General features: G+C 35.0%; 49 protein-coding genes, 4 tRNA genes and 1 pseudogene (1 of these 54 running past the window's edge). 29 read left to right on the top strand and 25 right to left on the bottom strand.

Annotation, left to right across the window (positions count from 1 at the left end; all coding sequences use genetic code 11):
• Positions 1-1,031: the 5' portion of an alpha-glucan family phosphorylase gene (glgP, locus tag ACR1PN_RS17625; RefSeq protein WP_433981091.1), read on the bottom strand. The gene continues 634 nt to the left of window position 1, outside the view; 1,031 of the gene's 1,665 nt are visible here — the first part of the coding sequence; the start codon lies at positions 1,029-1,031; its stop codon lies off the left edge, out of view.
• Between the two features lie 316 nt (positions 1,032-1,347).
• On the opposite strand from glgP, the gene ACR1PN_RS17620 reads away from it, so the two are divergent.
• The 5 genes from ACR1PN_RS17620 to ACR1PN_RS17600 all read left to right on the top strand — a co-directional run bounded on the left by ACR1PN_RS17620 (position 1,348) and on the right by ACR1PN_RS17600 (position 8,078).
• Positions 1,348-2,145: a hypothetical protein gene (locus tag ACR1PN_RS17620; RefSeq protein WP_378175456.1), complete on the top strand. Its 798-nt coding sequence runs from the start codon at positions 1,348-1,350 to the stop codon at positions 2,143-2,145.
• A gap of 134 nt (positions 2,146-2,279) precedes the next feature.
• Positions 2,280-4,379 (top strand): T9SS type B sorting domain-containing protein, encoded by a 2,100-nt coding sequence (locus tag ACR1PN_RS17615; protein WP_433981090.1) that lies wholly within the window; start codon positions 2,280-2,282, stop codon positions 4,377-4,379.
• A gap of 134 nt (positions 4,380-4,513) precedes the next feature.
• Positions 4,514-5,104 carry a DUF1572 family protein gene (locus ACR1PN_RS17610; protein ID WP_433981089.1) on the top strand — a complete coding sequence of 197 codons (591 nt, stop codon included), beginning with the start codon at positions 4,514-4,516 and terminating at the stop codon, positions 5,102-5,104.
• Between the two features lie 66 nt (positions 5,105-5,170).
• Entirely contained in the window at positions 5,171-6,517 is a 1,347-nt protein-coding gene (mtaB, locus tag ACR1PN_RS17605) for a tRNA (N(6)-L-threonylcarbamoyladenosine(37)-C(2))-methylthiotransferase MtaB (RefSeq protein WP_433981088.1), read from the top strand.
• A gap of 58 nt (positions 6,518-6,575) precedes the next feature.
• Positions 6,576-8,078 carry an FMN-binding glutamate synthase family protein gene (locus tag ACR1PN_RS17600; RefSeq protein ID WP_433981087.1) on the top strand — a complete coding sequence of 501 codons (1,503 nt, stop codon included), beginning with the start codon at positions 6,576-6,578 and terminating at the stop codon, positions 8,076-8,078.
• A gap of 54 nt (positions 8,079-8,132) precedes the next feature.
• On the opposite strand, the gene ACR1PN_RS17595 is transcribed toward ACR1PN_RS17600, so the two are convergent.
• Positions 8,133-8,864, bottom strand: coding sequence for a hypothetical protein (locus tag ACR1PN_RS17595; RefSeq protein WP_433981086.1), 732 nt, complete (start codon positions 8,862-8,864; stop codon positions 8,133-8,135).
• 55 nt (positions 8,865-8,919) lie between these two features.
• Here ACR1PN_RS17595 and ACR1PN_RS17590 point away from each other — a divergent pair, with 55 nt between their 5' ends.
• Positions 8,920-9,363 carry an RNA-binding S4 domain-containing protein gene (locus ACR1PN_RS17590; protein ID WP_433981085.1) on the top strand — a complete coding sequence of 148 codons (444 nt, stop codon included), beginning with the start codon at positions 8,920-8,922 and terminating at the stop codon, positions 9,361-9,363.
• Between the two features lie 19 nt (positions 9,364-9,382).
• On the opposite strand, the gene ACR1PN_RS17585 is transcribed toward ACR1PN_RS17590, so the two are convergent.
• Positions 9,383-9,898, bottom strand: a complete 516-nt coding sequence (locus ACR1PN_RS17585) for a shikimate kinase (RefSeq protein ID WP_433981084.1) — start codon at positions 9,896-9,898, stop codon at positions 9,383-9,385.
• A 116-nt stretch (positions 9,899-10,014) separates the two neighbouring features.
• Here ACR1PN_RS17585 and ACR1PN_RS17580 point away from each other — a divergent pair.
• The 3 genes from ACR1PN_RS17580 to ACR1PN_RS17570 all read left to right on the top strand — a co-directional run bounded on the left by ACR1PN_RS17580 (position 10,015) and on the right by ACR1PN_RS17570 (position 10,359).
• Positions 10,015-10,087, top strand: a tRNA-Lys gene (locus ACR1PN_RS17580).
• Between the two features lie 36 nt (positions 10,088-10,123).
• Positions 10,124-10,206: transfer RNA gene (locus ACR1PN_RS17575), tRNA-Leu, on the top strand.
• 80 nt (positions 10,207-10,286) lie between these two features.
• A tRNA-Lys gene (locus ACR1PN_RS17570) sits at positions 10,287-10,359 on the top strand.
• An 89-nt stretch (positions 10,360-10,448) separates the two neighbouring features.
• Here ACR1PN_RS17570 and panC read toward each other — a convergent pair.
• On the bottom strand, positions 10,449-11,297 hold the full coding sequence (panC, locus tag ACR1PN_RS17565) for a pantoate--beta-alanine ligase (protein WP_433981083.1): 849 nt from the start codon (positions 11,295-11,297) through the stop codon (positions 10,449-10,451).
• Positions 11,298-11,465: 168 nt separating this feature from the next.
• Between panC and ACR1PN_RS17560 the strand changes: the two genes are divergently transcribed.
• The 8 genes from ACR1PN_RS17560 (at position 11,466) to ACR1PN_RS17525 (ending at position 21,679) form a co-directional block, all read left to right on the top strand.
• Complete coding sequence (locus tag ACR1PN_RS17560; protein ID WP_378175425.1) at positions 11,466-12,236, top strand: glycogen/starch synthase; 771 nt, start codon at positions 11,466-11,468, stop codon at positions 12,234-12,236.
• Positions 12,237-12,247: 11 nt separating this feature from the next.
• Entirely contained in the window at positions 12,248-13,834 is a 1,587-nt protein-coding gene (locus ACR1PN_RS17555) for a DUF4270 family protein (protein ID WP_433981082.1), read from the top strand.
• A gap of 28 nt (positions 13,835-13,862) precedes the next feature.
• A complete protein-coding gene (gene glmS / locus ACR1PN_RS17550) occupies positions 13,863-15,716 on the top strand; it encodes a glutamine--fructose-6-phosphate transaminase (isomerizing) (RefSeq protein ID WP_433981081.1) in 1,854 nt (617 codons plus the stop codon).
• A 108-nt stretch (positions 15,717-15,824) separates the two neighbouring features.
• Positions 15,825-17,237, top strand: coding sequence for a gliding motility lipoprotein GldK (gldK, locus tag ACR1PN_RS17545; RefSeq protein WP_378175415.1), 1,413 nt, complete (start codon positions 15,825-15,827; stop codon positions 17,235-17,237).
• A 57-nt stretch (positions 17,238-17,294) separates the two neighbouring features.
• Positions 17,295-17,984, top strand: a complete 690-nt coding sequence (gene gldL, locus ACR1PN_RS17540) for a gliding motility protein GldL (RefSeq protein ID WP_378175412.1) — start codon at positions 17,295-17,297, stop codon at positions 17,982-17,984.
• A gap of 40 nt (positions 17,985-18,024) precedes the next feature.
• Positions 18,025-19,617: a GldM family protein gene (locus ACR1PN_RS17535; protein WP_433981080.1), complete on the top strand. Its 1,593-nt coding sequence runs from the start codon at positions 18,025-18,027 to the stop codon at positions 19,615-19,617.
• 22 nt (positions 19,618-19,639) lie between these two features.
• Positions 19,640-20,578, top strand: a complete 939-nt coding sequence (gldN, locus tag ACR1PN_RS17530) for a gliding motility protein GldN (protein ID WP_433981079.1) — start codon at positions 19,640-19,642, stop codon at positions 20,576-20,578.
• 54 nt (positions 20,579-20,632) lie between these two features.
• Entirely contained in the window at positions 20,633-21,679 is a 1,047-nt protein-coding gene (locus tag ACR1PN_RS17525; protein ID WP_433981078.1) for an NAD(P)/FAD-dependent oxidoreductase, read from the top strand.
• A gap of 17 nt (positions 21,680-21,696) precedes the next feature.
• Here ACR1PN_RS17525 and ACR1PN_RS17520 read toward each other — a convergent pair whose 3' ends face one another.
• Positions 21,697-22,089, bottom strand: coding sequence for a hypothetical protein (locus ACR1PN_RS17520; RefSeq protein WP_433981077.1), 393 nt, complete (start codon positions 22,087-22,089; stop codon positions 21,697-21,699).
• Positions 22,090-22,383: 294 nt separating this feature from the next.
• Here ACR1PN_RS17520 and ACR1PN_RS17515 point away from each other — a divergent pair, with 294 nt between their 5' ends.
• The 5 genes from ACR1PN_RS17515 (at position 22,384) to ACR1PN_RS17495 (ending at position 29,939) form a co-directional block, all read left to right on the top strand.
• Positions 22,384-22,773, top strand: coding sequence for a hypothetical protein (locus ACR1PN_RS17515; protein ID WP_433981076.1), 390 nt, complete (start codon positions 22,384-22,386; stop codon positions 22,771-22,773).
• A 191-nt stretch (positions 22,774-22,964) separates the two neighbouring features.
• Positions 22,965-24,047 carry an efflux RND transporter periplasmic adaptor subunit gene (locus ACR1PN_RS17510; protein WP_433981075.1) on the top strand — a complete coding sequence of 361 codons (1,083 nt, stop codon included), beginning with the start codon at positions 22,965-22,967 and terminating at the stop codon, positions 24,045-24,047.
• A gap of 68 nt (positions 24,048-24,115) precedes the next feature.
• Positions 24,116-27,310, top strand: a complete 3,195-nt coding sequence (locus ACR1PN_RS17505; protein WP_433981074.1) for an efflux RND transporter permease subunit — start codon at positions 24,116-24,118, stop codon at positions 27,308-27,310.
• A complete protein-coding gene (locus ACR1PN_RS17500) occupies positions 27,297-28,739 on the top strand; it encodes a TolC family protein (RefSeq protein ID WP_433981073.1) in 1,443 nt (480 codons plus the stop codon). The genes ACR1PN_RS17505 and ACR1PN_RS17500 overlap by 14 nt, the downstream gene beginning before the upstream one ends.
• Positions 28,740-29,240: 501 nt before the next feature.
• Positions 29,241-29,939, top strand: a complete 699-nt coding sequence (locus ACR1PN_RS17495) for a hypothetical protein (RefSeq protein WP_433981072.1) — start codon at positions 29,241-29,243, stop codon at positions 29,937-29,939.
• Between the two features lie 345 nt (positions 29,940-30,284).
• On the opposite strand, the gene ACR1PN_RS17490 is transcribed toward ACR1PN_RS17495, so the two are convergent.
• Together ACR1PN_RS17490 and ACR1PN_RS17485 are read right to left on the bottom strand one after the other, a co-directional pair.
• Positions 30,285-30,371 (bottom strand) — tRNA-Ser (locus ACR1PN_RS17490).
• A gap of 60 nt (positions 30,372-30,431) precedes the next feature.
• Entirely contained in the window at positions 30,432-31,448 is a 1,017-nt protein-coding gene (locus ACR1PN_RS17485) for an asparaginase (RefSeq protein ID WP_433981071.1), read from the bottom strand.
• Between the two features lie 55 nt (positions 31,449-31,503).
• On the opposite strand from ACR1PN_RS17485, the gene ACR1PN_RS17480 reads away from it, so the two are divergent.
• Entirely contained in the window at positions 31,504-32,175 is a 672-nt protein-coding gene (locus ACR1PN_RS17480; protein WP_378175355.1) for a TrmH family RNA methyltransferase, read from the top strand.
• A gap of 3 nt (positions 32,176-32,178) precedes the next feature.
• Positions 32,179-32,808, top strand: coding sequence for an XAC2610-related protein (locus tag ACR1PN_RS17475; RefSeq protein WP_433981070.1), 630 nt, complete (start codon positions 32,179-32,181; stop codon positions 32,806-32,808).
• Positions 32,809-32,810: 2 nt separating this feature from the next.
• Here ACR1PN_RS17475 and ACR1PN_RS17470 read toward each other — a convergent pair whose 3' ends face one another.
• The 3 genes from ACR1PN_RS17470 to tsaD all read right to left on the bottom strand — a co-directional run bounded on the left by ACR1PN_RS17470 (position 32,811) and on the right by tsaD (position 35,159).
• Positions 32,811-33,509: an RsmE family RNA methyltransferase gene (locus ACR1PN_RS17470; RefSeq protein ID WP_433981069.1), complete on the bottom strand. Its 699-nt coding sequence runs from the start codon at positions 33,507-33,509 to the stop codon at positions 32,811-32,813.
• A 58-nt stretch (positions 33,510-33,567) separates the two neighbouring features.
• The gene (locus ACR1PN_RS17465) at positions 33,568-33,978 is read right to left on the bottom strand and encodes a hypothetical protein (protein WP_047480635.1); all 411 of its coding nucleotides are present in this window, start codon (positions 33,976-33,978) and stop codon (positions 33,568-33,570) included.
• A 164-nt stretch (positions 33,979-34,142) separates the two neighbouring features.
• A complete protein-coding gene (gene tsaD / locus ACR1PN_RS17460; RefSeq protein ID WP_433981068.1) occupies positions 34,143-35,159 on the bottom strand; it encodes a tRNA (adenosine(37)-N6)-threonylcarbamoyltransferase complex transferase subunit TsaD in 1,017 nt (338 codons plus the stop codon).
• 4 nt (positions 35,160-35,163) lie between these two features.
• Here tsaD and ACR1PN_RS17455 point away from each other — a divergent pair, with 4 nt between their 5' ends.
• From ACR1PN_RS17455 to ACR1PN_RS17445, 3 genes are all read left to right on the top strand, one after another.
• Positions 35,164-39,951: a translocation/assembly module TamB domain-containing protein gene (locus tag ACR1PN_RS17455; protein ID WP_433981067.1), complete on the top strand. Its 4,788-nt coding sequence runs from the start codon at positions 35,164-35,166 to the stop codon at positions 39,949-39,951.
• Between the two features lie 135 nt (positions 39,952-40,086).
• On the top strand, positions 40,087-40,557 hold the full coding sequence (locus tag ACR1PN_RS17450; protein WP_034674082.1) for an Lrp/AsnC family transcriptional regulator: 471 nt from the start codon (positions 40,087-40,089) through the stop codon (positions 40,555-40,557).
• A 68-nt stretch (positions 40,558-40,625) separates the two neighbouring features.
• A complete protein-coding gene (locus ACR1PN_RS17445; RefSeq protein ID WP_433981066.1) occupies positions 40,626-41,015 on the top strand; it encodes a hypothetical protein in 390 nt (129 codons plus the stop codon).
• A gap of 238 nt (positions 41,016-41,253) precedes the next feature.
• Here the strand turns inward: ACR1PN_RS17445 and ACR1PN_RS17440 are convergent, their stop codons facing one another.
• The 13 genes from ACR1PN_RS17440 to ACR1PN_RS17380 all read right to left on the bottom strand — a co-directional run bounded on the left by ACR1PN_RS17440 (position 41,254) and on the right by ACR1PN_RS17380 (position 53,831).
• Complete coding sequence (locus tag ACR1PN_RS17440) at positions 41,254-42,198, bottom strand: transketolase family protein (RefSeq protein ID WP_433981065.1); 945 nt, start codon at positions 42,196-42,198, stop codon at positions 41,254-41,256.
• 78 nt (positions 42,199-42,276) lie between these two features.
• Entirely contained in the window at positions 42,277-43,128 is an 852-nt protein-coding gene (locus ACR1PN_RS17435; protein ID WP_378175326.1) for a transketolase, read from the bottom strand.
• A 222-nt stretch (positions 43,129-43,350) separates the two neighbouring features.
• Complete coding sequence (locus ACR1PN_RS17430) at positions 43,351-44,913, bottom strand: sodium:solute symporter (RefSeq protein WP_433981064.1); 1,563 nt, start codon at positions 44,911-44,913, stop codon at positions 43,351-43,353.
• A 330-nt stretch (positions 44,914-45,243) separates the two neighbouring features.
• Positions 45,244-45,525, bottom strand: a complete 282-nt coding sequence (locus tag ACR1PN_RS17425; protein ID WP_433981063.1) for a GNAT family N-acetyltransferase — start codon at positions 45,523-45,525, stop codon at positions 45,244-45,246.
• Positions 45,526-45,527: 2 nt separating this feature from the next.
• Positions 45,528-45,926 (bottom strand): OsmC family protein, encoded by a 399-nt coding sequence (locus ACR1PN_RS17420; protein ID WP_378175314.1) that lies wholly within the window; start codon positions 45,924-45,926, stop codon positions 45,528-45,530.
• On the bottom strand, positions 45,927-46,145 hold the full coding sequence (locus ACR1PN_RS17415; protein WP_433981062.1) for a (4Fe-4S)-binding protein: 219 nt from the start codon (positions 46,143-46,145) through the stop codon (positions 45,927-45,929).
• 4 nt (positions 46,146-46,149) lie between these two features.
• On the bottom strand, positions 46,150-46,683 hold the full coding sequence (locus tag ACR1PN_RS17410) for an NADPH-dependent FMN reductase (RefSeq protein ID WP_433981061.1): 534 nt from the start codon (positions 46,681-46,683) through the stop codon (positions 46,150-46,152).
• Between the two features lies 1 nt (position 46,684).
• Complete coding sequence (bla, locus tag ACR1PN_RS17405; protein ID WP_433981060.1) at positions 46,685-47,554, bottom strand: subclass B3 metallo-beta-lactamase; 870 nt, start codon at positions 47,552-47,554, stop codon at positions 46,685-46,687.
• Between the two features lie 14 nt (positions 47,555-47,568).
• On the bottom strand, positions 47,569-48,477 hold the full coding sequence (locus ACR1PN_RS17400; protein WP_433981092.1) for a pirin family protein: 909 nt from the start codon (positions 48,475-48,477) through the stop codon (positions 47,569-47,571).
• 100 nt (positions 48,478-48,577) lie between these two features.
• Positions 48,578-48,895, bottom strand: a complete 318-nt coding sequence (locus ACR1PN_RS17395) for a GNAT family N-acetyltransferase (protein ID WP_433981059.1) — start codon at positions 48,893-48,895, stop codon at positions 48,578-48,580.
• 34 nt (positions 48,896-48,929) lie between these two features.
• Positions 48,930-49,805: a pirin family protein gene (locus ACR1PN_RS17390; protein ID WP_433981058.1), complete on the bottom strand. Its 876-nt coding sequence runs from the start codon at positions 49,803-49,805 to the stop codon at positions 48,930-48,932.
• Between the two features lie 163 nt (positions 49,806-49,968).
• Positions 49,969-51,372 carry an MFS transporter gene (locus ACR1PN_RS17385; RefSeq protein WP_433981057.1) on the bottom strand — a complete coding sequence of 468 codons (1,404 nt, stop codon included), beginning with the start codon at positions 51,370-51,372 and terminating at the stop codon, positions 49,969-49,971.
• A gap of 50 nt (positions 51,373-51,422) precedes the next feature.
• Entirely contained in the window at positions 51,423-53,831 is a 2,409-nt protein-coding gene (locus ACR1PN_RS17380) for an erythromycin esterase family protein (RefSeq protein WP_433981056.1), read from the bottom strand.
• Positions 53,832-53,981: 150 nt separating this feature from the next.
• Here ACR1PN_RS17380 and ACR1PN_RS17375 point away from each other — a divergent pair, with 150 nt between their 5' ends.
• On the top strand, positions 53,982-54,857 hold the full coding sequence (locus tag ACR1PN_RS17375) for an aldo/keto reductase (protein ID WP_433981055.1): 876 nt from the start codon (positions 53,982-53,984) through the stop codon (positions 54,855-54,857).
• A 93-nt stretch (positions 54,858-54,950) separates the two neighbouring features.
• Positions 54,951-56,006, top strand: a complete 1,056-nt coding sequence (locus tag ACR1PN_RS17370) for an NAD(P)H-dependent flavin oxidoreductase (protein ID WP_433981054.1) — start codon at positions 54,951-54,953, stop codon at positions 56,004-56,006.
• A 91-nt stretch (positions 56,007-56,097) separates the two neighbouring features.
• Here the strand turns inward: ACR1PN_RS17370 and ACR1PN_RS17365 are convergent, their stop codons facing one another.
• A complete protein-coding gene (locus ACR1PN_RS17365; RefSeq protein ID WP_433981053.1) occupies positions 56,098-57,435 on the bottom strand; it encodes a UDP-N-acetylmuramate--L-alanine ligase in 1,338 nt (445 codons plus the stop codon).
• An 8-nt stretch (positions 57,436-57,443) separates the two neighbouring features.
• Positions 57,444-57,671 (bottom strand): annotated as a pseudogene (locus tag ACR1PN_RS17360) (hypothetical protein); the annotation flags it as partial.

The following is a 57,671-nucleotide window of genomic DNA, read 5'->3' as shown; positions in this document are numbered from 1 at the left end:
GGATCGAATAAATTTCCGGTTTGATCGGCTACGATTCGGAAAAGCCTTTTCTTTAAAATTTTCTTTCTGTAATCGAAAACAGTGTCGTTGTTCTCGTCTTTTGCAATGTAAAGCTCTTTATCGCCCCAATATTTAAATTCCTGAGCATTGGTGATCGATTTTATTTCGCAGATTCCCGGATATTTGCTCCACATCGTTCGAGAAACGTCACCATGAAGCTTAGAAACTCCGTTGGCAATTCTTGCCATTTTCAGAGCACAAAGTGAATGGTTGAATAAATCGCCGTCTGAACCTTCAATTTTTTTTGCCTCTTCCATGCTCAAACCTGAAAAATAAGACATATCGTAACATAATCTGAGGTTGTGCTTCTCATTTCCTGCTTCTTCGGGAGTATGGGTTGTGAAGACCAGTTTTTCTTTTACTTTCTGAATATCTCCATTGTATTTTTTCAGCAAATGAAATGCTGCAGGAAGTCCGTGAGCTTCATTGAGGTGATAGACATCTCTTTCGATATTCATTTCATCTAAAAGTTTAGCCCCGCCTTTTCCTAGCAAAATATATTGTGCAAGTTTTGTTGATTCGTTGGCGTCGTACAATCTGTGACAAATGGTTTTTGATACATGATCGTTTTCCGGAACATCCGTTGAAAGTAAGAACATCGGTGCGGTATTGAAAATCTCAGGATCGAGATACCATACTTTTACCCAGACAGGAGCACTGTGAATTTCGATCTGGAATTTTATTCCGGTATCTTCCAAAAAGCTGTACATTTTTCGGGTCCACGTCGGCTGTAAAGTTTGATCGTGATTTCTTGCCTGATCGTAATATCCGAATTTCCATAAAATTCCGATTCCAATAAGATCCTGGTTAAGGTTGTATGCACTTCTCATATGAGATCCCGCTAAAAAACCAAGTCCACCTGAATAAATTTTGAGAACCTGCTCAATGGCAAATTCCATTGAAAAGTAAGCTACTCTTGTAGAATATTTTGGATTGATGCTGAAAGGCATCTGAAAATTTCTAAAATCCATTAAATGTGTATTATTGTTATAAAAATTATACTCCTTAATTTAATACTGAGAACAATGTTGAAAAAACTGTACCAACTATTTAGTATTGTTATAGTCTTCATTCAAGATTTACTTTTTATTTTACAGTATTAGAATCAAAGTTTATTCAAAGATAGAAATTCGGATGAAAAATTGAATATTAAATGAAATTTAAATTTTTTGTTTTTGTATAAATGTATTCTTTAATTTCATATATTTAATTCATAAATTTTTGATTATCAAAAGTTTTGGGCTAACCGTGAAACCATGTGTTTTATTAATTATATAAAAAGACCACATGAAAAAAGCGTTTTCTGATGAAGATTTAATTAAAAATCTCAGCTTGTACTATCTCAACCGGCATTTGAAAAAAAAGCCGATAGAAAAATATCACCGTAAGATAGACGAATCTATGCTTCACGACCGGGAAAAATATAAGAAAAAGGCAGAAATTTTACTGCTCAACTCTTTTATGCACCATTTTCCCGATGTTACCTTCGAAAATCTTATCTGCGAAAGCCCAGACTTTATCGCAAAATTCAATGACAAAAAAATAGGAATCGAATTGACGGAAGTAATCAATCATCTTGAAATGAAAAAGGTGGAAAGCAATCTAAACAAAATTTTCCGTCAGGCTGAAATATTATTGGAACAAGAAGACACTGCGAAATATCGCGGTGTTTATTTTTTAGATTTTCACCTGAATATTAAATTAGATTCTCCAGAAAACCAACAGGAAATTATTCTGAATATTTATAAAAGCATTAAAAAGGGTAAACCTTTTGGCTGCGTAAAATCGATAAGGAAATCTTCACACCGCAGAAATGTTTTTATAACCTATGAGTACAACATGAATCTCTTTGACGAGTTGTGTTCTGAGAAAATTCTAGAATTAATCGAAAAAAAGAACGAAAAATTCCCCTACTACGATACTTCCGTTGATGAGTGTTGGCTAGTTATTGTTTCTGATATGAATTCTATTGCTTCAAGATATACTTTCATTCAGGATAAGGAACATCTTACCGAAGTGCAAAGCCCGTTTCATAAGATTTTTCACCTCGAAAACCTGTGTGGGAATATTACGAGTATTAAGTGATTTTTGTAATTTGGTGCATAAAATTCAATTGAATAATAAATTGTTTATTAAATATTTTGTTTTTGTCAATATTTGGTGATTTTAATTAAATTTTGTTATATTTGATTCAACTTAACCTAATAACCAAATTAGACATGAAAAAAACTCTACTTTTTATTCTATTTTGTATTTCTCAGACTTTTTATTCACAGGCAGATTGCTCTACCGCATTAGCTGTTTGCGGAAATTCAAATATTACATACAGTCCTTCGGGAATTGGCTTGGTAGACGAGACTTTGGGCGATTGTCTCAATACCGGAGAGCACAATTCTATTTGGTATAAGCTTACGATTGCCACCAGCGGAACGCTCACATTTGATCTCATTCCAAATGATCCTGGCGCAGATTATGATTGGGCAATTTATGGGCCTAATGTAACTTGCGGCACCTTAGGTTTCCCGATCCGATGTAACGCTGCAACAGTATTATTCGGTGTAGGCGCTTCCACAGGATTAAATATGACAAGTACTATCACGAGTGCGGCAGGTGGATCTTTCACTCCTTATTGTAGATATTTGGATGTTGTGGCAGGACAGACTTATTATCTGTACATAGACAACTGGGTTGGAGCGGGGAGTACCACTACAGCTCCTTTTTCATTAACTTGGGGCGGAACTGCAACTTTAGCATCTCCTTTTACAGATCCTGCTTTACAACCGCACCCGTTTGTTCCGCCGGGAGTTCCTGGAGCCAATCCTAATGACCCGCGTGAAATTCTTATCTGCTCGAGTCCTGCCTTATTTGATTTTAATTCTCTTACTGCAGGTATTCTGAACGGAAATCCGAACTTTGTCATTTCATATCATACCTCACAAAATGATGCACTTTCCGGAGCAAACCCGATTACCACTCCGATTATCGTAAATACAACCACCACGTATTATTACAGTATTCACTATAATGATCCTGCAAATCCAAATAATGCACTTAATTCTTGCAGACAAATTGGTGCATTTAAGTTTAAACTTGGAAATATTACCGCAAACGATGCTACTATTTATGCTTGTAACAACAATAAGAGTGGGCAGGCAATATTCGATCTGACGACCGCAAATATTTTTGGAGGCTCAAATGTGACCATAACATATTATCCTTCATTGGCTGCTTTGAATGCCGGAACAGGGCAGATTTCAAATCCAAATATACATTTGTCAGCAGAAGGAACAGTGTATGCTAATGTTAAAACCAATGATGGATGTTCAGATAATGCGGTTATAACCCTGAAGTTTTATCCGGAAGTAATCGTCAATGATGCAAAAATAAGAGCTTGTACCTACGATGTAAAGTTGCAGACAGCATCTTTTGATCTTACTACAGCTGCTGTGACGGGGCAGTCTGGTGTTACCAAGAAATTTTATCCTTCCCTTACTGATGCAACAAACGGAACAAATGAAATAATTCCTTTCAACAACTATATTTCTCCAAACGCTGTAGTCTATGTGAAAGTTATAGATGGAAACAGCTGTTACGGAATTGCCAAAATTACCTTAGAAGTCATTCCTCCGGTGTATTCATCTGTGTTGAAAGACAAAACAATTTGCATGGAAGACAGAACAATATTAGATGCAGGAGCAGGTTTTGATGGTTACGAATGGAGTACAGGAGCTACGACACAAACTATCTCTGATGTTGGTGTCGGAAAATATTGGGTAAAGCTAAAAACAGGTGATTGCTATACACTTCAAAATGTAACGGTTTATTCATCAGAACAACCGGTTATTACCAGTATTGATATTTCCAACACCACAGTTACAATAAATGTAAACGGAGGAACAGCTCCTTACCAGTATTCTACGGATGGTATTGCTTGGCAAGATTCTAATGTATTTACAAATATTAAAAGGGGCGATCATAAAATTTATGTAAAAGACAATTATGATTGTGAACCGATTGAAATCGCAATCGTTGTTCCTAATCTTGTCAATGTAATCACACCAAACGGTGACGGTATTAATGATGTGATTGATTATTCTGCTTTGGCAAATAAACAGAACCTGATATTTAATGTTTTCGACAGGTATGGAAATAAAATCTTCCAGGCAGATAAAATAAATAATTATAAATGGGACGGAACGACAGGTAATAAAAAAGTTCCTACCGGAAATTACTGGTATTCTGTATCCTGGAACGAAAATGATAAAAAAGGTACGCCAGTAAAATATACCGGCTGGGTATTGGTAAAAAACAGAGAATAAATTAATATTGATAAAAGCAGAAGGCCGTAGCGAAAGTAGCGGTCTTTTGTTTTTTTATTTTAAACTAATAAATCTGTTTATTAAAATTATTTTCGATATTAAATTCACTAAATTAGATATTCAAATTTCAAATCATGGAAAATCTATTTATAAAACGGTTTGAGTATTACAAAACGCTTGGTGACAAATCATTTGAGCAGCTTTCGGATGAGCAGATGTTCTGGCAGTTTAATGAAGAAAGTAATTCTGTTGCTACGATTGTAAAGCATATCGCAGGAAATATGTTGTCAAGATGGACGAATTTTTTAACTGAAGATGGTGAGAAATCTTGGCGGAACCGTGATGAAGAATTTGTTAATACCTTTAAAACCAAAGATGAGGTTTTAGCATACTGGGAAAAAGGCTGGGAATGTCTTTTTGACGCCCTCAAACAGATCAATAATGAAAATTTATATGCAATCATTTACATCAGAAATGAACCGCATTCGGTAATTGATGCAGTTTTCCGACAATTGGCACATTATCCCTATCATGTCGGGCAAATTGTTTTTATTGCTAAAATGCTTAAAAATGAAAGTTGGAAAACACTTTCTATTGCCCGAAATAAATCGGATGATTTTAATTCAGACATGAAAAATAAATTTCCAGAAAAAAATTTTGGTTCAAATTCTTCTCCGGTTTGCTATCAGAACAGTCCTGAAATTCGGGATGAATACAAACAATAGATTCAATCAATTTAGTATTCATATTAAATTGATTATCTTTGCACCCACAAAATTCAGTATCAATAAATGTCTCAATTTCACAGAACTGCCGCATTTCATACCCTTGGCTGCAAATTAAATTTTGCGGAAACATCTACCATTGCCCGTCAATTAACAGATGCAGGTTATGAAAAAGTGGGTTTTGATGAAAAAGCAAATGTTTATGTCATCAATACCTGTTCGGTAACTGAAAACGCTGACCGTGAATGCAAACTTCACGTGAAAAGAGCCATGAAAGCCAATCCTGAAGGTTTAGTGGTAATTGTCGGATGTTATGCGCAACTGAAACCTGAAGAAATTTCTCAGATTGAAGGTGTGGATCTGGTTTTAGGAGCTAAAGAAAAATTCAATATTCTAAGCTATCTTGATGATTTAGAAAAATCTGAAAACGAAGGTATTGTTCATTCTTGTGAAATTGAAGAAACTGATTTTTTTATCGGAAGTTACTCTATCGGAGACAGAACCAGAGCTTTTCTGAAAGTTCAGGATGGTTGTGATTATAAATGTACCTATTGTACGATTCCTTTAGCAAGAGGGATTTCACGTTCCGACACCATCGACAACGTTTTGAAAAATGCTAAAGAAATTGCGGCGAAAGATATTAAGGAAATCGTTCTCACAGGAGTAAATATCGGAGATTACGGAAAAGGAGAATTCGGGAATAAAAGACACGAACATACTTTTCTTGATTTAATTTCTGAACTGGATCAGGTTGAAGGAATCGAAAGAATCCGTATTTCTTCGATCGAGCCGAATCTTCTGAAAGATGAAAGCATCGAATTGGTTTCTAAAAGCAAGAGCTTTGTTCCGCATTTCCATATTCCGTTGCAATCGGGGAGTGATGATTTATTGAAAAAAATGAAACGTCGTTATTTGACTAAATTATATAACGATAGAGTGAATAAAATCCGTGAGGTAATGCCTCATGCAGCGATTGGAGTTGATGTAATTGTAGGTTTTCCTGGTGAAACTGAAGAAAGATTCATGGAAACCTATAATTTTCTGAATGAACTTCCAATTACCTATCTCCACGTTTTTACCTACTCTGAAAGAGAAAATACTGAAGCTGTAGGGATGGATGGTATTGTTCCGATTCCTGAGAGAAAAAAGCGTAACAAAATGCTGAGAATTTTATCTGAAAAGAAAAAGATGGCATTTTACCAAACCCAACTTGGAAAAACACTTCCTGTACTTTGGGAGCACGAAAATAAAGACGGAAAAATGTTTGGCTTCACTGAAAATTATGTAAGAGTATCCAAAGATTTTGACGAAGCTTCTGTAAATCAAATTGAATTCTTGAATTTAGAAAAAATCCTGTCAGATGGCACGGTTTCTGTGCAATCGTCTTACGAAAGTTTTTTAGCAAAAGCTTAGTCTGTTTGCTTTATTTCCACTAAATTTATTCTTTAACATTTTTAAAATCTACATTCTTATGAGAGATAAGTTTTTATCTTGGGGAATTGTATTGGTAATTGCTACATGGATAATAGCATTGCTGATCAGAGCACATTATTGGATACCGATCCTTTTAACTGCAATTTATATTTTGGGCATTTATAATGCTTATCAGACAAAACATGCTATTTTGAGAAACTTTCCCGTTTTGGGGTATTTCAGATATTTTTTTGAAAGCATATCTCCGGAAATGCAGCAATATTTTATCGAAAGAGAAACCGACGGAAAACCATTTCCCAGGAATCAGCGCTCTGCTGTCTACAGACGTTCCAAGAATATAAGCGATACTGTTCCTTTCGGAACACAATTGGAAGTCAATCACAGAAAATACGAAGGAATAAAGCATTCTATTTATGCAAAATCTCCCAAAGAAGAGCTTCCGAGAGTTTGGGTAGGAGGAGAACAGTGTACACAGCCTTATCATGCTTCGTTATTTAATATTTCGGCGATGAGTTTTGGAGCATTGAGCGACAGAGCACAAATTTCTTTGAACAGAGGCGCTAAAAAAGGAAACTTCTATCATAATACGGGAGAAGGAGGGATTTCTCCACATCATTTAGAAGGTGGAGATCTTTGCTGGCAAATCGGAACAGGATATTTCGGATGCAGAGACGAGCAGGGAAATTTTAACCCTGAATTATTTACAAAATATTCTTCACTTCCGAATGTGAAAATGATTGAGATCAAGTTGTCTCAAGGTGCAAAGCCTGGTCATGGTGGGGTTTTGCCGGGAGTGAAAAACACGCCTGAAATTGCAAAAATCCGTCATGTCACACCCGGAATGACGATTATTTCGCCGCCATCCCATTCAGCTTTCTCCAATGCTGCAGGATTATTACATTTCGTAAAACAGTTGAGAGAACTTTCTGGTGGAAAACCAATAGGATTTAAGTTATGTATTGGTGATACCAAAGAGTTTGAAGATATCTGCGTTCAGATGAATGTTTTGAAAATCTATCCTGATTTTATTACAATCGATGGGGCAGAAGGCGGAACGGGAGCAGCACCACCAGAATTTTCAGACGGAGTAGGAATGCCTCTGGAGCCGGCTCTTATTTTTGTAAACAGAACGCTTAAAAATTACAATTTAAGAAATAAGTTAAGAGTTATTGCAAGCGGAAAAGTTCTCACCAGTTTAGATATTCTGAGAGCTGTTGCGATGGGAGCGGATATGTGTAATAATGCAAGAGGGTTTATGTTTGCATTAGGATGCATTCAGGCGTTGAGATGTAATAACAACAATTGTCCGACCGGTGTTGCAACCCAGGATAAGATGCTGATTAAAGGGCTTGATGTAACCGATAAGGCAGAAAGAGTTTATCATTTTCATAAAAACACACTTCATACATGCAATGAGCTGATTGCGGCGGCAGGCAGAAGTTCTTACGAAGAAATTGATGCTTCCATGTTTATGCGGGGTGATGAATTTGAGCATCTTTCAGACAAATATTTCCCGGATATTTTAGGAAATGTAAGATAAACAAAAAACGCTTCAGTAGGCTGAAGCGTTTTTTTTATAAAGTTTTTAAATAATTTATTGCTGATCTGCAGGTCTTGTTTGTGCATTGTAAATCTGGAAATTGAAAACAAAAGTCATATTTTTAAGACCATAGTAGTTTTCATTTCTTGCGAAAGCTGCTTTTGAGGGAACAATAATTACCCCTTGCAGATTTGGGACTGTTTCATTCGGGAGATTATTATATCCTTCAAAATATTTCAAAGCTTCTTTTAATCCTGCGATTTCATAGTAACTACGTGGTTTTGCATCTGTAACCAGACTTTTCTTGGCATAATAAAATGTAGGATCGGTGTAAGGTGAACCGCTTCCGTCCAAAGTATTCAGTAAACTTCCATAATTGGTCAATGCTATATTTCCGTCTGTATCTGTTGCAAGATAATAGTTGGCTCTCATCATTGTTTTAATAAGCGTTGCATCGGTTGATGATGAATCTGTGTTTAAAGTAACACCCGGATTTGGCTGAGCTCCGTCTCTTTTAATATAGATAACTCCGGAAGAAAGCTTTTCGTGAGGTAATTGAGAAAGTTTTTTCTCATTATCATCAGATGCATCTGTGCTGCTGAAAGCTTTTATATTTCCCTTTGAATCCAGGTAGTTGTTATCCATGAATTTCTGAATAGCCTGCTCATCATACGAGTTTCTTACATTAATATCTTCCGGCTCTACGAAAGTTTCCACTTCATCATCCTTTTTACAAGCTGCGAAACACAATGATCCTGCAAGGATATACAAAAATATTTTTTTCATTTCAAAAAACTTTAATTACTTTACAAATAATATAACGACAAAAGTATAAAAAAATATGAGAATAGATAAATTTTTATGGAGTATTCGATTTTATAAGACCAGATCCATCTCTACCGAAGAAATAAAGAAGAACAGGGTTTCTATAGGTGAGTCTGTGGTGAAGTCTTCGAAGGAGGTGAAAGAAGGCGATGTGATTAAGATCCGTAAAAATCAAATCGACTACAAGATTAAAGTCATCCAGATTCCTAAAAGCAGACTTGGAGCTAAGCTGGTTCCGCTTCATATCAAAGATGTTACCGACAAAGAACAATATGAATTATTGAAAATGCGTAAAATGTCTCAGGATTATTACCGAAACAGAGGTGAAGGTCGTCCTACCAAAAAAGACAGACGTGATATGGATGATTATGTGGAAAATGATGTGGCAGCAGATTTTACAGATTGGGACGATTTCTTCGGAGAAACAGGTGATGATTCAGAATCTGAAAACGAGAATTAATACTTAAAAATAAAAAGCTCTAGAGATAGAGCTTTTCTGTTATTTCTTTTACAATGTCTTCGGGAGTTTTGTTATCTGTACTAATGCTAAACTGAGCTTTACTGTAAAATATATTTCTTTCAAATAAATGCTTTGCAATAAACTCGGGAAGATCTTCATCCGTTATTTTTGCAATCAAGGGTCTTTTTTCTTTCTGTTTTGAAAGTCTTTCAACTAGTGTAGGGATAGAAGCTCTCAGAAAAATGCTTTTAGAATTATGGTTGATAATTTCCATGTTATTATAATAAACCGGAGTTCCTCCACCCAGGCTCAAAACAATGTTTTCGCGGGTCGCCAGAATTTCTTCCAAAGTCTCTCTTTCCAGCTTTCTAAAGTAGATTTCGCCCTTTTTCTCGAAAATTTCCGGAATGGTTAATTTATTTCGCCAGGAAATTTCTTTATCAAGGTCAATTAGTTTGAAATTTATTTTGTCGCTTAATATTTTGGAAATGTGAGATTTGCCGCTTCCCATGTATCCAATCAGTGAAATTATCATGAATTTATTTTAAACAAATTTGCGAAAAAGTTTTGAGATAATGAAAAAAGTCCTATCTTTGCACCACTAAAAACAAGGGACATTACTTAACAGTGAAACTTGATAATAAAGTGGCCGACTCGGTAGCTCAGCTGGTAGAGCAATACACTTTTAATGTATGGGTCCTGGGTTCGAATCCCAGCCGGGTCACTAGCAAAAAAACTTACTTTCTAAGTGATTTTTTTTGCCTGCGTGGTGAAATTGGTAGACACGCCATCTTGAGGGGGTGGTTTCCTAAGGATGTGCTGGTTCGAGTCCAGTCGCAGGCACTGCAGAAAAAATATTTAATTAAAATTGATATTATGTAAAATAAATTTTTATATTTGTCAACGTTAATTTTTATGTGACCGACTCGGTAGCTCAGCTGGTAGAGCAATACACTTTTAATGTATGGGTCCTGGGTTCGAATCCCAGCCGGGTCACAAGTTTACTGAAAAGTAAATTTTTTTCATATTAATATTTTGTGATTTGGTGTTCAAAGGCTTCCGTCAGGAAGCCTTTGATTTTTGTATTAATCCAAATGCATATTGTCTATTAATCGTACTCCGTCAACATTTACTACAATAAATGCTCTGTACGATTTTGAATCTTCAACGGTTTCGGTTTCTTTTAAAGTATTTTCATCTGCAATCATAAAATATTCCAATTCCATTCCGGATTGAGTGCTGAGAATTTCTTTTACTTTTTCTTTAATTTCTGTGATTGATTTTAATTTAAACCATCGGTTTACACTCACCAGAATTTCATAAATGATTTTTGAATCATCTCTTCTTTCTGCTGTGAGACGTTGGTTTCTTGAGCTTAATGCTAAACCGCTTTCTGCTCTGTAAATAGGAACTCCGATTATTTTTATCGGAAGCTGTTTTTTTTCTGTCATTTTGCGGATGATGGCTAATTGCTGAAAATCTTTTTCTCCGAAATAAGCATTATCAGGTTGTACCTGTCTGAAAAGTTCTTCAACTACAGTTCCTACCCCGTCAAAATGTCCGGGTCTAGATTTACCTTCCATTTCATTTTCCAGTCCGTCATAATCGTAATGCTTGCTTTCTGTTTTTTCGGGATAAATATCTTCAACCTGTGGAATGTAAACCGCATCCACCAAACCCGACTTTTCAAGAATTGATATGTCACGATCGGTATCTCGGGGATATTTTTCCAGGTCTTCAGCATTGTTAAATTGTGTTGGGTTAACAAAAATTGAAGAAATTACCAGATCATTTTCTTTTCTTGCTGCTTCATACAGAGAAAGGTGGCCATTGTGTAAAGCACCCATTGTTGGTGCAAAACCAATTCTTTTCCCCATTTCTTTCTGTCTTTCAATAAAATTCTGAAGCGTTTTCTTGTTTTTTAGAACTTCCATAGTTTATTTTAATAATAATTCAAAAATACTAAATATTAAGGGATTCATTTTTAGTTTTAATATAATAATCTCGCTAACTATCGTAAAAAAATGTTAATTACAATAATGTTGAATGTTTTTTCGTAATTTTGCACATTAAAGCATTATTTAAAATAAGATAGAGATTATATGCCCAATCAGAAAATACTGTACATTACCACAGAGATGTACCCTTATCAGGAAGATACAAATTTAGCAGCGGTGGTAAACAAAATGGCACTTAAAATGCACCAAGAAGGCAATGATGTAAGAGTTTTTATGCCAAGATTCGGACAGATAAGTGAGAGGAAATTTCAGCTTCATGAGGTGATTCGCCTTTCGGGGATGAATATTATTATTAACGATTTAGATCAGCCTTTAATTATTAAAGTAGCTTCTTTACCGGGGGAAAGACTTCAGGTTTATTTCATCGATAACGAAGAATATTTTAAGAGAAAACAATATTATTTCGATGATGAAGGAGTTGCATTTGAAGATAATGATGAAAGAGCGATTTTCTTTGCACGTGGTGTGATTGAAACCATTAAAAAACTAAACTGGGTTCCGGACGTTATTCACCTGAATGGTTGGATGTCTTCATTCGTGCCTATTTATCTTAAAACTTACTATAAATCTGATTCTTACTTCAAAGATGCCAAAATTGTTCTTTCATTATACAATGAAAAGGATGCGCCTTTGGCTTCCAACGTAGGAGAAAAACTGAAGTTTGATAATATTTCAGATTTAAACGCGTTGAATAATCCTAGCTTCGAAAGTTTCGTTATCGAAAGTATGAACTATGTGGATGAAGTAGTAAAAGGAGATGAATTCTTAAACGGAGAGCTGGATAAAGCATTCAATGAAACTTCTACATCAAAATCCGAATATCTGGATGTAGATTCTATCAGTAAATTATATTAATATACATTTTGATGATTTATAATATTAGAAAAATTTTCACCATCCTTTCTTTAATGATATTAGGTGGTGTGCTGGTTTATAATTGTGAGCCGGAACCGGATTCTCTTGGAGAACAGCTGTTTTTGGATGGTGCAGCGAACAGAAATGAATCTTCTTATGATCTTATTGCTTATAATCTAAGTAATAACGATACCATCAGAGCAGACGCAAATACGCTTTATAATCTTTTGGGTTCTACAGCCAATACTTCTGCTACAGGCGTTTTGGGAGCTTTTAACGAAAGTCAGTTTGGTCTACAGAAGGCTTCTTATTTTACTCAACTTAGATTGCCTGCATACGATCCGGATTTCGGAACCAATGCTGTGGTAGATTCTGTTGTTTTAGTCCTTAAACCTATTTATCGTTCAGATTCGATTACAACAACAACTGATGAGAACTATGTTTATCCGGATGGTAATGTTGATGCAAAAAAAGTTGTTAATACTTATCCTGCTGTAAAATATGGTAAGGCTAAGAAAAAAATGAACATTCAAGTGCAGGAAGTTATTGATTTCATGAACGGATATAATGATCCCGTCTATTCTAATACAAATTTTGCTGTAAACTCAACGGTTTTGGGTTCAAAAGAATTTTCCGGTAATGTAAATTCTGTTACTATTACTAAAGATTCTGACGCTTCTTCACTGTTTACTTCTGCAACGGGTTTCAGAATTCCTTTATCTCCTACTTTTTTCCAATCTAAAATCATAGCTAAAAAAGGTCAGCCTGAATTGAAAGATGTTTCCAACTTTATCAGATATTTCAGAGGACTGAAAATTTCTGTAGAGGAAAGTGACGGTTATCTATTCCAGTTCTATCCAAACGATATGGAATTGATCATGTATTATAAGAATGATAAGGATGAAAATGGCACAAATACAAGGCCTCAGTTAAAATATTCGTTTTCTATCGGAAGTGCAAACGCACATTCAGGATATTATCAGTATGACAGAAGCGGTGCTGCAGCAGGTAGTGTGGTGCCGAATACGGAAACAGGAGATTTAAAACTGTATGCTCAGGGAATGGGAGGAAACTCTATTGGGGTGAAGTTCCCGATAAGTACAATTAATCAGCTCAAAGACTTGTATCAGACCAAAAAAGCAGCAATTATAAGTGCAAAAATCAGAATTTATACAGATGATTCAGTTTGGTCAAACCCATATGCAAAACCGTCTGCTTTTACAATTCTTCAGAGATATATAGACGATAACAATAAACCTGCTTTTAAATTTACAACGGACTATAGTATTTTAGGAAGCGCGAGTACGTTTGTCCCATATAGAGCTTATGATACAGAAAAAAATCCATCGTATTATGATTTTACTGTAACACAATCTTTAAAGGAGATTGTTGAATCACCAAATCAATATACAGAAAAAGATTTTAATGATAAATTTTATAGAATTGATCTAGCTCAGTTTATATCTACTTCTGCAGGTAGTCTTGCAGGATATAAATACACTTCGAGACCATTTTCTATGTTAAGAACTGTTTTTGTGGGATCAGATCCTTCAAATGCGAATAAAATTCAATTAAAAGTTACTTACGGTACAAAATAATATTTAAAAAAATACACTTGATTAAATTATGTGCGGAATAGTTGGTTATACAGGCTTTCAGGATGCTTATGATATTGTTATCAATGGTCTTAGAAGATTAGAATATAGAGGATACGACAGTGCCGGAATTGTTTTGGAGAATACAGCTAACAGCTTTAGTGTAGAAAAGACTAAAGGTAAAGTTGATGACCTTGTAAATATTTCAAATAATCTAAAAGGAACTGCAAAAATAGGAATGGGACATACACGTTGGGCAACTCATGGTGTACCAAGTGACAGAAATTCCCATCCCCATGTTTCCAATAACGGGAAAATTGCAATCGTCCATAATGGTATCATTGAAAATTATGATACGATTAAAACGATGCTTATCGATAAAGGATTTTCTTTTAAATCTGAAACAGATACTGAAGTTTTGGTAAATTTAATTCAGTATTTTACTGATTTGAATGCTGAAACAGATTTTCCTACAGCAGTAAGATATGCATTGAATGAAGTTTATGGTGCTTATGCCATTACTGTAATGCATGAAGATTATCCTGGGCTTTTGGTTGTGGCAAGATTAGGTTCGCCTTTGGCAATCGGAATTGGTGAAAAAGAATATTTCATTGCATCTGATGCATCTCCTTTCGTTGAATTTACAAAAGAAGCTATTTATCTTGAAGAAGGTCATATGGCCACAATATCTTTAGAATCAGGTGTTGACATCAGAACGATTCAGGATAACTCTAAAATTATTCCCGAAATTCAGGAGCTTAAATTAAGTTTAGAGCAAATCGAAAAAGGAGGATTCGAGCATTTCATGCTAAAAGAAATCTTCGAACAGCCAAAATCGATCCACGATACAATGAGAGGAAGACTTATTGTAAATGAAGGGATCATTAAAATGGCAGGAATCTGGGATCACGTTGAAAGATTTAAAAATGCCAACAGAATTATTATTATCGCTTGCGGTACTTCTTGGCATGCTGGTCTCATCGGTGAATATCTAATTGAAGAATTTGCCAGAATTCCTGTTGAAGTAGAGTATGCTTCAGAATTCAGATACAGAAATCCTATTATTACCGATAAAGATGTTGTTATCGCAATTTCTCAGTCAGGAGAAACAGCAGATACAATGGCTGCTTTGAAATTGGCTAAAGAGAGAGGCGCATTTATATATGGTATCTGTAATGTTGTAGATTCTTCGATTGCAAGAATTACGGATGCAGGATCTTATACGCATGCAGGACCGGAAATTGGTGTGGCTTCTACAAAAGCATTTACGGCTCAATTGACTATTCTTTCCTTAATCGCATTAAAATTAGGAAAACATAATGGAAACTTAGGAAATGCAGAATTCATGAGTCTAATCTCTGAATTGGATGCAATACCTAAAAAAATTGAAGAAGTATTAGAAGCAACACACGAGCTAACTCAAAATATTGCTAAGGACTTTATAAACGCAACAAACTTCCTTTATTTGGGAAGAGGTTACAATTACCCTGCTGCTTTGGAGGGAGCCTTAAAATTAAAAGAAATCTCTTACATTCACGCTGAAGGATATCCTGCTGCAGAAATGAAGCATGGCCCGATTGCATTAATTGATGAAAACATGCCGATTGTTATCATTGCTCCTAAAAAAGGACATTATGATAAGATTGTTAGCAATGTACAGGAAATTAAAGCGAGAAAAGGAAAAGTAATCGCTGTAGTAAACAAAGGAGATACTCAGGTAAGTGCGATGGCAGATTATGTTATTGAAATCCCTGAAACTTCAGAATGTTTCTCTCCAATTGTTGCTTCAGTACCACTACAACTTCTGGCTTATTATATAGCAGTATATAGAGGAGCTAATGTCGATCAGCCAAGAAATCTTGCAAAATCGGTAACTGTAGAGTAAAAAGCACTTTGAAATAAAATAAATTTAGATTTTTTTCGTTATTCCAAAAAAAATCTTAAAAGTTTCTTAAAAAAATTATATATTTACGGCTTAATTATAAAAATTAACATGAAAAGGATATTTCTTTTATTATTGTCTGCGTCGGTAGCATCGGTATCTTGTTCAGGTGGGGGAGCCTCTTCGGTAGGTAAACCGGGAACAAAAGGAGAATTGATACCAAGAGAAAAAACAAAATCATTTGTTGCAGAAAGACCTTATGGTATGGTGGCAATTCCTGGCGGTTCCTTTATTGCAGGTATGGCTGATGAATCATTTACCAATACTGGTGAAACTGCACCATTGAAAACGGTAACTGTAGCTCCTTTCTTTATGGATGAAGCTGAAACTACAAATGCAGAATACAGAGTTTTCATTAATTATGTAAGAGATTCTATCGCCAGAACTATGCTTGCTGAAGCTGCTGGTGAAGGAGGTGATGGCCGTGGTAGAGGACAAAGCATCGGAGACTATGCTTATCTTGCTAAAAAAGAAGAAAATTTAACACCATATCAGGAATATTTAGAAGGAGCAGGAGGTAGAGATGATTATGATGCTACAAAAAGATTAGACTGGAAAATTCCATTGCATTGGAATACGTCTAAATATCCTGATGTAGAATATGCTGAAGTTTTAGAATCTATGTACTTGCCGGCTTCTTCAAGAGTTGGTAGTGAAAGACTTATTGACGTAAGTAAATTAAAATACAACTACAAGTGGGGAGATATGGATGCTGCAATTGCTGATAATGAAAGAGGGGTAAACTTCCTTAGAAGCGAAAGTATTGCAATTTATCCTGATACAACAGTTTGGGTAAATGACTTCCACTTTACTTATAATGAGCCGTTATTCGAACAATATTTCTGGCATAAGGCTTATAAAGATTATCCTGTAGTAGGAGTAACCTGGGATCAGGCAAGAGCTTACTGTAACTTCAGATCTAAATTAAAATCTGATTATAACGAAAGCTTAAAAAGAAAAAAACAAAGACCTTTAGTATTCCGTTTACCAAATGAAATGGAATGGGAATATGCAGCAAGAGGAGGTAAGCAAAATGCTACTTATCCTTGGGGTGGTCCTTATTTAATGGATGACAGAGGTTGTTACTTGGCTAACTTCAAACCAAAAAGAGGTAGCTATATGGAAGACGAGAAAAAAGGAACTTATACTTACACTGCTCCGGTGAAGAAATTCAAAAAGAATTCTTTCGGATTATTTGATATGGCAGGAAACGTATCTGAATGGACAATTTCAGGATATGATAATTCTTCTTACACATTCTCTTCTACTTTAAATCCTTCTACAAAATCTAAAACAGATACTAAGAAATCTGTAAGAGGAGGTTCTTGGAAAGATGTTGGTTATATGTTGATGACAGGAGCAAGAGACTGGGAATATAAAGACTCTGCTAGAAGTTATATTGGTTTCAGAACCGTACAAGATATTCCTGAAGCTGCTGTTAAAGCGAAAAGAATTAACAGATAATATTGCTCAAATTATTTTATTATCAATTATTTTAAAACTTAAAAAAAACTAACTTATATGTTTAAGACTAAAGATGCTTGGATGAATTTCTTTTATTCATTCGGTGCTGCAATTGTAATTCTTGGAGCTTGGCTTAAAATTACTCACATTACTCTGGGACCAATTAATGGTAACATCGCTCTTACAGTAGGGCTTATTACTGAGGCAATTATCTTCATCATCTTTGCTTTCGACCCTCCGAAAAACGAAGAGTCTTATGCTTGGGAAAATGTTTACCCTGAATTGTTGGACAAACATGCAAACCCGAATCCACTTCACTCAAATATTGCTAAAAACAACGCCAATCAATTTGCGGAATTAGAAAATTCTCTTTCTAATAAATTAGATAAAATGCTTCAAGATGCAAAATTAGACGTTCAGTTATTTGAAAGATTAAGAACAGGAATTGATAAATTTTCAGGTTCTGTAGATCAGATCAACCAAACTGTTGACGTTTCTGCTTCTACTCACAAATACAATGAGCAATTAAATAAAGCTGCTCAGCACATGGAAAGTATGAATGCTCTTTATGCAATGCAGCTGGAAAACGGTCAGAAGCAATCTGATTTTGCAAAGAAATATGTTGAAGATATGCAAAAGTCTGCAGAACAATCTGAGAAGTTTAATCAAGAATTACAAGGTTTAACAACTAACTTAAACAGCTTAAACAGAGTTTACGGTGGTATGTTAACTGCTATGAAGTCATAATCCTTAACCATTAATTTAAACAAAAACTAAAGAAAAGAGAATGGCAAAAGGAAAACAGACCCCACGTCAGAAGATGATCAACCTTATGTATTTGGTGTTCATCGCGATGATGGCCCTAAATATTGATGTTGAAATTATTAGATCGTATTATGATTCTACAAGATCATTAAATGCAACCAGACTATTAACAGAGCAGAAGAACGAAGATATTTTCGAAAAGACTCTCGAAGCGAAAGCTCAGCAGGTACCGGATACTTATGCTGAACCATGGGAACAGTATAAAGTGCTTAGAGAGAAAATTAATGTCCTGGTAAAATATGCTCAGGATAGTAAAGATGCTGTTAAGAAAAATTCAGACTTCCATGATAAAGATCCGAAAACCGGAAAAGATATGGATATCAGCGAGAATTTCTCTGCTTTAAACAATAACGAAGCTACTACTGAATATTTCTTCAAAGAAGGTGACGAAAACACACCTTCTGCGAATGCTACGGAACTGAAAAAGAAAATGGATGATGTAAGAAATTATATCAACACTACTTTCGGAAAAAATCCACAGCTACAAAAATTAGTAGACAGAGCAAATGCTTCTCTAAGTGCAGAATATGCAAACGGAAAATCTCCGAACGGTAAAACGTGGTTTCAGAATAAATTCTATCACCAACCACTTATCGCTGCTATTTCTAATTTAGAGATTATTCAGAATGATGCAAGAAACGTACAGTCAGATGCATTGGCGTTGATGCTTCAGGAAAAAGTTGATGCAAGCATCAAGTTTACAAGTTATGAAGCGATCGTTTCTGCACCTACAGATGTTCAGGCTGGTAAAAAAGCTGAAGCAGTTGTAATGTTAGGAAACTATTCAAACAGTAGCAAGATTAGCATTAGCGGAGTAAGCAGACAGGAAAATGGTAAAGGTTACCTTCCTTTGAATACCGGAGGTCTTGGAGAGAAAAAGATTGGTGGTGTAATCACATTAACAGATGCTACTGGAAAAGCTCAGCAATTCCCGTTCACGCATACATATAATGTAATCGCTGGTCCTCAACAGGTAAAACTTGAGCAAGGATTATTGCTTTCTGCTGATAAGATGAATGTAATGTATAGAGGATTAGAAAACCCGGTAACTGGATCTATTCTTGGTGCTGATAACTCTAAATTATCTCTATCTGCTGCAGGTGCTGTTGTTAAAAATACTGGTAAAGGTAAATGGGATGTTATTCCATCTACAGGAAATGTTGTGAAATTAACTTTGTCAGGTACAGATCCTACTGGAAAAACTGTATCTCAGGTATTTGAATATAGAATTAAAGGAGTTCCAAGACCACAAGGTCAAATTAGAGGTAAGGCTGTCAATTTTATGCCGGTTAGTTCTATTCCGAATCAAGTTGTTGCTGCTGCGTTACCTGATTTTGATTTCCCAGTATCATTTACTGTAAACAGTTTTATTTTGAAACTTCCGGGAAGAGCTGGTACTATGATACAAGGTAACTCTTTATCTTCTGCTGAAGGATTGATTAAAAATCTTCGTCCAGGTGATGTTGTTCAGATTTATGATATCCAAGCTACAGCTACTGGACTTGGTAACCAACGATTGAAAGAAATATCACCAGTTATTATCAATGTTCAATAACATTAATTTGTAAATTCATATTATGAAAAAATATATTAGCAGTCTTTTAATATTAGCTTCTGGGTTTGCATTTTCTCAGTCTATTCTAAATGCTTCTTCTCCGGAAGAGTTCCGACAGATGAGAGCTGAAAATATGAAAAAGGTAGGAGATACTGTTATTAGTAATAAAGTAACTCCTTTAGAGTATGGCTTTGTTGATGAAAAAGACATCTTAAAAAGTATGATGGTATGGGAAGTTATTGATCTTAACGATAAGATTAATCAACCATTCTACTATGATAATCCAAATGGGTTATTATCTAAAACAACAAGATCTTTATATCAAATTTTATTAGATGCAGCTCTGAATGGAGAAATTGATGAAGTTTATGAGGATGAAAACTTCTCTACTAAGTCTACTCCTGAAGCTATAAAAAAGAAATTAGAGAGCGAAAGAGTTGATGATGAATTAATTGAAATTATTAATTCTGGAAGAACTCCTACAGAAGCTGAAAAAAAGCAGTATGTAGATTTGATCAGAACGACTACTGATAAAGTAAAAGTTCTAAAGATTATGGGAATGTGGTTCATAGACAAAAGAGATGGTCAAATGAAATACAGACCTTTGGGGATTGCTGCAATGGGGCCAGATCCAACTTCAATAGGAAGAATAGGTCCAGACGGGCAACCTTTGGCTGGTGCTGACGAATTAGTTGATTTGTTTTGGGTATATTATCCAAAAGCACGAGATATTTTAGCAAATAATTATGTATTCAATAGAGCAAATTCTTCAGCGGATTTATCTTTTGATGATATCATTAATGCAAGAAGATTCTCTTCTGTTATCTATAAGTCTACAAGCGGGCTTGGTGATGGTACGATTAAAGACTATGTTCCTAGAAATGCTGAAGAGCAATTGGCTGAAAGCCAAAGAATCAAAGAACAGATTCTTCAAATGGAGAATGATATGTGGAATTACTAAATTTCACTTGATATTTATAAAAAACCTGAGTACTTTTACTCAGGTTTTTTTATTATGAAAAATATCGATTACATTATCGTTGGTGATGGTTATGCAGCATTGTTTTTTGCACATCAGCTAATTTTAAATAACAAATCTTTTGTTGTATTTTCAGAACAGAAGAAAAGCGCTTCTCAGATTTCTGCCGGAATTATCAATCCTGTCGTATTGAAGAAATTTACCACATTCTGGAAAGCCCAGGAACAAATAAATTTTCTAAAAAAATCTTTAAAGGAAATAGAAACTTACACGGGCGAAAGTTATTTTATAGATTCACCTATTCACAGAATTTTCCATGATGAAAATGAACAAAAGCTTTGGTTAAAAAAATCGGAAAATGAAGACTTGAAATACTTTTTAGACAAAAATTTTGATCATTTAAATACAGTAAAAAACGACTTTCTCACCGGAAAGGTTAATCAGTCGGCTCGGCTTGATGTTAAAGGTTTTTTTAGTGGAATATTGAGTTTTTTAGAAGCTAACGGTAACTTGGTAGAAGAAAAGTTAATTTATTCAGAAATTAATACTTCCAGTTCAACATATAAAGATTTTCATTTTAAAAATATTTTGTTCTGTGAAGGAATGGGTGTGAAAGAAAACCCTTTCTTTTCCCATATTGAAGTGAATCCCAATAAAGGGCATCATATCAGAGTAAAACTTTCCGAATCAATTCCGCAGAATATCACTATTAAGAAGAAGCATTTCTTGTTCCCTCTTGAAAATGGACTTCATTTTTATGGAGGAACATATGATCGGGAACAGATGCACCATGAAATCGATGATTCTGCTGTGGATCAGCTGCAAAAAGGCTTGTCGGAATTTTATCCTTGCAATTTTGATATTAAAGAAATATATTTTGGTTTTAGGCCAACTGTTAAAGATCGCAGACCTATTATAGGAAGACATCCGGAATACAGAAATTTGTTTGTTTTCAACGGTTTGGGAGCACGAGGAATATTAAATGGCTGCTACTTTTCAAAATCTTTATTCGATTACATTGAAAATAATATTCCCTTACACGAAGAAATATCAATTGATAGATTTCATAAAAAAGACGCTTAAAAAGCGTCTTTTAATTTTTATTGTGAAGCCAGTTTTGTATTGGCTTGATCTCTTTTTCCATGAAATAAAACCATATCTACATCTTTTTTCAGAAAAGTTACTTCAGATTTGGTTTCGGTATATTGATATTTGTTGTCAACAGTAGAAAACCCTGGATTTTCAAAATTTTTATGAAGTTCATATGATTGTCCGTTCAGGCGTACAACCACGCTATTCTTAGTCTTATTGGTAATAATTTCCATCTGATCGCCATGACGGTCTGTTATGGTTTCCTTTACAATTTCGTCATTATTGGTGGTAGAAGTTGGGGTATTTGCTGCGTTCAGATCAGGATCTTTTGCAGAATGTTTACATGCTGTTACTGAAAGGATACAAAGACCCGAAAATAATATAGCTACTGCTTTTTTCATAATAATTGTTTTTTTGAAAATTCATGAAAGTGGTGTTTGATATTGATTTCAAAATTACGTATATTTTTAGTAATAAATGTTAAATTTTGATAAAATAACTTAATTAATTTATTTTCCACCCTATTTATTTGTAGTTTGTCTATTGTAAGCAAATTTTGTACCGTATATAGCTTTTTTGGTTTAATTTTTTTTAATATAAATGCATCCGATTACTTTTAGCTAATTTAAATTACAGTTAAATTTTGTTAATTGATTTTAAGTTTAATAAATCTCGGCTTACATTTGTGGCTTCAAATGAAAAACGCAATTATTTATTTCCTTACTGCTTTATTTCTGCTATTTGTAGTAGAAAGCAGGCTTAATACAAATACATTGCGAAATGACTATGTAAGTCATTCATCCCAAAATCTTCCGAAAAGAATCAACAGACTCAATCAGATTTTAGAAAAAATTTCGATTCAGCAGCAGGTTGATAGTGTAGATGCTGCTTCTTTGGAATTGGATGAAGGTAATTTTCAGATCTCCGATGCTTCGAAGGCTATACTTGTTTTTGCGAGTGTTTTCGGTCTGATTTATTTATTTGGTTTAAAATACCGAAAAAGATTTAAGCTAAATACCCACCATTTTATTACAGATATTCTTTCTGTAAAAAGGTTCATTTTTATTCGGTCAATCAGAATTTAAAATTTTTTCGATTCAAATTATATTTTGTCTTAGCTCTAAGATAGAATAATTCCGTGTGTTCAAACACCTCTGTAATTCAAATTTATCATTTACGATTTATCCCTCAAATAGTATGAGATCATGTTAGTTGGTAATTAAACCAATTAATAAAACGATTTCATAGGGCAATTTTAATACAAACAAATATACTTATGAAAAGAGTAGCATCTTTGGTCGCTCTCGGCACATTGCTGTTGTTGTCTAGCTGTAACAACAAACACGAAGAAAAACAGGAAGATTCAGTGTATCCGGTAACATCTCCCGTGAAAATGGATACGATTATTAATAAAGATTTCGTCGCCCAGATTCAGTCTGTAAAAAATATTGAAGTTCGTGCTCAGGAAAAAGGTTTCCTTGAAAAAATATATGTTGACGAAGGTCAGTATGTAAAAGCAGGGCAGACTTTATTCAGAATTATGCCTCAGGTTTATCAGGCAGAATTATTAAAAGCTAAAGCTGAAGTAGAACAGGCTTCCATTGAGCTGAGAAATGCAAGTACATTATCCGACAATAATATTGTTTCAAAGAATGAAAGATTAATGGCAAAAGCTAAACTGGATGCAGCCAACGCAGAAATGAGATTAGCTCAAATTCACCTTTCTTTTACCGATATTAAAGCTCCTTTTTCTGGAGTAATAGACAGAATTCCTTTGAAATTGGGGAGCTTAGTTGATGAGGGAGATCTTTTAACAACGCTTTCAGACAATACGGATATTTATAGTTATTTTAATGTTTCCGAACCTGAATATCTGAATTATCAGAAAAATGTTTCCGACCGAGGAAACCAAAATGTGAATCTGGTAATGGCAAATGGAGAATTGTTTAATCAAACAGGGCAGATACAGACCATCGAAGGCCAGTTTGATAATGAAACGGGAAATATTGCTTTCAGAGCGAAGTTTCCCAATCCTGAAAAACTCTTGAGAAACGGTGAAACCGGAAAAGTACGTATGACTTTACCATTAAAAAATGCTTTGATTATTCCTCAAAAAGCAACTTACGAAATTCAGGACCAGAAATATGTTTTTGTAATTGATAAAAATGGAGTTGCAAAATCTAAGAATATTAAAGTTGCTTATGAACTTCCCGATCTATATGTCGTTTCTTCAGGACTCTCAGATAATGAAAAAATCTTGTTAGAAGGTGTTCAGAAAGTGAAAGACGACCAGAAAGTGAAGGTTAAATTTCAGGATCCGAAGAAAGTTCTTCAGTCTTTAAAATTAAAAGCAGAATAAAAATAAATGATAATCGATGATTGGTAATTGATTTAGCAAACATCCATCATCTAACATCCAACATTCTTATGTTTAAAAAATTCATCCGCAGACCCGTTCTGTCGATTGTAATCTCTTTGATTATCGTATTTATGGGAGTTTTATCCTTGGTAAAACTTCCGGTTACTCAGTTTCCTTCGATTTCTCCACCTAAAGTAAATATCACGGCAGAATATCCGGGAGCGAATAACGAATTGCTCGTAAAATCAGTGGTTATTCCTTTAGAAAGAGCCTTAAATGGTGTTCCGGGAATGAAATATATGACTTCCGATGCCGGAAACGATGGTGAAACATCTATTCAGGTGGTTTTCGACTTGGGAACAGACCCGAATGTAGCCGCAGTAAATGTACAAAACCGTGTTTCTTCAGCCGTAAACAAGCTTCCGCCATTAGTTGTGCGTGAAGGGGTAAAAATTACCCGTGAAGAACCGAACATGTTGATGTACATTAACCTGTATAGTGACGATCCGAAAGCTGACCAGAAATTCCTTTTCAACTATGCAGACATCAATGTAATGTCTGAATTAAGAAGAGTAAGCGGAGTAGGTTTTGCCGATATTCTGGGAACCAGAGAATATGCAATGCGTATTTGGTTAAAACCTGACCGCTTAACAGCCTACAATATTTCAGCTGATGAAGTAATGGAAGCTTTGAATGAGCAGAGTTTGGAAGCTTCGCCGGGAAAAACCGGAGAAAGTTCTGGAAAGCGTTCCCAGTCATTTGAATATATTCTGAAATATCCGGGACGTTTTAATAATGAAAAAGACTACGGAAATATTATTCTTAAAGCGAAGTCGGCAGGAGAATTTGTAAGACTGAAAGACGTTGCTGATATTGAGTTCGGTTCATCTATGTATGATATTTATTCAACGTTAAACGGAAAACCCTCTGCAGCGATTACAGTTAAGCAATCTTATGGTTCGAATGCCAGTGACGTAATCAAAAACGTAAAAGCCTTAATGAAAGACCTTGAGAAAACCACTTTTCCTAAAGGAATGCATTATGACATCAGTTATGATGTTTCAAGATTCCTGGATGCATCAATGGAAAAAGTAATTCACACTTTATTCGAGGCATTTGTTTTGGTGGCCATTGTAGTATTTCTGTTCTTGGGTGACTGGCGTTCAACATTGATTCCGGCCATTGCGGTTCCGGTTTCCCTGATTGGTACTTTCGCCGTCATGTCAGCATTTGGCATTACTTTAAATATGATTTCGCTTTTTGCTTTGGTAATGGCGATTGGAGTCGTGGTCGATGATGCGATTGTGGTGATCGAAGCAGTTCACGCCAAAATGGAAGAAAAGCATTTATCTCCGTTAAAGGCAACAGAAGAAGCAATGCATGAAATCAGCGGTGCCATCATCGCAATTACTTTGGTAATGGCATCTGTATTTATTCCGATTGCATTTATGTCGGGACCTGTAGGGGTTTTTTACCGCCAGTTTTCAATTACCATGGCTTCGGCAATTATTCTTTCGGGTGTTGTTGCATTAACATTGACTCCGGCTTTATGTGCTTTAATCTTAAAAAATAACCACGGAAAAGCTAAAAAAAGAACGCCGATTACGATTTTCTTAGATAAATTTAACGGCTTATTTAACAAAGGAGCCGGGAAATACGAGAAAATGCTGAACAAAACCGTGAAGAAAAAGTCTATAACTCTTCCGTTGTTATTGGCATTCTGTGCCTGTACATTTTTCCTGAGTAATTCACTTCCATCCGGCTTTATTCCGGCAGAAGATCAGGGGATGATTTATGCCATTATTCAGACACCACCGGGTTCTACTCTAGAAAGAACCAACCAGATTGCCAGGGAGCTTTTAAAAGAATCTGAAGATATTGATGGCGTGCAGTCTGTTTCTTCATTAGCAGGTTATGAAATTTTGACTGAAGGAACGGGTTCAAACTCAGGAACGTGTTTGATTAACCTTAAAAGCTGGGAAGAACGCTCGGAATCTGCCGCCGAAATTATTGAACAACTCGAAGAAAAAGCCAAAAATATTCCGGGTGCAAATATTGAGTTCTTTCAGCCACCTTCCATTCCTGGATATGGTGCCGCAGGTGGTTTTGAGCTCCGGCTTTTAGATAAAGCAGGAAGTGGCGATTATCAGAAGATGGAAAAAGTGAGCAATGATTTTGTGGCTGAACTCAAAAAACGTCCTGAATTAGGTTCTGCATTTACCTTCTATTCAGCGAGTTTCCCTCAGTATATGCTTAAAATTGATAACGATTTGGCCGAACAGAAAGGCGTAAGCATCGAAAAAGCAATGGATAACCTTTCTACCTTGATTGGTTCAAATTACGAGACGAGTTTCATCCGTTTCGACAGACCGTATAAAGTTATTGTTCAGGCGGGACCACAATATCGTGCTTTACCAAGTGATTTGCTGAAATTATATGTGAAAAATGATAAAGATCAAATGGTTCCGTATTCAGATTTTATGCATCTTGAAAAAGTATACGGACTTTCTGAAATCACAAGGCATAATATGTACAATTCTGCCGAGGTAAGCGGAACTCCTGCGCCGGGTTACAGTTCCGGGCAGGCCATTGCCGCCATTAAAGAGGTAGCCGACAAAACATTGCCAAGAGGTTTTGGGATCGACTGGGCAGGGATTTCCAAAGATGAAGTAAGCCGTGGAAACGAAGCGATATTTATTTTCTTAGTGTGCTTAGGATTTGTATATCTGATTCTTTCGGCGCAGTATGAAAGTTTCATTCTTCCGTTGCCGGTAATTTTATCGCTTCCTACAGGTATTTTCGGAGCATTTTTATGTCTGAAATTATTAGGCCTGGAAAACAATATTTATGCACAGGTTGCCATGGTGATGCTCATTGGACTTTTAGGGAAGAATGCCGTATTGATTGTGGAATTTGCCGTGCAGAAAAAAGCAGAAGAAGGAATTCCTGTGGCAAAAGCTGCGATTGAAGGAGCTGCGATTCGTTTCAGACCGATTCTGATGACCTCATTTGCATTTATTGCAGGATTAATTCCGTTAGTAATGGCCACCGGACCTGGGGCAATAGGAAACAGAACGATCGGGACCGCAGCAGCAGGAGGAATGCTAATCGGAACCATTTTCGGGTTAATGATTATTCCCGGATTATATTACATTTTCGGAACCATCGCTGAGAAATCCAGACTGGCAAAATATGAAGAAGAAAATCCTTTAACAGAACAAACAGAACCTTACCAACACGATGATAAGCATGAAGATTTATAATAAATATATTGCCGCAATTGCCGTATCACTTGTTCTCGCAAGTTGTAAAGCTCCGATGGCAACAGTGATAAAAGATGAAGTAAAAGAAAATATTCCTGAAAATTTCGTTCAGAACGAACAGCAGGATGCTAATAATAGCAGCGGAACAACGCCTTGGAGGCAGTTTTTTACCGATCCAAATCTGGTAAGCTTAATTGAAACCTCCCTGAAAAACAATCAGGAATTAATGATTACCCTTCAGGAAATTGAAATTGCCAAAAGTGGAATTGTTGCTAAAAAAGGAAAACTTTCCCCAACCGTAAGTGCAGGATTAGGAGCAGGCGTAAAAAAAGCAGGTCGTTACACGAGTGAAGGAGCGGGAGATGCGACAACAGAAATAGAGCCCGGAAAAGAAATGCCCGATCCACTTGGAAATTTCGAAGGTGGTTTGATGGCAAACTGGGAAATCGACATCTGGAAAAAACTCAGAAATGAAAAAGATGCTGCCGTAGCACATTATCTGTCAACAGTGGAAGGAAAGAATTTTGTGCTTTCTAATCTTATCGAAGAAGTTGCCGATAATTATTACGAATTATTGGCACTCGATAATCAGCTGGATATTATTCAACAGTACATTGAACTGCAAACGAGAGCGTTAGAAATTTCAAAAATTCAAAAGCAGGCTGCTGCTGCAACCGAATTGGCGGTTAAAAAGTTTGAAGCCGAACTGGCAAAATCAAAAGCTACCGAATATACGATTCGTCAGCAGATTACCGAAAAGGAAAATCAGATCAATGCACTTTGTGGTCGTTATCCACAACCGATAGTAAGAACGAAGGAAAGTTTTATGTCTACTATTCCGCAAACGGTTTATACAGGGATTCCGTCACAATTACTGGCAAACCGTCCTGATATTAAGCAGGCTGAATTAGAATTAAAAGCTGCAAAATTAGATGTTGAAGCGGCAAGAAAAGAGTTTTATCCAACCTTGGAAATTTCTGCAACTTTAGGATTGGAAGCTTTCAAACCATCTTATTTAGTTAAAATGCCGGAATCAATTGCTTACAATTTGGTGGGCGAATTGGCAGGGCCGCTGATTAATAAAAGTGCGATTAAAGCCAATTTCCAGACTGCAGATGCAAAGCAGATTCAGGCTTTGTATGAATATGACAAAACCATTCTGAATGCGTATTTGGATATTTCAAATCTGATGTCGAAAGTGAAAAATATTGATCAGTATTATCAATTGAAATCCCAGGAAACACAGGCTTTAGACCAGTCGATTGACATTGCGAATCAGCTTTTTAAAAATTCACGAGCAGATTATCTTGAAGTTTTATTAAATCAGAGAGATGCATTAGATGCAAAAATGGAACTCATCGAAGCTAAAGAAAAACAGCTAAGTACAGTTGTGGATATTTACAAAAGTCTTGGAGGAGGCTGGAAGTAAATTAGTTTTTTATTCATATATCATTATTTCAATCGTTGGGTCCGGCTATGTTTTCAGAGCCGGACTTTTTTAATTATTAAAAAATGACGATTAAAATTTAAAGGTATTTTACCGCAAAAGAAGCAAAGAACCTTTGAAAAAAATAAACCAAAAGTTTACAGAATGTATAGCTTTTATTTATTAATTCTGATTGTACACAATATGCTATAATTAAAATGCTGCTTGATTTTTTACCACAATGTACACTATGGTTATTCAAAAAGCTCACAACTATTGTGTTCCTTGTGCAATTTTTAGTGCTCCTCGTGGTTAAAATCCTAGTTTGATAAATATCAGATATACAAATTGTTATTTGTTTTGTCGGCTTTTGAATAACTTTTTCCAGAATAAATCTTTTGTCTCTTTTGCGGTTAAAGATCCTAAAATATTTTCACCAAAATAAAACACGTCAAGTTTTGACGCTTTACAACAATAGCTTTGCCGTATAAAATATGAACAGCTATGGAAATCCCGTTTTATTTAAGTTTCAGAGAATTCGAAAAGCAATATTATAACAATCTTGAAAAATGGTTTGAAGACGATCACAATACGTCCGAAACTGATTTTTTGCTGTATTTAAAAGAAATGTACAAACCTTATTTGTGCTACAATTTTTCAGAAGACAGATTGCAGGCAGATGCAGTTATTGAAATAAAAAACTGTTTCTTTCCGTATCATGAAAATTTTGGAATTTCATTTAATATGGATCATATCAACGCCAAAAATTTCAAAACAGGTATCAATAATGTCTCTGAACTGAAAAACATTACGATGATGGAGTATGCTCAACATATTTTAGACAGAATCCATCATTATTTTCAGAAGAATGGCATTTCGATGAAAGAAAATGAAACTATTTTAGATTACATCAACGATTACGAAATTATCACAGCGAAAGAAAAAACAGGTTACTGCCCGGATTACGATTTGCATCAGAAAAAGCTACCATTTTTAAAAGCTTTTCTTCCACTTCTTGGAAATACGGTAGATATTTCTCTATATCGGAATTTCTATTTTTCTGTCGTGAGAATTGCAGATTTTATCGATCATAAGCTGAAAGGTGTTGAAGCTTTTCAGCAAAGCATTTACAGCGAACTGCGTTCGGAAGCGATGATGAAAGTTCATATGCGAAACCATACTTTCCTTACCATTTGCAATTAATTTTTTTAGGAGCTAATTCCCGCTTTCCGCACTCGCTATTTTTTCTTTTTTTCGGCGCGGCGAAGCCGCGCCACTGAAACCTTGAAAATGAGCTCAGACAATCGCTGCAATCGGGGCTATAAAATAAGCCAGTCATAAAGACACCAAACATTCATACTTCATTATATTGTCGAAGTACATTTTATAAATGTATTTCAAACAAAAATCCAGATTCATTGATCTGGATTTTATTTTTTATAAATGATGATTCTTTATAATCTCTGAAAATATTGAACAACCGATTTATAATATATTAATGAACTTTAATGCTTGAAATAAAAAAAGCGTTGAAAATCAACGCTTTTGCAGAGAGGAAGGGATTCGAACCCTCGATACAGTTACCCGCATACTACCTTTCCAGGGTAGCTCCTTCAACCACTCGGACACCTCTCTATGTTTTGAAGACTGCAAAAATAAGCTATTTTACCGAAATTCCAAATTATTCATACAGAATTACTGACTTATTTCACCACATAGGTTCCATGAGAAATTGTCTGCAAAACTTCCTTGGTAATTAGGATTGTCGATTAAATGCATTGCTTTTGTTATAGCCGCTTCTGCAGTCATATCTCTTCCGCTGATTGCGCCTATTCTTGAGAAAATATTGCTGTTCTCATATTTTCCAAATGAAATCCCACCTGAAATACACTGGCTTACAACGACGATTTCGGTTCCGTTGTTTCTGATTTGCTGTAAAGTTTCCAATGTTTTTTCGCTGCTGAAAATTGTTCCTGAACCGAAAACCTGTAAAATCAGAACTTTCATTTTAGGGATTTCCTGAAAATGATTCAGCTTCATTCCCGGAAAAATTCTCCAGAATAAAACGTCATCAGAAATATGCTTATCTACATGAAACTCAATTCTCGGATCTGGTCTGAACAAATTATCTTTTTCAATTTTCAAATGAACTCCAGATTGTCCAAGAATAGGATAATTCGGACTTGAATACGCATCAAAATATTCCGCAGAATATTTTAAAGTACGGTTTCCACGCAATAATTTATACTCAAAATAAATGGCAACCTCCTGAATAATGGCTTCATTGAATTCGTAAAGACTTGCGTAATACAAACTTGTGAGAAGATTTTCTTTCGCATCTGTTCTTAAATCTCCGATCGGAAGTTGTGAACCTGTTAAGATAACGGGTTTTGTCAGACCTTTTAGCATAAAACTTAATGCAGAAGCGGTGTAAGACATCGTGTCTGTTCCATGAAGAATCAGAAATCCGTCGTATTTTTTATAATTGTCGAAAATCAGATTGGCAATCATTCGCCATTCCTCAGGTCCCATATCTGATGAATCCAGAGGTTTTGCAAAAGGATGTACAAAAACTTCACATTCCATGAGTTTCATTTCGGGCATTTTTTCAAAAATATTTCCAAAATCAAACGCACGCAGACTGCCGGTTTCATAATCTTTTTCCATACCAATTGTTCCACCGGTATAAATCAACAGGACTTTTCTTTTCATGTAAATTTTTCTTAGAATTTCAAAATTACGTTAATTTGCAAAGATTTGAAAGAAGATGAAAGATTTAGAGAAAACTTACCAGTATTTGCAGCAGTTTTTAACGGAGGAAAGATTAAGAAAAATAGAACATTTCGCCCCTGAAAGCTCAGATTTTATCCTTCCCGTGATTGAAGATATTTATCAGTTCAGAAACGCTGCGGCAATTGTGCGTTCCGTAGAAGCGTGTGGTTTTCATAAAGTAGTGGCTTTGCAGGAAGAATATAGTTTTGAACCTAATTTAAGGGTTACAAAAGGCGCAGACACATGGGTTGAAGTAGAAAAACTTCCCAGAAACATGGAATCTTTTCAACAAATAAAAGACAGAGGTTATAAAATGGTGGCTGTTTCCCTAGAAAAAAATGCAAAATTTCTGCCTGAATATGAAATTACAGCACCAATTGCTTTGGTTTTCGGAACCGAAATGGAAGGGGTTTCTAAAGAAATTTTAGATTTTGCAGATGAAACTCTGGCAATTCCGATGTACGGCTTTACGAGAAGTTTTAATGTTTCTGTTGCAGCTTCAATCTGTATGTATGAACTGAAGCAAAAGCTGATTAAATCACATATTGATTATAAGCTTAACGAAGAAAAACTTTTAAAAATGAAAATTCGCTGGGCAGTAAATTCGATGCGAAGCGGTGATCAGATTTTTGAAAAATATTTGAAAGATAATAATGTTAGTTTTTAACTGATGAAAAGTATTATCTTCATATTTGCTTTACTTTTGATTTTTTCTTGTTCGCAGAAAAATAAAAATTCTATATCGAAAAAAGATTCAACGGTTGTAGCTATTGATTCTGTCGCTGTAAACATTGACAGTTCTAAAATTGAAAATCTTAAACAGGAAAGTATTCCAAATGAAGAACCCAAAGATGGAAAATACTCTCAGATTATTAAAGATAAAGATATTTCTGCCGAAATTTTTTATACAATAAAAGAAGGAAGAGTTGACTATTACAAACTGAAAGTTTATCAACATAAAAAAATACAAAATCTTGATGCAGTTTCAGATTGGGAATTTAAGAATGTGGAAGAGCTGGATTTTAAGTTTGAGGACGTGAATTTTGATGGCATCAATGATCTTACGATATCCAAAGAAGTAGGAATGAACTGGTTTAAATTAAATGTATGGATTAATAAAAAAGGAAAATTTATTCAGGAAAAAAAGTTCGACGATATTTATAGTCCGATTTTTGATCCCAAAATCAAAGAAATAAAATCATATTACAGGGTCTCGAGTGTGGGTGAATTTTGGTCAACTTACCAATGGAAAAATAATAAATTAATTCGTACTTCCTACACGGAAGATATTATTGAATGAATTTAAACCATCATTTTATTATAATTCCAGGCAGCTACAAAAACCCCCGCAGTTTCAGTTCTTAATCGTTGATTTCCCAGAGAAACAGCCTTAATTCCTTTTTCTGCTAAAAATAAAATTTCTTTATCTGAAAAATCTCCTTCCGGACCAATCAGAAAAGTATAATTTTCAAGCTGTGGAATTTTATTTAAATTAATTCGTTCTAAATTTTCATTACAGTGCGCTACAAAAGTAGTTTCAGAATCAATGTTTTTCAAAAAATCCTGAATTTTAATTAAATCGTTAATAACCGGAAAATGAAATCTCAGACTTTGTTTTGAAGCTGCAATTGCCTGTTTTTTGATTTTATCAATGTTGATATTCTTACGCTCCGTTTTTTCAGTCTGAAGAATGGTGATTTCAGAAATTCCCATTTCTACAGCTTTTTCCACGAAAAATTCGATTCGGTCAATATTTTTTGTCGGTGCAATCGCAATATGAAGTTTCGGATTAAAGTCTGGAGTTTCAGTTTTAATTTCGGTAATGTCAATTCCTGCTTTTTTTCCTTCAATAATTAATGTTCCGGAAGCGAGATTTCCTTTCCCGTCAGTCACAAAAATTTCTTCTCCATTTTTCATGCGAAGAACTTTTACGATGTGCTGTTGCTCTTCATCATTAATAATTGCTTTTCCGTTATTGATTTCTCCAAAAAAAAGTTTCATAAAATGGAATATTTAGAATCTGGCTTATTTTAATAAAGTAAAAATGATGTAAAATTTTTTAGAAAAATATCTCATTCTCGCTTATAAATGCCACTCCGGTTTTTATTGTTGTATAAATATCTCCTTCACAATCACGATATGAACACATATAGATTTCCTCAATCCAAGCATTATTCATGAAAATTAGATTTAAATATTCCTTTTTTCTTAAATTATTTTTGATGGATAAGTAATCTCCTTCTTTTGGTTCAAAGTCAAAATTGAAAACATTTTCAGCATTAATTTTCTCAATAATTTCTTCTTTTATATTTTGGATGAATCCTGTTTCTGAACTTACCATTAGATAATCATCTTCTTCAGTCTGTTCTTTTACTTCATTTTTTCCGGTAACCGTTTCCAAAACCCAATAATATTTTGAATTCTTTTTAGATTGTGTGCCGAGTATTTTTTCTTCTAATAATATTTTCATCGAATAATATATTTTAAAATTTTTTACCGCAAAAGAGACAAAAGATTTGATGTTTATCTTAGTGTTTCAAAGCTGACAAAATCATGATTAAAAATTATACTTTTTGTAAACTTTTATATTCTTTATTTCAAAAATTTCTTTTGCATCTTTTGCGGTAGAAAAAACTACAAATCGTATTTTGAGGTTGCTGTAGTTCTTAAATCTGTAAATTCGCCTCTTTCAAATTTCAATTGAGCAACCATTGCAATCATTGCTGCGTTATCGGTGGTATATTCAAATTTAGGAATATAAATATTCCAACCTAGTTTTTCGTGATTATCCTGCATTACTTTTCTTAAAGCTGAATTGGCAGAAACTCCACCCGCGATCGCAACTTCTTTAATATCTAAATCTTTAGCTGCTTTTTCCAGCTTATTCATCAAAATTTCAATGATGCATTTCTGTACCGAAGCGCACAGATCATTTATGTTTTCTTTAATAAAATCAGGATTTTTCTTCACTTCTTTTTGAATGAAGTAAAGAACCGAAGTTTTAATTCCGCTGAAAGAATAATCGTAATTCTCTAATTTGGGTTTATTGAATTTAAATGCATCAGGATTTCCTTCTTTTGCTAAACGGTCGATAATTGGACCTGCAGGATAATCCAAATCGAAAATTTTTCCGATTTTATCAAAAGCTTCACCTGCTGCATCATCGGTTGTTTTTCCAATGATTTCCATATCGAAATAGTCCTTTACAAGAACGATCATGGTATGACCGCCACTAACGGTAAGACACAAAAACGGAAATTTGGGCGGCACAGGATTTGCATCGTCAATGAAATGCGCTAAAATATGCGCCTGTAGGTGATTTACTTCTATTAACGGAACATCTAAACTCATGGCGAGCGACTTGGCAAAAGACGTTCCTACAAGCAGAGAGCCCAAAAGTCCGGGACCTCTCGTAAAGCCTATGGCAGAGATTGCATTTTGTTGTATATTTGCTTTGAGTATAGATTTTTCAACAACGGGAATGATATTCTGCTGATGTGCACGGGAAGCCAGCTCGGGAACTACACCACCATATTCTTTGTGGATTTCCTGATTGGCTGCAATGTTTGAAAGAATAGAATTTCCTTTGATAATAGCTGCTGAAGTGTCATCGCAAGATGACTCGATACCTAAAATTATAGAGTCGCTCATAATAATGGCAAAGTTAGAGAATAATAACGAAAATGAGAACAAAAAATCGGTAGCTGAAAACTTGGGAGACCAGGTACAAAAGACCGTAGAAAATGTTCAGGAGACTGTAAAAGAAGCTTCTGAGCTTGCTTCCGACGCTATAAAACACCCGATCGATACAGCTCAGGAATTTGGAAAACAGGCTGCAAAAGATGTAGTGAGCTATTCTTGGTGGGCAAAATTATTATTGATTCTTTTTTGGACTGTTCTTTCTATTGTAGTCATCATATTTATTGCAATCAACTTACCGGTTACCAAGAGGTGGGCTGCAGATCAGGCTTTGCAAATAGTTAACAGAGATTTTAAAGCTAAAATGTCCACCGAAAGTGTAGAGGTTGATTTCTTTGGAGATGTTACCATTAAAGGTTTAAGAATCAAAGATTATAAAGATTTAGACTTCATTAAAGTAAGAGAATTTAAAGCCAATTCTGACTGGTTTTCTTTAGCTACCAATATTGGGAAAAATAATTCTTTAAGTTTTAACGGATTGACGCTGAAAGATGCAGATATAAAAGTCATTACTTATAAAGGCGATAGCATTTCAAACTTTATCAGATTTACTCAGCTTTTCGACAGCGGCAAAAAACGTGACCCGAAAAAGCCACCATTCCAGCTTAATGCAAGACTGGAAATTCTCAATTCTAAAGTTTCTATTGTTAACCAAAACTCTCCCGGAGAACCTGGGAAATGGCTTACTGCAGATAATGTTAATTTAGTTGCCCCTAAGGTTAAAGTCAACGGAGCTGATATCAATGCACGGATTGATAATTTTACCTTCATTACCAAAAGATGGGGAAAATCTCACTTTGTAGAAACCTTTTCAACTGACTTTGCAATGACGGAAGATTTTCTGTCTTTGGGAGATCTTACTTTAAATACTGATCATTCTCTTCTTCAGGGTGATATAAAATTTAATCTGAATAAAGGTTCGTGGGCAGATTTTACCAATAAGGTGAAATGGGACATGAATATGAAACTGGGAAGCCAGATAAGTGGTTATGATATTTCTTATTTTGTCACCAATTGGGATAATTTCATACCATTTAATGCGAGCGGAAAAATGACAGGCCCGCTAAACAATTTCACTTTAGAAAATTTCCTTATTAGAAATCCAAGTGTCAATATTGCAACCAAAAAACTGAAAGCTAAAGATTTACTGAAAGGTAATTTTCAAATTGAAACCAATGACCTTTCGGCGGATTTCACCTATAAAGATTTAAAGGCTATGATGCCGAAATTCATCTCTTCAAAGATGAAAAACTTTGCGGATGATTTTGGTAAATTAAAATATAACGGAACAGCAAGCGTAACACCCAAAGAGGTTTTTGTTTCATCGGGAAATCTGATGACTGGAATAGGGCAGGCGAAAATTTCAAATTTTTCTTTAACGGACTTCAGTTCGAATTTGCCTAAATACAAAGGTTATGCGGAAGTAAATGATTTAAATACTTCGGTAATTACGAAAAGTAAAGCAGTTGGTTTGATTTCTGGTAAATTCAATTTAGACGGACAAAGTTTTGATGTCAATACGATGCGTCTGAGCACAAAATCTCAGATTTCAAGTATCGAAATCATGAATAAGGAGATCAACAATGTTGTTTTGGATGGTCTTTTAGATCATAAAAAATACAACGGTCTGATTACAGTAAATGACGAACAGGCAAAAGCTACTGTGAAAGGTTTAATCGATTTCAGTACCTCAAGAATTTCAGCAAATGTCGATGCAGATGTTGCTTATTTAAATATGAACTATTTTACTGGTAAAGCGGGAAGTCAGGTGGTAAGCGGTAGAGTAAACGGAAAGATGGCAATGTCAAATATCAATGATTTGAATTTGGATGTTGAAGCTTCTAATGTAAATTTTGCGACGTCAGGTCAGAAATATCATATTCCGAATGCTAAGCTTAAAACTTTTGTCGAAGGGGGAGAGCGTTCGATATTGGTCGATGCGCCGGGTGCTGTTAACGGGAAGATTTCAGGAAAATATAATCTCGCCGATTTAGCAGGAATGATTGAAAATGGTTTAGGGAAAATTCTTGTCGGTCCGGAACCACGAAAATTATATCGAGGACAGGCTTTTGTCATGAATTTCGATGTTGAACAAGGGCTGGTTGCTTATTTCCTTCCGGATCTAAAGCTTCCTCAGGGTGCAAAAGTTGAAGGAGAGTATGACGGTGATTCTAATAATTTAATTCTGAATGTCGATGCTTCTTCTTTAAAGTATGTAATGACCAAAAAAGAAGAAATTACTGATGCGGACCGTGCTTTGGCAGAAGCTAATCCCGATTATAAGATTGATGACAGAATTATGGTCACCCGTGACAGCGCCATGGTTGACAGTGTGATGGTAAGAATCAATACGGCGAATACCGATCAGCAGCTTTATGCAAAGATAAGCCGCCTCGAATACAATAAAAATATTCTTAAAAATATTACTCTTACCGGAAAAAATGAGAACAGTACAGTTTTAAGAATTGCTACGAATTTCCAGCACGGAAGTCCTGAAGATGAGGTTAATGAAAATATGAAAAACTATGCGATTAACTTTAATCAGTCAACAAATCCTGCTGGAGACTATGTTTTCAGATTTGAACCGACTGAAGTTAATTTCAACAACGTTAAATGGGCAGTCGATACAAGTCCAGATCTCGATCATTATATAAGTTATCGCAAAGGCACAGGTGATTTTGAAATTCATAATCTGAAAATTTATTCCGATGACAGTTCATTATTAGTTAATGAATCTATATTTAAATCGGCTAAAGATTTTTATGTGGATGCTGAAGTACAGAATTTCCAGATTGAAAAAATTCTTGAAATGCAGTCAGGCGGAAATCCGATGGATATTAAAGGTCTCGCAAATGGTAATGTGAAGATTAAAATGGATAAAAGTACATTGCAGCCTTTGGTAGATCTTACGGTAGATAACATTATGATGAATGGTAATGATATGGGAGATCTCACAATTTCTGCGGTGAACGGTTTCTCTTTAAATGTATATGATGTTGATGTAAAAGTAACTTCCGCAGGGGTAATCGGGAATAATAATTTGCATTTGACCGGGACAGTTAATAATAACACGCCTTCTCCAACCATTGATTTTGTAACGGAGCTAAGAGATTTCGATCTGGCATTTACCCAGCAATTTGTACAGAGTGTTTTCGGAAACTTAAGAGGAAAAGCAACGGGTGATTTAAGAATTAACGGGACTCTGAAGAATCTTGATTACAGTGGTGATATTGCTTTAAAGGAATTTGGTTTGAAACTTTTGTTTACAGGAGTAGATTATTCATTCGACGATACAGTTATTCCGCTTTCCAAGGGGCTTGCTGTTTTGAATAACATTGCAGTTCACGACGGAAGATCAAATTCACAAGGGACAATTTCCGGTGCGATACAGTTTGAAACCCTGTCTTCAATGGGTGTCAACCTCGTTATGAGAGCCGATAATTTATTAATGCTGAATACCACTCAGAAAGATTACGATTTATTCTGGGGAAGGGTTTATGGGCAGGGTGATCTTTATGTTGACGGACCGGTTTCTGCTTTAAATCTTTCTACACCGAATATGAAAGCACTAAACGGAAGTACATTTACTTTTAATTCAGGCTCAACCTCAAATGTGGAAGAATTCAAAATGCTGAGGTTCTTAAAAGAAGGAAAAGATGGTCTTGTAACTCTTGAAGATAAAAAACGTACCGGTGCCAATATGAATATCGATTTTAACCTTGATGTTGATAAAGGAACAACGGTGAATGTTTTGGTGGGCGATGATGTGGGAAATATTACTGTAAAAGGTATGGCGAACAACTTGCGTTTTCAGATGAACCGACAAGGGAATATCGCTATGAACGGAACCTATAATGTGGAAAACGGAACTTTTGTTTCTCAAGCAATTTTGAACAGAACCTTCCAGATTCAAAAGAACAGCAGCATTCATTGGGATGGTGATGCCATGAAACCTGCATTAGACATTACTGCAAATTATACAAGAGTGGTTTCAAATGCTGGAACTTATCTTAATATGGGGCAGTTACCTCCTGTTAAGATTTTGCTTCAAATGAAAATTACAAATACTTTAACGGATCCTAAGTTAACGCCTAATGTTGTAGCATTAGATGTTTCCAGCCAGGTAGAGCAAACGTTAGCGACAAAAATAAACCAAACTGAAGGAGAAAATGTATTACAGTTTGGATCTATTCTGGTTTTAAATAATTTTAATGTTGCAGATGCGGGTGGAGTTGAAATAGATGCAGTAGGAGTGGCAGAGTCCACAGGATATAATATGGTTCTTAAGCAACTGGGATCTGTGTTTAATAATATCAGTAATCAGTTTCAGGTAGATTTAAATTATGTAAAGTCTGATCCGGGTTCTAATAATGGTGACCGTGCGAATGCAGGAGTTAGCTTTGATTTATCACCAAGAGTTACGGTAAAAACAGGTTTGGGAATTCCACTTACAAAAACTGAAAATACAAACAATAATTATCTTTCAGGTGAAGGTACTATCGAATATGATATTTCTAAGAAAAATGATGGTACACTTCTTTTAAGAGGATATTCTAAGCCTACCAATATCGGTATGGGTGTGGGAACTGTTGGTACAAATGGTTCTGCAAATCAAGCGTATGGAGGCGGTATTGTTTGGAGTAAAAGCTTCAATTCTTTATTCAAAAAGAAGAAAAACAGAAAAAAAGAATTGGATGACGATGGTGAAATAAAAACAGATTCTGTAAAATCAGGGGGTAAATAGTTCGGAATTTTTAATGATTTTTATCATCCATGTTAATTATTGTTAATATTTGATATAATTTTTTTAGTTTAATTATTTTTTTTAATTTTGTAAAAAAATTATACATTTTTTAAGAAAAATATAATTTCACTATATATGAACTATCAACTGGACGAAATAGACAAGAAGATTCTTGATTTCTTAGTAGAAAATACAAGAATGCCTTTTACAGAAATTGCTAAGCAGATGGATGTTTCTGCGGGTACAATTCACGTAAGAGTGAAGAAAATGGAAGATGCAGGTATTATTTTAGGATCATCTCTTAACCTTGATTATGGTAAACTAGATTATCATTTCACGGCTTTTATCGGAATTCTCTTAACAAAATCAAACCGTACGCAAGAGGTTTTGAAAGAGTTATCAAGTATTCCAAACGTTATCGAAGCGAGTGTTATCTCAGGGAAATACAATATCTTCTGCAAGGTAAGAGCTAAAAATACAAACGACGCTAAAAGAATTATCTACCAAATAGACGATATTCAGGACGTAATGAGAACTGAATCTATGATCTCTATGGAAGAATATTTAAGCGACAAAAACAGATTGATCAACGCAATCTCGATTTAATCAAATTTTAGACGATATAAATACCGAAGAACTTATGAAATCATTCATAAGTTCTTTATTTTTGTACTATGGAAAAAGAATACAAAGAATACAGTTATTTTGATGAAGATCCGAAAAAAGGATGGGGTTTTATTTTGGCATTGGCTTCTTTGCTTTTGTTTACTTTTATGGGAATCGGACTCGATTTTGATGAATATCTGCAACATAAAGAATTAAACATTCCTGAAGGTTATTTTTATCTCATTTTCTCTGTTGATGTTTTGATGATTGCAGGAATTGTACTGATGTATTTCTACCGAAAAATAGGTATTGTATTATTTCCTGTAATGCTTCTGATGCACTTCTTTATGCATAATTATTATCTTTCAACATTCCTGTACTCTGATGTTACCAATCTGTTCTTATTTACCGGATTTGGGATGCTCGCAATAATTCCAAAGTGGAAGTTTTTCAGATAAACTATTTATAAATATAGATGAATGTTTTAAATCAATAGAGCGGATTTTTGGCCGCTTTCTTTTTGTCTAATTAGCTATAGGCTTTACCGGAAATATCAAGAGCTCATGTTTGCTCCATAGGAGCAAAAGCTTTGTAGCAAAAACATAAATTGGTGATATTCGAGCTCCGTAGGAGCGACACTAAAAAAATAAAAAAGCATCCAAAACTTGGATGCTTTTTAAATATATCAAGAAATAATTAAGCTAAAATTCTCTTCACCGCTTCTTTCACTGCAGCAGCATCAATTTTATATTTCTTCATCAATTCAGCAGGTGTTGCAGATTCTCCGAAAGTATCATTTACCGCAACAAATTCCTGTCTTGTAGGTCTTCTTCTTGCTAACATTCCCGCAACAGATTCTCCTAAACCACCAAGATAATTGTGCTCTTCAGCAGTTACAATTTTACCTGTTTTTTCAACAGATTTTAAAATAATTTCTTCATCAAGAGGCTTGATCGTGTGTATGTTGATTACCTCACAAGAAATCCCTTCTTTTTCAAGCTCATCAGCAGCAACCAAAGATTCCCAAACCAAATGACCTGTCGCCACGATGGTTACGTCAGTTCCTTCCTGAAGCATAATTCCTTTTCCGATTTCGAAAGGCATATCTTCTGGAATGAAAACCGGTACAGTTGGTCTTCCGAATCTTAAATATACTGGACCGTGATGATCTGCAATAGCAAGAGTAGCAGCTTTTGTCTGATTATAATCACAAGGATTAATTACCGTCATCCCAGGAAGCATTTTCATCATACCGATATCTTCCAAAACCTGGTGCGTTGCACCATCTTCTCCTAAAGTAAGACCTGCGTGCGAAGCACAGATTTTAACGTTTTTATCTGAATATGCAATCGACTGACGAATCTGGTCATACACTCTTGAAGTAGAAAAGTTGGCGAAAGTTCCCGTAAAAGGAATTTTCCCTGTGATGCTTAAACCTGCAGCAAGACCCATCATGTTTGCTTCTGCGATACCAACCTGGTAAAATCTTTCAGGAGCTTTTTCGATGAATTTTTCCATTTTCAAAGAACCGATAAGGTCAGCACAAAGGGCAACTACATTTGGATTTTTATCAGCCAATTCAGCTAAACCAGCTCCAAAACCTGAACGTGTATCTTTTTTTTCTGTATATGTATATTTCATTTCTGTAAATTTTAGATAATTGATTATTGATGTTTGATAACTGATCTGAGATAAATCATCCATCAATCATCATTCATATTAATAATCTGCCGGAGCTTCTAAGTATAATTGTTTGAAAGCGGTATCCAACTGCTCGTCATTCGGTGCTTTACCGTGCCAAGCGTGAGTTCCCATCATGAAATCTACACCGTTACCCATTTCTGTATGAAGAATAATGGCAACAGGCTTTCCTTTTCCTGTTTCAGTTTTTGCCAGTTCCAAAATGGCAATTACCGCTTCAAGGTCGTTCCCGTTTTTTTCTTCCAAAACGGTCCATCCGAAAGCTTCCAGTTTTGCATGTAGATTTCCTAATGAAAGTACATTTTCTGTACTTCCGTCAATTTGTTGTCCGTTATAATCGATTGTCGAAATGATATTGTCTACTTTGTTTGCAGCTGCATACATCAAAGCTTCCCAGATTTGCCCTTCCTGCAATTCTCCGTCTCCGTGAAGTGAGTAAACCAAAGACTGATCTCCGTCTAATTTTTTTCCCTGTGCAACACCTAAAGCTACAGAAAGCCCTTGTCCTAAAGATCCTGAAGCGATTCTTACGCCTTCCAGACCTTCATGGGTTGTAGGGTGACCCTGTAATCTTGAATCCAGCTTTCTGAAAGTTCGTAATTCATCTACGGGAAAAAAGCCAAACCTAGCCAAAGTAGAATAGAAAACAGGTGAAATGTGCCCGTTTGAAAGATAGAAATGATCTTCATTTTTACCTTCCATTGTGAAAGGAAGATTGTAGTTCATTACTTTACCATAAAGTGCTGTGAAATACTCAGTACAGCCTAAACTTCCACCCGGATGTCCTGAATTTACAGCGTGAACCATTCTTAAAATGTCTCTTCTGATCTGTGTTGTAAGAGATTTCAGCTCTTCAATACTTTTACTCATTCTTTTTGATTTATTTGCACACAAAGCTACAATTTTTTGTCGGCTTATGGAAATGCAAAAAATCCGGATACTTTACCCGGATTTTGTTTGATTATTTTGTCAAAGTTGAAAATTTCTGACAAAGTTTTATATTGTATTTTAATTGCAGCCCGACTTGAGCGGAGCTCTTTTTGTGAAACAAAAAAGCGGGAGCGGAAGGCGGTAAAAGCTGCCCGAATTATTCTAAACCACTTTCAAATAACTTTTGTTTTTCACCAACCACAATCCAATAAACGTCAGCAAACCATTCAAAATAATCAATTCAACACCAATTCTGTAATTGGTCGTTTCTGTGACTAAATAATTAATTAAATAGGTTAATACCGGAGCTAAAAGTGTTACGGTAAGGATAGAATACTTTTTTGAGATCTGAAATTTGGTAAAAATTCCGAAGGCAAAAAGTCCTAAAAGCGGCCCGTAAGTGTAGCCAGCGATTTCCATGATTAAATAAACAATCGACTTATCATTCATGGCTTTAAACACCATAATTAAAATAAAGAAAACAACTGTAAATGTCAAATGAACTTTCATTCGGAGACGTTTTTTCTCTTTTTCGGTTTTGCTTTTATCTTCATTGAGATTTAAAAGATCTACACAATACGAACTCGTAACAGCTGTTAAAGCTCCATCTGCAGAAGGGAAAAGTGCTGAAATCAAACCGATAATAAAAATAACAGAGATAATCATCGGGAAATGCCCCTGAAGTGACAAAGCAGGAAACAAATCATCTCCCATAATATTGTTGATGTTACCGGAAGCATCTTTAAATCCGAAGATATTTGATACCGTTTCACCATTTACAGTTTGTCCGTATTCTGCACCGTTCTGTAATGCGAAAAGATAAAGTAATCCACCTAAAAATAGGAAAGCTAAATTCACAAAAAGTAAAGTTCCTGCGAAAGTCAGCATATTTTTCTTTGAATTCTGAAGATTGTCTACCGAAATATTTTTCTGCATCATTTCCTGATCCAATCCTGTCATTGCGATAGTAATAAAAATCCCACCTAGAATAGTTTTCAGAAAAAATGTTTTTGAATTCGGATCAAAATTGATAAAATGCGTATAGTTTTTCTGCTCTAAAATAGTATAAGCTTCTCCGAAAGATAAATTTAAGTTGGATAAAATATAAACGATACAGGCAATTAAGCTGATAATCATAAATGAAGTCTGCAAAGTATCGGTAATCACAATGGTTTTTACTCCGCCTTCAAAAGTGTATAAAAGAACCATTAATAAAAGTACTAAAGCCGTCACCCAAAACGGAACGCCTAAATTCTCGAGCAAAAATATCTGTAAAACATTGACTACTAAATACAATCTCGCCGTTGCACCAATTGCTCTCGAAACAATAAAAAATACCGAACCGATTTTGTGCGCTTCTACATTGAATCTTTTCCCTAAATAGGTATAAATCGAGGTGAGATTCATCTTGTAATAGAGCGGAAGAAGAATTGCGGCCACGATAAAATATCCGATGAAAAACCCGATGACCATCATGTAATATTCGAAACCTCCAAAAATATATTCGCTTCCGGTCATTTTTCCGACTGTTCCCGGAACGGAAATGAAAGTCACGCCACTCAGGCTGGTTCCGATCATACCAAAGGCAACGAGCCACCATTTACTTTTTTTGTTACCGATAAAGAAAGACTGGTTGTCAGAATTTCGGCTGGTGAAATAAGAAATCACCAAAAGTCCCACGAAATAAACAAAAACAAATAACAGAAGTGTCGTTCCCGGATTCATGCTTGAAAATTAATTTCAGCAAATATAGTTTTTTTTGGGAAGCGGAGATGTAGGATGTTGGATGTTGGAAGTTTAGTAATAAAATCCGAGATTAATTTGAACATACAATTTGAATACACTAATTTTTATAAGTTTAATCCCACAGATTTCGCAGATTTTCACAGTTCTTACTGTGGCAGCTTAAAAAAAATACCACGAATGCACAAATTTTTCTTTAAATCAATTAAAAATATTCGCGCATTCGTGGCAATTATAACAGATTTATTCTCAATCATCTGTGAGAATCTGTGTTATCTGTGGGATTTTCTTAGCCTTTACCTTAGCCTCAGTCTATAAAACATCCTGCAAATCTTCATTTTTTTGGAAAGTTGCTTTTGCAAACGGACAAAGAGGGATAATTTTTTTATTGTTTTCTCTTGCAAATTCTACTGCTTTTATCAGCATTTCTTTTCCTACACCCTTTCCATTGTAAGCTTCTTCCACTTCAGTGTGATCGATGATGAATCGGTCTTCTCCTGCCCAGGTGTAGGTCATTAATCCGGCTCTGTTTCCGTCAATTATTGCTTCAAAGCTTCCGTGTTTTTCGTCGTTGTTTTGTTTTACGTTTATCATATTTATGAAAATTTGGTTTGAATTTGTATTTCGTTAAGTAATATTTTGTGCACCGGACAAGCATCTGCAATCGTATGAAGCCTTTTCAGCTGCTCTTCATTCAGATCGCTTCCTTCAAAACTAATGTTTCTTTTAAAAACTGCCAATTTTGTCAACGGAAAATTTTCCAGCTCGACTTCCACGTCAATTTTTTCTACATTCCATTCTTTTCGGTCGATGTACATTCTTAAAGTTGCTGCAGTACAGCTTGCCAGAGAAGTTGCGAGAATTTCAAAAGGATTAAAGCCTTTGTTTTGTCCGCCTTTATCGATGGGCTCGTCAGTGATTAAAGTATTTTCTCCTGCGACAACTTCTGTGTAATATTTTGTTGTGCCTAAGCTTGCTTTTACAGTTACAGCCATTTATTTCTGAGTTAGAGTTTCGTATGATAATGCTCCGGAAGGGCATTGTTTAATTTGATTGATAAGTTCTTCTGAACTTGCATTTTCAGCTTTTATCCAAGGTCTGTCTTTCGGATTGTAGATTCTCGGAAGCGTTTTTACACAAATTCCTGCGTGAATACATTTATGAGGCTGCCAAATGACATTGATTTCACCGTTTGAGTATTTATGGGTTTCCATTTTCTTAGGATTTAGTTTGTTGCTTAAAATTTTCTATTTTGTTGTTGAGTTCGTCCCGCATTTCAGGATTGATAATACCACTTTCTGTATCAAAGTTTTCATAGAATTTCGGTAATGAAAAAGTTTCTTTTATATCTGCCCCGAATTGCGGAAAAAATGTTTTTGCCGTATTCATCACATTTCCGCCACCATAACCTCCGGGAGAGGTAGACATCAGTAGCATCGGTTTATTTTGAAAAACTTTTACATTGATTCTTGAAGCCCAGTCGAAAACATTTTTGAATGCAGCCGAATAAGAACGATTGTGTTCTGCTAAAGAACAAATAATTACATCGCATTCTTCAATCACTTTTAAAAATTGATGCGCTTCGTTGGGAAAACCCTTCTTTTCCCTGTCTACGGAGAAAACCGGCATATCATAATCATTAAGGTCGATTAAATTAATTTCATCATCCTGAAAACTTTTCAGTACAGATTTTACCAGTTCTCTATTGATGGATGTGGAAGAGGTACTTCCTGCAAATGCTAATATTTTCATGTTAATTTTTTGTGTCTTCTTTTACTTTTTTGAGGTAATCCTCTTCCAGATTTTGTAACCTTTTAAAATAATTTTCCTTATCCATAAACAATCTCGGATTGTAAGAATTTCCTTCTTTTCTTTTATCATGCAGATCAAACTGACTTGCATGTGAAGCTACCCAAAGATCAAAATTTATTTTTTTCATTGCTATCAATGTTTCTGCATAATCATTTTGTATGGATGGATATTTTTTTACTTCAGAAAATGTTCTGTCAATAATGATGGATGGCAAATTTGCAATCAGAACCTTATAAGTCTGGTTCTGATCTTTTGTTTCAAACAAAAAACTGCAAGAACCCTTTGTGTGACCGGGGTGATGAAGCAAAGTAAGCGTCGTATTTCCGAGTTTTATTTTATCATTATTTTTTAAAAGATAATCTGGCTTTACAGGTTTGAAAGTTACACCATATTTCCCAAGTTCATAATCGGTTTTCCCACCGCTTTTTAGTTCTTCTGCATCTTTTGCATCCACATAGAGTTTAGCTCCGGTTTCTTTTTTTATCTCTGCCATTGCACCCATATGATCAAAGTGAGCTTGAGTAAGGGTAAGAATTTTAATATCTTTATAATTAAAACCAAGCCTTTTAATATTGTTTTTAATCATCGGTAACGAGTTTGCCAATCCTGTATTAATCAGAATATTTCCTTTGTTGGTAACAATCAGATAAGAAGCAAGATCATAAGTTCCTACGTAGTATAAATTACCTGCAATTCTGAAAGGTTCATAAGATCTCGACCATTCTTCAGGATTGTTTTTAGGTTCAGAAATAATCTGCGCTTTATATATGAAAGCAAAAGTCAGCATCAATATCAATGCAATTTTTTTCATAGGAACTTAGGATTTTATTTTCTTATTTTTCTGTTTAATATCGCTTTAGGAAGAGGTACATATTCCTGATCGTCTCCAGGAATCAACGGAAACGCTTCGTAATTCTGGTCATTCCAGTTAACTTTCGCCTCTTCAATCTTTTCTCTGTCTGAATTTACAAAATTCCAGAAAATGTGTCTTTCTTCAGGAAAAGGTTCTCCTCCGAAAAGATATATCGTACTGTTTTCGTTAATTTCAAACTCACAAAGAGAAGCATTTTTAGCAATCATGAGCTGTTTGGTTCCGTATTCGTTGCCTTCAATATTTACGGTACCTTCCAAAACATACATTCCCACTTCACCAAAAAGATGATGCCCGATATTAAGTTTTTGTTTAGTCTTACTTTTAATTTCAACAAAATAAAGCGGACTGTGAACGGGAACAGCCGATTTTTTTCCGAAAGCTTCTCCTGCAATCAGCTTGTAATCAACATCGCCTTCAGTCCAGGACGGAATTTCTTCCGCTTCAATATGAAAAAATGAAGGTTCTGTCTGCTCCAGTTCTTTAGGCAGCGCTACCCAAATCTGAAAACCATGCAAAAACTGTGGTGAATCTTTCAGATAATCAGGAGTTCTTTCAGAATGTACAACCCCTTTTCCGGAAGTCATCCAGTTTACAGCGCCGGGTTTTATTTCCGTGGCGGAACCCAGGCTGTCTCTGTGGAAAATGGAACCTTCAAAAAGATAGGTAAGTGTTGAAAGTCCAATGTGTGGATGCGGCGGAACATCAAAATTCTGGTGTTCTTTCAGGCAAGTTGGTCCCATGTGATCGATAAAAATAAATGGACCTACAGAACGTTTTTCCCTGAACGGTAACAGTCTTCCTACCAGGAAATTGCCTATATCTGCAGCTCTTTCTTCTACGATAAGGCCTATATTTGACATCATAATTTTTTAGTTTTAGTTTTTTAAATTTAATTATTCTTTTTTAAAAGGGCTAAAAATCTTTCAGTTTAAGACCTTTTAAAAACCGAGAAATAGTTTTTTACAGTTTGCCGTAGCCTTCAAATCTTTGCTCTACAATAGGTTTCCATTCCTGGTTTTTTTTGATGAATGCAAAAACATACGGACAGTACGGAAGAAGTTTTTTGCCGCTTTCCTCGATGTACTTTAAGGTTTTTTCTACCACTGCAGCAGCTGCTCCGGTTCCTGCCAGTTCAGGTTCGGCTTCTGTGTGGATTAAAGCAATTTGCTGACTTGTTTCTTTGTAGTTGATAAACGCAAAATGACCGTCTGATTCAATTTCAAATCTCTTTTTATCTTCGTTTTTTACTAATGGGATGTTTTCAAATTGTGGTTTCATGATGTTTATATTTAAATTTGCTGATGTCTGAAATTTAATCCTCCAGATACCCGAATTTTCCGGTATTGAAATCTTCAAAAGCCTGCATGATTTCTTGTTGGGTACTCATTACAAAAGGACCGTGCGGAACAATAGGCTCGTTTAAAGGCTCGCCGCTGAGAATTAATATGACAGAATCTTCAGCTGCTTCCAGAGTGAATGTCTCACCCTTGTTTTCAAAAAGTACAAAATGATTGGTCTGAACTTTTTGTTCTCCATTTACAAGAACACTTCCTTCAACAACCAAAGCTGCAGTATTGAAGTTTTCAGGAAAATTAAATGTTGCTTTTCCGCCGGATTTTAATTTGGCATTCATGAGATTTACCGGACTGAAAGTAGAAGCAGAACCTTTTATACCTTCGTATTCTCCAGCAATAACTTCTACAAATCCGTTTTCACCTAAATCTACTTTTTGTATTTCATTGTTTTTAATCGTCTGATATTTTGGTTTACTCATTTTATCTTTAGCAGGAAGATTTACCCAAAGCTGAACCATTTGGAAAATTCCGCCTTCTTTCGACCATTCTTTTTCGTGATATTCTTTATGCAAAACTCCTCTTGCTGCCGTCATCCATTGTACATCTCCTTCACCAATAATTCCGCCACCTCCTGCGCTGTCATGATGCTCTACTTTTCCTTGATAAGCTATTGTTACCGTTTCAAAACCTCTGTGCGGATGAACGCCTACTCCTCGAGGGGCTTCCGAACCATTGAAATGAAATTTGGCATTATAATCCAACACCAAAAAAGGATCCATTCTTTTCATGGTCAAAGGATATGTTCCCGGAATAAAATTATGCACCCTAAAACCGTCACCTACAAAGTGTGCAGGTTTGGGTGAAATGATAGTTTCTATATTTTTAGTTGCCATAATATTGTTTGTTTTAATTTTTAACAAATTTAGAGCAACGTGTTTTCTCTCACATTGATGTGTGGTAAGTTGTGTCGGAGGGATTCGGTTGGATGTTTGAGCGTGAGAGTGTTTGAATTTAGAAATTACTCCAGAATTCTCAAACTTTCTAACGCTAATTCACTTACTCTGAGGATTTCATATTTCTTCCGTCAGAAACGTGTAATCTTCTGAAAACGAGTGATGATAAAATTGTTAAAGCTCCTACGGTAAGAAAAGTATATCGAAATGCGCTGTGAATATGACCACCAACCAATTCTGCATTGTTTTCATAAATTTTTAACACAATCAATCCGAAAGCAATTCCGAAACCGATAGCGAGCTGTTGATTCACAGATAACAATGAATTTCCGCTGCTGGTCTGAAAATTTCTTAAATCGGCAATAGAAATGGTATTCATCGAAGTGAACTGAATAGAATTGAAAAATCCCAGAATTGCAATCACCGGAATAAACCAGAAAATTGACGTGTGAATATCCGGAATGGCCAGACAGCAGATCAAAGTTCCGATAACAATTGTATTAAGCATTAAAGTTCGCTTGTAGCCGTATCGATTTAAAATTTTAATGACGTAAGATTTTCCGAACATCGCCGTTAAAGCCATTGGAGCAATAATCCAACCTGAAATTACTGCAGTCTGACCATAGGCAATTTGTATCATCAACGGAAGCAGCAACGGAACAGAGCTGATTCCTAATCTTGTGGCGAGATTCCCTACAATTCCTACTCTAAAAGTTCTTACTTGGAATAAACTTAAAGGAAAAATTGGGTTTCCGCCTCTTTTGGCGTGATGATAATAATAGTATAGAAATAAAAATCCTAAAATAAAAATAACTAAAACCGGGGTGATATTCTGCATATCTCCAAAAAGTTCAAGCGAAACAGATAATAGGAGCGAAGCGGCTGCAAAAATTAAAAAACCTTTTAAATCAAAATCGGTATCTTTTGAATTGTAATTAGGCATAAATTTTAAACCCAAAACAATTCCTAAAATCCCAATGGGAATATTGATGAGAAAAATCCAGTGCCACGAAAGATAATCAACCATATATCCGCCAACCAAAGGACCGAGAACAGGACCAATTAATGCAGGAATAATTGCGAAATTCATCGCTTTTAATAATTCGTTTCGGTCGAAAGTTTTAATTAAAGCTAATTTTCCAACGGGTGTCATCAAGCTTCCGCCAACTCCCTGAATAACCCTTGAAATCACCAAATGCGTCAGATTCTGAGAAATTGCACAAAACAGAGATCCTAAACTGAACAAGACCAAAGAAAAAACAAAAACTTTTCTCGTCCCGAATCGATCCGCCAAAAATCCGCTTGCAGGCATAAAAACCGCCAATGTCAGAACATAACTGATGATGGCATTCTGCATATTGAGTGGCGATTCATTCAAATCCTTCGCTATGGAAGGCAAAGAAGTATTCAGAATCGTAGAATCGAGCATCTGCATAAAAATAGCTGTCGCAAGAATCAGCGGCAGAACTTTTTTTACAGTTTGGCGGGGAGAAGTTGTTGTGGGCATTACAATTAAATTAGATTAAGCTTTAGAAAATGCAGCTTAAATTTTTTTAATTATTTAAAGTTACAATTTTCAAATTTATATTCTCTGTCTTCGATGTAAAAATTATTGCTTTCCCAGAATTCACTGTTTGCTTTTGGAATGAAATCTTGCTTTAACTTAATAATTGGGCGGTCATATCTTGTAATCTGATTCGTATTAATATCTTCAGACATGAGATAGAAATTTCCATAAGTAGTTGCAAAAATTTTACCATCTTTTAGATGATTGGTTTTATTAATCTGTTTGTAAAAATTCATAAAATATTTGCCATCAACTTCTTTATAAGTCTCAATAATTTTGTGAAAGTTTTGCATGGGATACTTCGAGTTTTTATACTGATGCTGCTTTCTCACAATGCAATGTTCATAACGAATCACTGCAAAGTTTTTAGTGTCAATATAAATGGTTCCTGACGAACTTTCCGGAGCGGGATAACCAAAACCGGTAGAATATGCTCCCGGAGAATTATTGGTAAAATCAATTTTGTAGACTTTTTTACCATTATACTCAATTACTTTTTTGTTCGACAAATCATACGATGAGGTTCTGTACAAAACATTGGATTTGCTTAAAATTATATCCCGATTCAGCTGTACCCACAAATTTCCGACACCGCCCCACTTATCTTTGTCTGAATTTTCGGTATGACTTTTATACTGTAAAATTTCTCCATAAATATTATTTTCAACATTGTTGGAGCTATTCAAACCATTTCTATTAAAAATTTCGACCAATGCTTCTTCACTGTAATTTAATTTATCTTTATTATCATACCGATGTTCACTTACATAAAACTTCTGATGATAAGGAGTCTGAATGTAATTTTGCTCTATATTTTCTTTCGCTTTTTCTAAAATTTCCTTTGCTGATATTGCTTTTTTACCTTTTAAAATAACTTCTTCAATCTGCGAAAATTTTTCCGAAGAAGGTTTAAGTTTAAAAGTATTTTCTGATTTTAAGTTTAAAACTAAAATTGAATCATTTTGATAACCAATCGCAGAAATCACCAAATAATCATTTGCTAAAGAAGATTTCGAAATGCTGAATTCTCCATTTTCATTTGCAACAACGCTTTTTTTTGTCGATTGATAATAAATATCAGCATAAGCAACCGGAATATTTTCAGAGTCTGTTATTTTACCTTTTATTTTAGAATTGCTGTCTAATTTAAACTCATTTTGTTCATTTACTTTATAAGAAATTTTCTCAGGTGGATACATTTTCGGAATATAATAAATGCCGTCATAAACATTTTTCCATTGCATTAAAACAGGGAAATAACCTAGTGTTGAAGAATAAAATTCGTTTTTTGGATAATTTTTTAATTCTACTAAAATTGCAGGACTGTTGCTTGAAAATAAATCAAATTCAATACTATTTTGTGGTGGAGTGAGAATAGGCATAACAGTTTCGTGTTGTCTCAAATAATTTCCAGAATATGCTGTGAATGCTACAGAGAATAACTGGTCTTTATAATAGTCTTTAAGAATTTTTCCCATTGGAATAGCATCTTCCAATTCATTAATACTAATAAGATTGGATTCCAATGAAGATTCATTATGTCCAGTTAAATCCTTTTCCTGAATATGCATTCTTCTAATATAATCAAGGCTGATTTCAGAAGTTTTGAATGTGCTTAAATCATTTGCGATATGATAGTTTGCAGCCCATAGAATCAGTTTTTCATCTTTTAGCTCTTTTTGGAGAAAAATGAAGTTCTCAGCTATTTGTTGATCACGCGGATTTTGAACGGGAAATTTTTTACTATTAATGATTGTTAGCATATAATCAACTTCTGCTTTTGAGCTTTTAAAAGTCTGCTCAATAACTTTTGTTTTAAAATCTTTATTTTTTATAAATGCTAAAGCTTTGAGAAATTTATCATACACAGAATATAATTTTGAAGTCTCGAATGTATTGCCTTTTAAATGTTCTAAATCTTTGAAAATTAATGTTTTATCGATGAGTTGGAATTCTTCTTCAGCAAAGTTGAGTTTGTTTTTCGTCAAAACTTCTTTTAAATCATTGAGATAATGAGTTTGAAAGACTTTTCCTTCCTGACAGTCAATTCCTAAAATTTTTATCTCAGGATTTTGTTTTACATACTCTAAAAGTTCCTGAAAAGCTTTAGTTTCAGACCACATTGAGAAAATACTTTCATTGTACAAACTAAAATCCTGTTTGGTTTTTGATAGTTCCGATGCTTTATAATTATCATAAAATCCTGCTTCAAACAAAACCGTTTTGAATTGATTTTCATGATGTAATTTTTTGATGATTTTTACTTTTTCATCAAATACAGCACCATCGCCATGAGTCGGTTCGCCGAGCAGAATATATTTTTGATGGCTAAAAGACTGTGCGCTTGAAAATATGTTAAGTACAATAACAAGAAATAGGGAGAATATTTTTTTCGTCATAAATGTTTTAAAATGAGAATGCAGGTTTATATTTTTTAGTAAAACTCAAGAAACGATGATTTATTGTTGAAATATTTAAAAGTTTTAACTTATAAAATTCTAAATAAATATCCGAAATTTGAAAGACATTAAAATCAAAACAAAAATATTATGCATCAGAAGAAATATTCAGGACAACCCGTGATTACATTGAATAATAGAGTTGATATTCCGGCTTTAGGTTTCGGAGTGTGGCAAATGGAAAATCTGGAAGAATGTGAAAAGGCGGTTGTCAAAGCAATTGAGGTTGGTTACAGGATGATTGATACGGCTGCGATTTATCAGAACGAAACAGCGGTCGGAAAAGCTATTAAAAATAGCGGAATTAACCGTGAAGAATTGTTTGTAACTTCAAAACTTTGGGTTCAGGATCATGGTTACGAAAAAGCAAAATCGGCTTTTCAGAGAACATTAAACAGATTACAGCTGGATTATCTCGATATGTATCTTATTCATTGGCCTTTCGGAGATTTTTTAGGATCCTGGAAAGCGATGGAAGAACTGTATCGTGAAGGAAAAATAAAAGCAATCGGAGTTTGCAATTTTACCATTGAAAAATTAGAAGAATTAAAATCTCATTCTACCGTTTCTCCGGTGATTAATCAGGTTGAGCTGCATCCGATTTTCCAGCAGAAAGAACTTCGTGCTTATAATGAAGAAAACAATATTGTAACCCAACCCTGGAGTCCGCTTGGTAACGGAAATGCAGAACTCTTAGACAATCCTTTACTTAAAAAAATTGCTTTTCATCATAATAAATCTATTGCTCAGATTATTTTGAGATGGCATTTGCAGGAAGGTTTCTGTGTGATTCCAAAATCGGTAACACCTTCGAGAATTGAGCAGAATTTTAATGTATTTGATTTTGAACTTACGGAAAACGAAATGAATATGATACGATCTTTAGATACAAATAAAAGATTGTTTTTTGATCCGAAAGATCCGGCTTGGGAAGAAAAAATGCTCAATGCTGTTGCGGATATTTAATAGTAATTTCTCGCAGATTTCAGAGATAATGTAGATTTTCAAATATTAAGATCTGCACAATCAGCAAAATCTGTGAGATTCAAAAAATTGTCTATGAAGTTTAAAGATTCAATTTGTAAAATATTCGATATAAAATATCCAATCATACAAGCTCCCATGTTTGGAGTAAGCACGCCCGAAATGACTGTTGCAGCGGCAAACGCAGGTTGTTTAGGTTCGTTGGCTTTGGCAGACCTTTCTGCCGAAAAATCTATTAAACTTATTCAAAAAACAAAGAAACTGACTGAACAACCTTTTGCAGTCAATATTTTTGTTCATCATATTCCTGAAATTACGCAAGAATTGAAGCAGCAATATCTTAAAACGAAAAAGTTCCTTGAAAAATTGTTGTATGAAAATAATATAGAAGCAAGTCTGCCTAATTTAGAAGACATGAAAGTCAATTCTTATCATGAACAGGTTGATGCAATTATTGCTGAAAACTGTAAAGCTTTAAGTTTCATTTTTGGAAATTTAGACCATCAAAATATCCAGAGATTAAAAGAAAATGGAACGATTCTGATGGGAACCTGCACTTCGGTAGAAGAAGCTTTGGAGCTGGAAAATTCAGGAATTGATGTTATTTGTGTTCAAGGAATCGAAGCAGGAGGTCACAGAGGAAGTTTTGTTTCTGAAAATATTCCTAAAATTGGTGGATTTTCTCTGCTTTCCCAAGTTTATGATTCTGTTAAAATTCCTTTGGTTTATGCAGGTGGAATATATAATGGAAAAACTCTGAGAGCTGCACAAGAACTGGGAGCACAGGGTTTTCAGATTGGAAGTCTTTTACTGGCATCAAAAGAAAGTGCTCTGCGGGATTTTGAAAAAGAGAGGCTCAAAAAAGTCAATGAAAATGAAATTGTTTTAACGAAAAGTTTTTCCGGGCGCTATGCAAGAGGAGTCAGAAATAAATTTATTGAAACCATCGAAAATTCAGAATATATTTTGCCCTATCCTTATCAGAATAAATTGACGGGAGAGTTGAGAAGAATTGCAAGAGCAGCTAAAAATGCTGAGTTTGTTAATCTGTGGGCTGGTCAGTCGATTAATCATTACAGCGAAGATTCTACACAGGATATTTTAGAAAAATTAATTAAAGAGTATAATTAAAAATAAAAAATCACTTTCAAAAACTTTTAAAAGCGATTTTTTATAGTTATCAACTAAAATAAGAGATGTGTTTCGCTTCGCCTGCAATTACTTATTTTGTTAAGTCTAAACCTCCGAAATTCCCGGAACTCATCATCATATAAACTCCTTTAGTTTTATCTAATAAATCCCAATATGCATGAAGTTCTTCGGCGTTGGTAAAGACTTTCAGGTTTTCATTTTTGAATTTCTCTTTAATTAGTTCAGGAGAGATAGGTTCCATTCTTTTAATTTTTAAAGCATCTTCAGAATAGAAAACGATGGCTTCATCCAATCCGTCCATAGCGTGATCGTATTGTTCAAGAAAAACAGGATTTAAACTTGAATAGGTGTGGAGTTCAAGGAAAGCGTATTTTTTTTCGTTTTTAAACTGCTCACAGAATGCTTTTACAGCTGCTTTTACTTTACTCGGTGCGTGTGCAAAATCTTTGTAAAGAATCCCTTTATCTTCTCTTTCTACTTTTTCAAGACGTTTTGAAGCGCCTTTAAAGCTCATAATGGCATCATAAAATTCCTCATCCATAATTCCCAAAGTATGACAAATATGTCTCGCTCCTTCAAGGTTCAGCAAATTATGCGCCCCAAAGACGGAAAGCGGAATATCACCCATTTCTGTTTTCAAAAGAACTTTTCCGTTGCTGATTTCATATTCAGGAGTTTTGTATGGCATTTTTCTGAAATAATTTTCAGCACTTTCTACCACTTTTACGACTTCCGCATCTTCTTCATTATAAACTAAAACTCCACCCGGCGTAATGCTTGCAACGAATTTTCTGAATTGCTCAATATAATCGTCAAATGTTTTGAAAACGTTGATGTGATCCCATGCAATCCCGCTCAATAAAGCAATATTCGGTTGATATAGAAGGAATTTCGAACGCAAATCGATAGGAGAGGAAAGGTATTCATCGCCTTCCAAGACCATAAAGTCGTTGTCTTCCGTCAGTTTTACCATGCAATCAAAACCTTCCAACTGTGCTCCAACCATGTAATCAACATCTTTCTGATGGAAATTCAGAACATGAAGAATCATAGAAGTGATGGTTGTTTTGCCATGCGAACCGGCAATGACAACTCTGGTTTTACTTTTCGATTGTTCGTAAAGAAATTCCGGATAAGAATATATTTTTAAACCTAATTCTTTTGCTTTTGCCAATTCGGGATTGTCTTGGTGAGCGTGCATTCCAAGGATTACCGCATCGATATCAGATGTGATTTTCTCAGGAAACCAACCCATTTCTTCGGGAAGAATTCCTTTTTTCTCTAATCTTGATTTTGAAGGTTCAAAAATAGCATCATCGGAACCTGTCACCTGATATCCTTTATCTTTAAGTGCAATTGCAAGGTTATGCATTGCGCTTCCGCCAATAGCAATGAAATGAGTTCTCAACTTATTTTTTAGTTTTTTACGTTATTGTTAATGATTTCCTGAAAGCCAGCAACAATATTTTCCCAATTGGTTGTAAAATTAGGCATAATCATACTTCCGTCACTTTTACTTCCTTCGTTGGCCCCTTTTTTTATGTTGATGGAAGTCGTTACGTTATCGTAAACTTTTTTGTGGTCTTCCTGAATTCTTCTGAAATTATTTTTTGAAAGCGTTTCATCCAGTTTCTTTAAATCATC

The organism is Chryseobacterium sp. RLHN22 (genome assembly GCF_051011795.1).
GTDB lineage: Bacteria > Bacteroidota > Bacteroidia > Flavobacteriales > Weeksellaceae > Chryseobacterium > Chryseobacterium zhengzhouense.
The sequence above is the reverse complement of the archived record's forward strand: the minus strand, read 5'-3'. Positions and strand labels throughout refer to the sequence as shown.

What these genes read in the sequence shown, in the direction of transcription:
- ACR1PN_RS17620 (WP_378175456.1), top strand. Translation starts at nt 1,348, where the DNA reads ATGAAAAAAGCGTTTTCTGATGAAGATTTAATTAAAAATCTCAGCTTG.
- ACR1PN_RS17615 (WP_433981090.1), top strand. Translation starts at nt 2,280, where the DNA reads ATGAAAAAAACTCTACTTTTTATTCTATTTTGTATTTCTCAGACTTTT.
- ACR1PN_RS17610 (WP_433981089.1), top strand. Translation starts at nt 4,514, where the DNA reads ATGGAAAATCTATTTATAAAACGGTTTGAGTATTACAAAACGCTTGGT.
- mtaB (WP_433981088.1), top strand. Translation starts at nt 5,171, where the DNA reads ATGTCTCAATTTCACAGAACTGCCGCATTTCATACCCTTGGCTGCAAA.
- ACR1PN_RS17600 (WP_433981087.1), top strand. Translation starts at nt 6,576, where the DNA reads ATGAGAGATAAGTTTTTATCTTGGGGAATTGTATTGGTAATTGCTACA.
- ACR1PN_RS17595 (WP_433981086.1), bottom strand. Translation starts at nt 8,864, where the DNA reads ATGAAAAAAATATTTTTGTATATCCTTGCAGGATCATTGTGTTTCGCA.
- ACR1PN_RS17590 (WP_433981085.1), top strand. Translation starts at nt 8,920, where the DNA reads ATGAGAATAGATAAATTTTTATGGAGTATTCGATTTTATAAGACCAGA.
- ACR1PN_RS17585 (WP_433981084.1), bottom strand. Translation starts at nt 9,898, where the DNA reads ATGATAATTTCACTGATTGGATACATGGGAAGCGGCAAATCTCACATT.
- panC (WP_433981083.1), bottom strand. Translation starts at nt 11,297, where the DNA reads ATGGAAGTTCTAAAAAACAAGAAAACGCTTCAGAATTTTATTGAAAGA.
- ACR1PN_RS17560 (WP_378175425.1), top strand. Translation starts at nt 11,466, where the DNA reads ATGCCCAATCAGAAAATACTGTACATTACCACAGAGATGTACCCTTAT.
- ACR1PN_RS17555 (WP_433981082.1), top strand. Translation starts at nt 12,248, where the DNA reads ATGATTTATAATATTAGAAAAATTTTCACCATCCTTTCTTTAATGATA.
- glmS (WP_433981081.1), top strand. Translation starts at nt 13,863, where the DNA reads ATGTGCGGAATAGTTGGTTATACAGGCTTTCAGGATGCTTATGATATT.
- gldK (WP_378175415.1), top strand. Translation starts at nt 15,825, where the DNA reads ATGAAAAGGATATTTCTTTTATTATTGTCTGCGTCGGTAGCATCGGTA.
- gldL (WP_378175412.1), top strand. Translation starts at nt 17,295, where the DNA reads ATGTTTAAGACTAAAGATGCTTGGATGAATTTCTTTTATTCATTCGGT.
- ACR1PN_RS17535 (WP_433981080.1), top strand. Translation starts at nt 18,025, where the DNA reads ATGGCAAAAGGAAAACAGACCCCACGTCAGAAGATGATCAACCTTATG.
- gldN (WP_433981079.1), top strand. Translation starts at nt 19,640, where the DNA reads ATGAAAAAATATATTAGCAGTCTTTTAATATTAGCTTCTGGGTTTGCA.
- ACR1PN_RS17525 (WP_433981078.1), top strand. Translation starts at nt 20,633, where the DNA reads ATGAAAAATATCGATTACATTATCGTTGGTGATGGTTATGCAGCATTG.
- ACR1PN_RS17520 (WP_433981077.1), bottom strand. Translation starts at nt 22,089, where the DNA reads ATGAAAAAAGCAGTAGCTATATTATTTTCGGGTCTTTGTATCCTTTCA.
- ACR1PN_RS17515 (WP_433981076.1), top strand. Translation starts at nt 22,384, where the DNA reads ATGAAAAACGCAATTATTTATTTCCTTACTGCTTTATTTCTGCTATTT.
- ACR1PN_RS17510 (WP_433981075.1), top strand. Translation starts at nt 22,965, where the DNA reads ATGAAAAGAGTAGCATCTTTGGTCGCTCTCGGCACATTGCTGTTGTTG.
- ACR1PN_RS17505 (WP_433981074.1), top strand. Translation starts at nt 24,116, where the DNA reads ATGTTTAAAAAATTCATCCGCAGACCCGTTCTGTCGATTGTAATCTCT.
- ACR1PN_RS17500 (WP_433981073.1), top strand. Translation starts at nt 27,297, where the DNA reads ATGAAGATTTATAATAAATATATTGCCGCAATTGCCGTATCACTTGTT.
- ACR1PN_RS17495 (WP_433981072.1), top strand. Translation starts at nt 29,241, where the DNA reads ATGGAAATCCCGTTTTATTTAAGTTTCAGAGAATTCGAAAAGCAATAT.
- ACR1PN_RS17485 (WP_433981071.1), bottom strand. Translation starts at nt 31,448, where the DNA reads ATGAAAAGAAAAGTCCTGTTGATTTATACCGGTGGAACAATTGGTATG.
- ACR1PN_RS17480 (WP_378175355.1), top strand. Translation starts at nt 31,504, where the DNA reads ATGAAAGATTTAGAGAAAACTTACCAGTATTTGCAGCAGTTTTTAACG.
- ACR1PN_RS17475 (WP_433981070.1), top strand. Translation starts at nt 32,179, where the DNA reads ATGAAAAGTATTATCTTCATATTTGCTTTACTTTTGATTTTTTCTTGT.
- ACR1PN_RS17470 (WP_433981069.1), bottom strand. Translation starts at nt 33,509, where the DNA reads ATGAAACTTTTTTTTGGAGAAATCAATAACGGAAAAGCAATTATTAAT.
- ACR1PN_RS17465 (WP_047480635.1), bottom strand. Translation starts at nt 33,978, where the DNA reads ATGAAAATATTATTAGAAGAAAAAATACTCGGCACACAATCTAAAAAG.
- tsaD (WP_433981068.1), bottom strand. Translation starts at nt 35,159, where the DNA reads ATGAGCGACTCTATAATTTTAGGTATCGAGTCATCTTGCGATGACACT.
- ACR1PN_RS17455 (WP_433981067.1), top strand. Translation starts at nt 35,164, where the DNA reads ATGGCAAAGTTAGAGAATAATAACGAAAATGAGAACAAAAAATCGGTA.
- ACR1PN_RS17450 (WP_034674082.1), top strand. Translation starts at nt 40,087, where the DNA reads ATGAACTATCAACTGGACGAAATAGACAAGAAGATTCTTGATTTCTTA.
- ACR1PN_RS17445 (WP_433981066.1), top strand. Translation starts at nt 40,626, where the DNA reads ATGGAAAAAGAATACAAAGAATACAGTTATTTTGATGAAGATCCGAAA.
- ACR1PN_RS17440 (WP_433981065.1), bottom strand. Translation starts at nt 42,198, where the DNA reads ATGAAATATACATATACAGAAAAAAAAGATACACGTTCAGGTTTTGGA.
- ACR1PN_RS17435 (WP_378175326.1), bottom strand. Translation starts at nt 43,128, where the DNA reads ATGAGTAAAAGTATTGAAGAGCTGAAATCTCTTACAACACAGATCAGA.
- ACR1PN_RS17430 (WP_433981064.1), bottom strand. Translation starts at nt 44,913, where the DNA reads ATGAATCCGGGAACGACACTTCTGTTATTTGTTTTTGTTTATTTCGTG.
- ACR1PN_RS17425 (WP_433981063.1), bottom strand. Translation starts at nt 45,525, where the DNA reads ATGATAAACGTAAAACAAAACAACGACGAAAAACACGGAAGCTTTGAA.
- ACR1PN_RS17420 (WP_378175314.1), bottom strand. Translation starts at nt 45,926, where the DNA reads ATGGCTGTAACTGTAAAAGCAAGCTTAGGCACAACAAAATATTACACA.
- ACR1PN_RS17415 (WP_433981062.1), bottom strand. Translation starts at nt 46,145, where the DNA reads ATGGAAACCCATAAATACTCAAACGGTGAAATCAATGTCATTTGGCAG.
- ACR1PN_RS17410 (WP_433981061.1), bottom strand. Translation starts at nt 46,683, where the DNA reads ATGAAAATATTAGCATTTGCAGGAAGTACCTCTTCCACATCCATCAAT.
- bla (WP_433981060.1), bottom strand. Translation starts at nt 47,554, where the DNA reads ATGAAAAAAATTGCATTGATATTGATGCTGACTTTTGCTTTCATATAT.
- ACR1PN_RS17400 (WP_433981092.1), bottom strand. Translation starts at nt 48,477, where the DNA reads ATGTCAAATATAGGCCTTATCGTAGAAGAAAGAGCTGCAGATATAGGC.
- ACR1PN_RS17395 (WP_433981059.1), bottom strand. Translation starts at nt 48,895, where the DNA reads ATGAAACCACAATTTGAAAACATCCCATTAGTAAAAAACGAAGATAAA.
- ACR1PN_RS17390 (WP_433981058.1), bottom strand. Translation starts at nt 49,805, where the DNA reads ATGGCAACTAAAAATATAGAAACTATCATTTCACCCAAACCTGCACAC.
- ACR1PN_RS17385 (WP_433981057.1), bottom strand. Translation starts at nt 51,372, where the DNA reads ATGCCCACAACAACTTCTCCCCGCCAAACTGTAAAAAAAGTTCTGCCG.
- ACR1PN_RS17380 (WP_433981056.1), bottom strand. Translation starts at nt 53,831, where the DNA reads ATGACGAAAAAAATATTCTCCCTATTTCTTGTTATTGTACTTAACATA.
- ACR1PN_RS17375 (WP_433981055.1), top strand. Translation starts at nt 53,982, where the DNA reads ATGCATCAGAAGAAATATTCAGGACAACCCGTGATTACATTGAATAAT.
- ACR1PN_RS17370 (WP_433981054.1), top strand. Translation starts at nt 54,951, where the DNA reads ATGAAGTTTAAAGATTCAATTTGTAAAATATTCGATATAAAATATCCA.